Below are 57671 nucleotides of genomic sequence, written 5' to 3' on the forward strand. Positions count from 1 at the left end.
GTCGGCGAGAGAGGATTCGAACCTCCGACCCACTGGTCCCAAACCAGTTGCGCTACCAAGCTGCGCTACTCGCCGATTTTTTCTGTATCTTATTTCTTCACGCTACCGCGTAATTTTGCCTGGTGCGAAGGGAGGGACTTGAACCCTCACGTCCGTAAGAACACTAACACCTGAAGCTAGCGCGTCTACCAATTCCGCCACCATCGCGTGCCCAGCAAAATTTGGGGTGGCTAATGGGACTCGAACCCACGACAACTGGAATCACAATCCAGGGCTCTACCAACTGAGCTATAGCCACCATAATTCTGGTGCGTAAGCATCTCTGCTTACTATTTTCACTGCATAACGCGGTTAAAACCAACCACCGAAGCTCTTGCGCACAAACTAAATGGCGCGCCCGACAGGATTCGAACCTGAGACCTCTGCCTCCGGAGGGCAGCGCTCTATCCAGCTGAGCTACGGGCGCGTAGCGCCGTTGCGGATGGGCATACTACGGGCTTGACCTCATACTGTCCAGCGCTTTTTTATAAAAAAAACGCGTTTGATTACGCTTTGTGCATTCCGTCGATTATTAATGCAGTTTTGCTGCCTGCACTGATGATATTGCTGAATAAATCGGCGATATCAAAGATCGCCACGCCAATGATAGCGCAAATATTTCAGCAGTTTTAACTGGCGGCGCCAACGCGATGGCTGCCGAATCAAACGATAGAGCCATTCCAGACCTAATTTCTGCCAGATTCGCGGTGCACGCGCAACGTGGCCGGTGAAAACATCGTAGGTGCCGCCCACCCCCATGTAGAGCGCATGCGGCCAGTGCGCGCGGCAATCACGCATCAGCAACTCCTGACGCGGCGAGCCCTGCGCCACCGTGACAATCTGTGCACCGCTGGCCGCAATGCGCGCAAACAACGCTTCACGCTCTGCCGGGGCAAAATAGCCATCCTGACTGCCGACGATGTTCACATTCCACTGACGACGCAGTTTGTCACAGGTTTCACCCAGCACAGCCTGACGACCGCCAATCAGAAACACCGGAATGCCGCTGCGGCCTGCGCGCTCCATCAGGGCTTCCCACAGATCGGCGCCAGCGATGCGACTAACCTGCAACTGCCGATATTTTTTGCGTAAGGAGCGCACAATGCTAATGCCATCCGGATATTTAAATTCCGCTTCAGCAATCAGTGCACGCAGTTGCGCATCTTCTTCCAGCGTCAGCATCTTTTCTGCATTCATCGCCACCAGCGTACCACAGCGCGGTTTGCCATCCGGCAGCAAGAAGTGCAGGAAGCTGTCCATGTCGTTAAAGGCGTGAAGATCGACACCGCGCAGGTTATAGCGCGGCTTATCGGTTTTCATGAATCATTTTCCCAAAGGTTAAGACAGGCTGTGAACCACCGGCTCGCTGCGCGGGCGAATTAAACCCGCGCGCGCTAACAGCCAGTACAGCAATTTAGCCACCGCCATGCAGGCGGCAAAAATAATGCAAAAGAACACCACGCGCGAACCGAAAGCATCCAGCCCTTCACGCGCCAGCACGATCATATTGAAGACCGCGCCGAAGCAGAAGCTCTGCAGAATCGCCCCGCTATAGCGGTTTGAAGCATCACGGCCTTGCAGATAGAGATTATCGAACCCTTTCATCAGCCAGCCGACGGCAATCGCGCCCAGCGGAATAAACCACACGCCGCCCATCACCAGCAGCGAGCCCAGCAGCGTCGGCGAAATCGCCAGTCCTGAATGGTTGTTCAGCACTTCCCAGGTAAAGTAATTGGCGCTGTTGAGCACAATCGATGGACGGCCAGGCCAGAGCCAGCTCGGGATAAAGACATAAAAGTCACGCCAGATCGGTGCTAAGCCCTGGAAATCAATTTTGTCGTAGTTCTGCAACAACAGCGCGAGGTTTTCCCAGGGTGAGAAAGTATCACGTGTTAGATACAGGAAGGTGTAAAACGCCTCGTCGCCCACCACATCGAGGTTATAGCGGCGCAGCGCCAGCCAGAACATACCCGCAATCGCCATCACGCCTGCGCCCACCAGCATCCACAAGGTGATCCAGCCGCGCGTAATGCCGATGAACAGGAACAGGGCGAAGGCGATGATGATATTGGCGCGCGTCCCGCCCACCAGCGCATAGGTCAGTAAACCAAATGCCACCGACACCAGCAAAAACCCCAGCCACTGGCGCTGCGTCGGGTTGAGGAAATAACGAATCAGCATCGCCGGAATAAAGAAGTAGAAGAAGCGTTTGAGCGCTACGCCGGACACTTCGCTGGAGAAAATCTGGTTATACGCAGAGAGTCGGAACAACAGTAACCCGTTGTGCATGAAGAACACCGTTACCGTGCCAATCGCCACCAGCGCCAGTAACAGGCAGGTAAGATGGGTTTCGACTCGGTTCATCTGCAACCAGGGTTTGCGCGGTGCAGCGTTGATCGACCTCAACCGGACTTTATAACTGACGTAATAAATCGCATAAAAACTGGTCGCGGCCAGTAACGCCTGTAACAGGTACTCCGGCGGCACCACTTCAACATTAAAGCGGAATACCAGCACACTGGTGAGGGGGAACCCGAAATAAAAGGTCAGTAAAAAAAGGATGGTGAAGAACAGGTGGAAGTTAAAACGCACCCGTTTAAATTCCCGCCAGGTCAGCGTCAAAATGAAACCTAGCGAGAACAGATAAACCACCAGCAGACCACTAAACTGCATCAGGCTCATGTTCTCTCCCTTTCACTCAGGCTCAACGCGTTGCGCCAGCCAGCCAGATAACCAGGGGCGAAAAAGGCAATCGCGGATTTATCACACTGTGCCAGCTGACGCTGAGCTTCAGCCACACTCGACGCATCCAGTGCATCTTCACTAAAAAGAACCGGCAACCCTTGTTCGCTGAGGTCGCGCCAGAACGGATTTTTTGGGTTCAGCACAAAGGGAATATTGGCCTGAATCAGCAGACATAACGTGCCAATGCCTTGCTGGCGCTCGAACATAAAATAGCCGAGCTGACAGTCGCTGAGCAATTGCAGATAGGTGTCAAAATCTATCTTGTCGCGCAATAAGGTTACCTGACCTTGGGGGAACAGGCGCTGCGCGGCCGTATTGATCTCTTCGATGTACTCATGATTATTTTCCGGGTAGCCCAGCGGGATCAGTATTTTCACCCTATCGCCAAACTGCGCTCGAATCGCCTGCAGGCCTTCAATATGGTTGTTGCTGCGATCGCCTGAGTTACCCAACAGCACGGTGAAATCACCGCTCGTGCTACCGCCCGGCACTGCGGCATCGGGCATGCGTGTTGGGAAATAGAGCAGTGAAGTGGGCACACGCGGATGGCGTTGTTGAAAAAAGTGCAAATCCCCACGCGTTGCGAACACGTGAGCAATGCGACGCTGTGCCTGGCGGCGCAGCAGATAAAACAACTGATACTTCAGGCCACGCCCTTCTTCATACAAATCAGCGCCCCAGATATGCCAGAACGCCTGCTCACGCCGTAATTTACCACTGAGCAAAGCCAGCCAGATTTGCGGATTAAACTGTCCATGAAAGAAGAAGCGTTGCGCACGATCAGCCGCACGGGACATTACCGCCTGTGCAAGTGCGCGCTTGCTGGGATAGCTTTCGATTTGCAGCGCGGTATAGGCTTGCATCGCTTCAGGCGTTGAAGTCACCACCATAAACTGGCGCGGTCCAGCACCCGGCAATTCGGTGCTCATCACCTCATCAAAGAAGCGCAACACCGTATGGTTATGATGTGGGATATCCGATCCCAGCACGTGAAATAAAGTCATTTTTTTCGGCAATAAATCATAAAGGCGCCACAGCAAAGGGCGAAGTAGAGCACGTAAGTCGCCATATAGGCTTGTGCGGCTCCGGCGGTTCCATGTAATGGAATCAGCCAATGTGAGAACGCGGTTAACAGCACAAACTGGCTGATTTCCGTCAAAATATAAAAGCGCAGTGAAGCTTTAGCGATCACCAGATATCCGAAAACATAGGCGCCAACTTTAAAGACGTCACCGCATAACTGCCAGATAAACAGGTCCCGCATCGCGGTAAACTGCGGTGAAAACAGCAGCCAGATGGCAATGTCACGCAGTAACCACACGCAGAAACTCGCAGCCGCCACTGCAGGTAACACAAAACGCAGCGCACGCCCAATTTCACGCGCAATCTGCGGTTTGCTTTCCAGTCGTGCCAGCGTCGGCAGTAACCAGACACTAAAAGTCGCCGTGATAAATTGCAGATAGGCATCGGAAATACTGGTCACACCCTGCCACAGGCCTACCTGCGCCCACCCCTGCTGTTCGGCCAGCAGATTACGCATCATCACCCACGCCACTGGCAGGGTCACGGAGGTGATAAGCGCCATCAGGGTGAATTTTGTCAGATTTCGCGCCAAATCCGGCTGCCAGCTCGGTGTTAACCAGCGCAGTGGCAGCACCTGACGATGACGGCGCAGCATCAGCAGTGCCGGGAACACCAACAGTGCAGGCACTAGCGCTAAGCCGACTAACGCTCCGGCATATCCACCCAGCCACCAGCACAACACATAACCCAGCACGCCCACCAGACTACCGATAATCAGCGCCAGCGCATTGCCGAGCGCATCGCGAAACCCCTTGAGCAAGGCCAGCGTCAGATTGGCCCAAGCAATGCCAAACTGCAGAAAAGCCACGATGCGCACCACGTTGGCATAGTCGTCGTGACCAAATAGCGCATGGCTAATCGGCCCCGCTGCCAGCAAGAACACCAGCGCCACCAGCGTGGAGAAGCCAATCACCATGGTGGATGCCGTACCCGTCACGGCACGCAGTTGCTCAGGTTGCTGCTGAAATTGCGCGATGTAGGTGGTCACGCCGTTGAAAATGCCCGCGCCGGCCAATACACCTAATACGGTAATCATCTGGCGAAAGTTACCGGCCTGGCCAACCCCTTCTGGCCCAAAGCTGACCGCCAGCAGTTTCACCACCAGCAGTCCGGCAATGATTTTTACCAACGTCGATGAGGCCGTCCAGACTGAAGCTTTGGCTAACGACATCAGGCAAAGAAACTCAACAGCGAGCTGATAACGGTGCGCTGATTGTTATCCGACAGGTTATAGAACAGCGGCAGGCGCAGCAGGCGCTCACTCTCTTTGGTGGTGAAGCGGTCATCACCGTGCAAGCGACCAAAACGTTCACCGGCTGGCGAAGAGTGCAAGGGGATGTAGTGGAACACCGTGAGGATTTCCGCCTCTTTCATCCAGTTAATCAGTGCCTGACGGTCGTCGCTGTCGCGCAGTTTGATGTAAAACATGTGCGCATTGTGGCGGCAGTTTTCCGGCACCACCGGCAAGGCAATGCGTCCCGCCGCCGCCAGCGGTTGCAGCGCATCATAATAGCGCTGCCACAGGCGCAAACGCTGCTGGTTAATACGCTCAGCCGCTTCGAGTTGCGCCCACAGGTAGGCAGCTTGCAGATCTGCCATCAAATAGCTCGAACCGATATCGCGCCAGGTGTACTTATCCACCTGACCACGGAAGAACTGGCTACGGTTTGTGCCTTTTTCACGGATGATCTCAGCGCGCTCCACCAGCTTCGCGTCATTAATCAGCGTCGCACCACCTTCGCCACCGGCGGTGTAATTTTTGGTTTCGTGGAAGCTAAAGCAGCCAATATGACCAATAGTGCCCAGCGCACGTCCTTTGTACTGCGACATCACCCCCTGCGCCGCATCTTCAATCACAAACAATTGATGCTTCGCCGCCAGCGCCATGATGCTATCCATCTCGCAGGCCACGCCCGCGTAGTGAACCGGCACGATCGCACGGGTTCTCTCGGTGATCGCCGCTTCAATCAAGGTTTCATCGATATTTAGCGTATCGGGGCGCACATCGACGAACACGATCACGGCACCGCGCAGCACAAAAGCATTGGCAGTAGAGACAAAGGTATAACTCGGCATGATCACTTCATCGCCGGGCTGGATATCGATTAATAGCGCGGCCATTTCCAGTGAGGCGGTGCAGGATGGCGTCAGTAGCACCTTTTTGCTGCCAAAATGCTGCTCCATCCACTGCTGACAGCGGCGGGTAAATCCACCGTCACCGCAGAGTTTGCCGCTGGCCATCGCCGACTGCATATATTCAAGTTCACTGCCCACGACTGGCGGCGCATTAAATGGGATCATGTAGCTGTCCTGTAAAACCAGTAGGCGGTGCTTTCAAGGCGTGCACCGCTGCGTAAATAGAGGCGCATCGCCGTAAGATTGCTAAGCTGGGTCGCGACGCGCAGTCGTTCAAGTTGCCGCACGCGGCCCCAATCCGCTGCCGCCAACAGCAAGCGTTGACCAATGCCCTGCCCTTGCGCTGCGGGCAGCACGGCGAGCAGGCCGATACGCGCATCACCGTTCACTTCACGCATCGAGACATAGCCTTGTAATTGGCCGGATTCGTCGCTGGCCACCAGGCATTGGTGATCAAAGGTGCCGCGTACCGCGTTTTCAATCCACTGTGCATAGAAACGACCGCTGTCATCGGCGTTAAACCAGGGCGCACGAAAACGGCTTTGGCGAAAGGCATGCGATGCCGCCTCACGCAATGCCGGGATCTGTGCTTCACGCGCGATGCGCACGCCAACCTGGCGCTCGGTGCGTTTGATATTGATAGCCAGATCGGCCTCACCTTCCACCAACTGAAAACCGTGCTGGCTTAAGGCATCAATGGCGTCGGTGCGCTCGGCGGGCACTTTGGCCTGCCACAACGTATCTGGCTGTTGCAGCGCGTCGGCAAGGGTGAAGTCGCCATCCAGGTCGATACGCGCGCTGTTCACGCCAAAGAAATCGCTTTCCCACTCAAGGGGGTTAATACTGACGCGGACGGGCATGGAGAACATCCATCAGGTATTGGCCGTAGCCGGTTTTGGTCAACGCTTGCGCCGCCGCCAGCAACTGTTCGTCACTTAGCCAACCGTTGCGCCACGCAATCTCTTCCAGGCAGGCAATTTTAAAGCCCTGACGTTTCTCCACGGTCTGAACAAACATACTCGCTTCAATCAGACTGTCGTGTGTACCGGTATCCAGCCAGGCAAAACCGCGTCCCAGCAACTCGACAGAGAGTTCACCCTGCTCAAGATACATTTGGTTAATCGCGGTGATTTCCAGCTCGCCCCGTGCAGAAGGCTGCACCTGTTTGGCAAACTCCACCACGCGATTGTCGTAGAAGTAGAGGCCGGTTACCGCCCAACGTGATTTAGGTTGCTGCGGCTTCTCCTCAATGGAAAGCGCATTGAAGTCGTCATCAAACTCCACCACACCAAACCGCTCGGGATCCATCACCTGATAGGCAAACACCGTCGCACCGCTACTGCGCGCAGCCACTTTTTTCAGTTTCGGACTGAAGCCCTGGCCAAAATAGAGGTTGTCGCCCAGCACCAGACAGCAGCTGTCATTGCCAATGAAGGACTCACCAATGATAAACGCCTGCGCCAAACCATCAGGGCTGGGTTGCTCAGCATACTCTAGCTGCAGGCCGAACTCGCTGCCATCACCGAGCAAACGCTCGAAGTGCGCGCGATCTTCCGGCGTGGTGATAATCAGGACCTCGCGGATCCCCGCCAGCATCAGCACCGACAGCGGATAGTAAATCATCGGCTTGTCGTAAACTGGCAGTAGCTGCTTTGAGATAGCGCGAGTAATAGGGTGCAAACGCGTGCCCGAACCGCCCGCCAGGATGATACCTTTCATCGTTGCTGCTCCTGTATTGCGCCTCAGCGCGGCGTGGTTAAACCCAACCGCTCACCACGATAGCTACCGTTGAGAATCGCCTGCCACCATTGTGGGTTTGCCAAATACCACTGCACGGTTTTGCGAATTCCACTTTCGAAGGTTTCCTGCGGCATCCAGCCTAATTCACGCGCAATTTTGCTGGCATCAATGGCGTAACGCAGATCGTGACCGGGACGATCGGTGACAAAAGTGATCAGATCTCGATAGCGCGTCAGATGCGTGGCGCGCTGCTGCGGTGCCAGTTCGTCCAGCAGATCGCACAGGGTTTCCACCACCTCAATATTACGGCGTTCGTTGTGACCACCAATATTATAGGTTTCACCCACTTTGCCGCTGCTCACCACACTGTAGAGTGCTCGCGCATGATCCTCTACATACAGCCAATCGCGAATCTGGCTGCCGTTGCCATATACCGGCAAAGGCTTACCCGCCAACGCATTGATGATAGTCAGTGGAATCAATTTTTCAGGAAAGTGATAAGGGCCATAATTGTTCGAACAGTTGGTGACGATGATCGGCAAGCCGTAAGTGCGTAACCAGGCGCGAACCAAATGATCGCTGCTGGCTTTCGTCGCTGAATAAGGGCTGCTGGGCGCATACGGCGTGGTTTCGGTAAAGAAATCATCGCTGCCATGCAAATCGCCAAACACTTCGTCAGTGGAAATGTGATGGAAGATAAAGCCTTTTTTACGCTCATCCGCCATACCATTCCAGTAATGGCGTGCGGCTTCCAGTAACTGATAGGTGCCCACGATATTGGTTTCGATGAAGGCAATCGGGCCATCAATCGAGCGATCCACATGGCTTTCTGCGGCCAGATGCATAATGCAATCCGGTTGATATTGGGCCATGACACGATCCAGTTCGGCTCGGTCGCAAATATCCACCTGCTCAAAGGCATAGCGCGCATCATTCTGTATTGAAGCCAGAGAGGCTAAATTGCCTGCGTAGCTGAGTTTATCCACCACCACCACCTGATGGTCGGTTTGCTCAATCAGAAATCGCACCAGTGCGGACCCAATAAAGCCTGCGCCACCTGTCACCAGGAACTGTTTCATCGCCAGACACCTTTGGTATCGATAATCCACTGCTGCGTGATCTCGCTGGCATCGATAGCGCGGAACTGCGCGTGATCAACCAGCATCACGATGATATCTGCTTGCTGCAATGCATCCTGGGTGGAAACCAGAGCCGCTTCATGGGCCAGTCGCGCAGGAATGTCTGCCACATGCGGTTCTACCACCAGCGTGCTGCCGCTGTGCCACTCGGCAATCAGGTGCGCCACTGTCATTGCCGGGCTCTCGCGCAAATCATCAATGTTCGGTTTAAACGCCAGGCCGAAGCAGGCAATCGTCACCTCAGAAGCACGTTTGCCGCTGGCAGTCAGGCAATCCGCCAACTGCTGTTTGACCTGATCTAACACCCACGTCGGTTTCGCATCATTCACTTCACGCGCGGTACGAATCAGACGCGCCAGTTCCGGATTTTGCGCCACGATAAACCAGGGATCGACAGCGATACAGTGGCCACCAACACCTGGTCCGGGCTGCAGAATGTTGACGCGTGGATGGCGGTTCGCCAGCGCAATCAACTCCCACACGTTGATCTTCTGTTCCGCACAAATCAGCGATAGCTCATTGGCAAACGCAATATTCACATCGCGGAAGCTGTTCTCCGTGAGTTTGCACATCTCGGCAGTACGCGCGTTGGTTTCCACACATTCGCCGCGCAGGAAGATGCGATACAGTTCGCTGGCCCGTGCTGAGCACGCAGGCGTCATGCCGCCAATCACACGGTCATTTTCCAGCAGCTCTACCATCACTTTGCCGGGCAGCACGCGCTCCGGGCAGTAAGCGATAAACACGTCACAGTTATCACCGTGCTGCGGGAAACGCAGGTCAGGACGTGCCTCCGCCAGCCAGGCGGCCATCTGTTCGGTCGCGCCAACCGGTGAGGTCGATTCGAGGATCACCAAATCACCCGTTTTCAGCACCGGTGCAATCGACAACGCGGCTGCCTGTACATAGCTCAGGTCCGGCTGATGATCGCCGATAAACGGCGTAGGTACGGCGATTAAGAAGGCATCCGCAGCTTCGGCTTGCGTGGTAGCTCGCAGAAAACCTGCCTGCACGGCTTCACGCACCACGTCACCTAACTCCGGCTCGACAATGTGAATGTCGCCGCGATTAATGGTCTCGACCGCGCGGACATTGATATCCACGCCGATCACTTTTTTTCCCTTTGAGGCAAAAACGGCCGCCGTTGGCAGCCCAATGTAGCCCAGTCCGATAACGGAAATGGTTTCAAAACGCATAATTATACTCTGTGTTGTTTCAGTGCCTGCAGGATGCGCGAGCAGGCTTGTCCATCGCCATACGGATTGTGCGCGCGACTCATCCTCTGCCAGGCTTCCTCGTCCTGCAGCAGCAGGCTGACTTCTTCGACAATCCGGTTGATATCGGTACCGACCAGTTTTACTGTGCCCGCATCCACCGCTTCCGGACGCTCAGTCGTATCACGCATGACCAGAACAGGTTTGCCCAACGATGGCGCTTCTTCCTGAATACCACCGGAATCGGTGAGGATCAGCCAGGAACGGTTCATCAGCCAGACAAAAGGTAGATACTCCTGTGGCTCAATCAAAATGATATTGTCGATACCACTCAGGATACGATTTACCGGCTCGCTGACGTTGGGATTGAGGTGCACCGGATAGACGATTTGCGCCTGCGGATGCTGACGTGCAATCTGCGCCAGCGCGCTGCAAATGCGTTCAAAACCGCCGCCAAAGCTTTCACGACGATGGCCGGTGACCAGAATCAGTTTTTTATCCGCATCAAGGAACGGATAACGTGCTGCAAGACGTGCATTCAGATCGCCATCATCCAGCACCCGATCGCGCACCCATAGCAGCGCATCAATCACCGTATTGCCGGTAACAACGATACAGTCATCCGGCAAATTTTCACGCAGCAGATTCTGCCGCGAACTCTCGGTTGGGGTGAAATGGTAGCTCGCCAGATGACCGGTTAAGGTGCGGTTAGCCTCTTCCGGCCAGGGCGACATCAGGTTGCCGGTGCGCAATCCTGCTTCGACGTGCCCCACCGGAATCTGATGATAAAAAGCGGCTAAGCTAGCAGCAAAAGTGGTGGTGGTATCACCGTGCACCAGCACCACATCGGGCTGAAAATCGGCGAGCACCGTTTTCATCCCCTGCAAAATGCGGCTGGTGATCTCCGTCAGCCCCTGTTCCGGGCGCATGATATTGAGATCGTAATCGGGCTGCAGCTTGAACAGCCGCAGCACCTGATCGAGCATTTCACGATGCTGCGCGGTCACGCACAAGCGCGATTCAAACGCCGGGTCCTGCGCCAGTGCCTGCACCAGCGGGGCCATTTTTATCGCCTCAGGACGCGTGCCAAATACGGTCAGAACTTTCACGTGGCTTCTCTTAATGGCTCGTTGGTGACGTCGGACGAGGACGGCGCACCAGCGCCACACCTGCACCCACCAGCGCGCCAATGACGCCCCACATGATCATCATAAACATTCGGCGCGGACTGTCGCGCGACACCGGCTCTTCAGGCGTGCGCAGATAGCGGTAAGTCTGGAAGGGCTTATCCAACTGCGCGCCTGCCTGCAACGTGCCCAGCATCGCTCTGTTCTGATCATAGCTCAAATCGTAAGCGGGCCCGCTGGCTTGCAATGTATCGAGCTGAGCCTGCAGCATTTGCTGCCCGAGCAGGAAGCGATCGCTGTCAGGCAGCGCTTCGCCAATAGCCGGTGCACGGTTTTCTTTGATGCCCTGCTGACTAGCGACCTTTAAGGCCTGTTCAATACGTTGACGCTGGCGATCAAACACCGCCTGTGCCACTTCCTGCTGGCGATGAACCTGTGCCTGCAGCTGCGCGCTGCGCGCCTGCCATGCACCCTTCAACTCCGCATTCAAATGGCGCGCCGCGCGTTCGCTGGCATAGGCGATATATTGACGCAGCAGGTTATTTGCATCGCCGGCGGTTTCAGCAATCAGCTTAATGTTATCCAGCGTGTTATGCGCCGTATCCGCAGGCGTGAACTGAATATTAGTAATCAAATCATCCAGCAGCGCGGCATCGTTGTGCGCGTTGCCACTTTTGCGACTTTTGAAGTAATCGGTCTGCTGCCAGAAATCACGGCGCGTGTCCCAGGAGGCCAACTGCATAGTGAACTCCTGATAGACCTCATCCATCACCGTTGGGGCGGGCGTGTTGAGATTGAGCGTGTTGTTACGCACATCGAGATTATTGAGGAATTGCTGCTGCACGAAGAAGTCACCCAGCATGTTAACCGTTGGACGATCGGTAACGGCGGTAGTGCTCCAGGCTTGTTTCATCAGCAACGAGGCGAGCCATGCCAATAAGGCAAACAGCAGCGCAAAGCCGATGATCCAGCGCTTGCCGCGCCACAGCGTGCAGCCAAGGCCGCGCACATCCAGTTCGTTCTCCACAACGACAGAGGTCATAACAAAAGTCCTTATCGGGGTACTAATCGGGGTAATTTATTTTTTATCTTCGCCACTGCTTTGCCAGCGGCGTTTAATACGACGGATTTTGCGCGCCACACGCCAGGCATGTTTAAGGCAATAGCCGTAAAGGAAAAAGGCCATCAGGAACAGCACCAGCATCACCCACTCGGGGATGAAGGCAAGGTATTCGCCCAGCACACCAATACCGGCCAACAGCGCTGCAGCCACGGTAATCAGCACAAAGGCCTGACGCGAAGTGAAACCGGCACGCATGATCAAATGGTGAATGTGCTGGCGGTCAGCTGAAAACGGACTCATCCCCTTACGCAGGCGGCGATACATAATTGCCACCATGTCCATCAGCGGAATGGCGATCAGCCACAGTGCCGTGACCGGCGTAATCGGATGGCTCAAACCCTGGGTGGTTTCCAGCAGGATCCAGATAATGGTGAAGCCAATCATGGTGCTGCCTGCATCGCCCATAAACACTTTATAGCGGCGGCCAATCAGACCCAGATTGAGCAAAATATAGGGGATGGTGGCGGCGATCATGGCGAAACACCACATCGCAAGACTGGTTTGCCCGTCGAAAAAGAGGATGATGCCCATGGCGGCAAAGGTCACACTGGCCAGCCCACCCAGTAAGCCATCAATGCCATCCACCATGTTAAAGGCGTTAATGGCCGCCCAAACGGCGAACAGTGTAAGTACATAGCCAAATGGTCCAACAACCAATTCCACCGGACCAATGATAAATCCGAGGCTCAGCAGATACAGTTTTGAGCCGACCATCATCACGATGGCCACCGCCGCTTGTACTAATGCGCGGATTTTAACGCTGATATCGAACCGATCGTCCAGTGCACCCACCAGCACCAGCACCCCTGCGCAACTTAAATAGAGTGCCGCATGGGGTAAATAATAATCTGAAATAGAGAAAGCAAAGCAAATCCCCGCATAAACGGAGATCCCACCCACTAACGGAATGGCGCCATGGTGTCGTTTTCTTGAATTAGGTGTGTCTACCAGCCCAATTTTTTTAGCGGCTTTACGGGCAAAAAATAGGAACACTAAAGTAAACAGAAAAACAAAACCAAGCTCAGTACTCATAGTGAGTAAATTCACGTTAACGCTCTCAGCTAAAATCATCGACAACAATAAGCAAGATTCTTGCCATTGCCGTATATCCTTTGTCCGAATTCTGCCTGAGAAAAGTCTGATTGCAGAAAAAACCAGCACCTTTCTGGCACAATCATTATATTTCTTCCTGACTGGGCTAATCCTAATGCCCATAAATGAAAAACGCCACGTTAAGACGTGGCGTTAGCAATAAATCCTGGCAAATTGTGCGACCGAATCGCTTCGCTTAGCGATCCAATATCGCCAACTTACGAACGCTTCATCATATCGAAGAATTCGTCGTTGGTTTTGGTCATCGCCAGCTTATTGATGAGGAACTCCATCGCGTCAATTTCACCCATTGGATGGATGATTTTGCGCAGGATCCACATTTTCTGCAGCTCTTCCTGCGTGGTGAGGAGTTCTTCTTTACGGGTACCGGAGCGGTTGTAATCAATCGCCGGGAAGACACGTTTTTCAGCAATTTTACGCGACAGGTGCAGTTCCATGTTACCTGTACCTTTAAATTCTTCGTAAATCACTTCGTCCATCTTCGAACCGGTATCAACCAGCGCAGTCGCGATGATGGTCAGGCTGCCGCCCTCTTCCACGTTACGTGCTGCACCGAAGAAACGCTTCGGACGATGCAGGGCGTTGGCGTCCACACCACCGGTCAACACTTTACCGGAAGCCGGTACCACGGTGTTGTAAGCACGCGCCAGACGGGTGATGGAGTCAAGCAGGATAATAACGTCTTTCTTGTGCTCGACCAGGCGCTTAGCCTTCTCGATCACCATCTCAGCGACCTGAACGTGGCGTGAAGCCGGTTCGTCGAAGGTGGATGCGATGACTTCGCCTTTCACCAGACGCTGCATCTCGGTCACTTCTTCCGGACGCTCGTCAATCAGCAGCACCATCAGCACGCAATCCGGATAGTTGTACGCAATGCTCTGTGCGATGTTCTGCAGCAGCATGGTTTTACCGGCTTTCGGTGGAGCCACGATCAGACCACGCTGACCGCGACCGATCGGCGATGCCAGATCCAGTACGCGAGCGGTCAAATCTTCGGTTGAGCCATTACCGCGCTCCATACGCAGACGATTGTTTGCGTGCAGTGGCGTGAGGTTTTCGAACAGAATCTTATTACGCGCGTTTTCCGGCTTGTCGTAGTTAACTTCGTTAACTTTCAACAGCGCAAAGTAACGTTCACCCTCTTTTGGCGGGCGAATTTTACCAGAAATGGTGTCACCAGTGCGGAGGTTGAAGCGGCGGATTTGGCTGGGAGAAACGTAGATATCATCGGGACCGGCGAGGTAGGAGCTGTCTCCAGAGCGGAGGAAACCAAATCCGTCCTGCAATATCTCCAGCACACCATCACCAAAGATGTCTTCGCCACTTTTCGCATGCTGTTTAAGGATAGAGAAAATAATATCCTGTTTACGCATACGTGCCTGGTTTTCCAGACCCATATTTTCGCCGAGGGTAATCAGCTCAGAAACCGGCGTGTTCTTTAATTCGGTAAGATTCATAGTGAGGGTTCTTAAACTCGGGGTAATTCTCGAAATGATTGTCGTGGGTGGTATGGCAAAAATTCCATGCCGTTAATGGCTCTTTTTCAACTCTGCTCGACGATTATCGTCTGATGTGGCGATAGGAAACGAAGAGATGGTCGAAAGGTGATGCCGAATGTGCTAGTCATCAGATTGCCAAACCACGATAACGTTCAATGCGAGCAGGGTCTGACAAGGGAAAACTTTAGATGCAAACTACAAGGTAAGTGCGTAATGCAGTGAGGTCAACTTAACACGCCTGAAGGGAGACGTCCAGCAGTGGCGAAAAAATTCACCACTGCGGAACAACACCGCGCCGGGCTTAGGCCAGGTTAGCGTTCAGGAACTCTTTCAGCTGGCCTTTAGACAAGGCGCCTACTTTGGTCGCAGCCACTTCACCGTTCTTGAACAGCAGCAGTGTCGGGATACCACGAATGCCATATTTAGGCGCAGTGCCCGGGTTGTCATCAATGTTCAACTTGGCGATGGTAAGCTTACCGTCGTACTCTTCTGCGACTTCGTCGAGAATTGGGGCGATCATTTTGCAAGGACCACACCATTCAGCCCAGAAATCTACCAGAGTGACACCGTCGGCTTTCAGCACGTCAGTGTCGAAACTGTCATCGGTCAAGTGAACGATTTTATCGCTGCTCATGTTTAACTCCAAAGATTGTGCCTGGCGAATTGGCGTAAAATATACCAACGTAGGTTGACTTTATTTCATCGGATACGCTTTCGTAAAGCGCTAGTAAGCTGATATTCTACCACACTATGAGCAAAACACACTTAACTGAACAGAAGTTTTCCGACTTCGCCCTGCACCCACAGGTGGTTGAAGCCCTTGATACCAAAGGCTTTTCTAACTGCACGCCTATTCAGGCGTTGGCACTGCCTTTTGCGCTTTCAGGGCGTGATGTTGCGGGTCAGGCGCAAACCGGTACCGGCAAAACGATGGCGTTCCTGACGTCAACGTTTCATCATCTTCTTTCTCATCCAGCCGCTGAAGGCCGCCAGATTAATCAGCCACGTGCGCTGATCATGGCCCCGACGCGTGAACTTGCTGTGCAGATCCATGCCGATGCAGAGCCACTGTCGAAAGTCACGGGTCTGAAACTGGGTCTGGCTTATGGCGGTGACGGCTACGACAAACAGCTGAAAGTGTTGGCCGATGGCGTCGATATCCTGGTGGGCACCACCGGTCGCCTCATCGACTATGCGAAACAAAATCACATCAACCTCGGCGCCATTCAGGTCGTGGTTCTGGATGAAGCCGATCGCATGTTCGATCTTGGCTTTATTAAAGATATCCGTTGGTTGTTCCGCCGCATGCCGCCGGCCACCCAGCGTCTGAGCATGTTGTTCTCGGCGACCCTCTCTTACCGCGTACGTGAACTGGCGTTCGAACATATGAACAACGCTGAATACGTGGAAGTGGAACCGGAGCAGAAAACCGGCCACCGCATCAAAGAAGAACTTTTCTACCCTTCGAATGAAGAGAAGATGCGTCTGCTGCAAACCTTGATCGAAGAAGAGTGGCCCGACCGCGCCATCATCTTCGCCAACACCAAACACCGCTGTGAAGATATCTGGGGCCATCTGGCCGCGGACGGTCACCGTGTAGGTCTGCTGACGGGCGATGTGGCACAGAAAAAACGTCTGCGTATTCTGGATGACTTCACCAAAGGTGATGTGGATATTCTGGTCGCGACTGACGTTGCGGCGCGAGGTCTGCACATTCCTGCAGTGACCCACGTGTTCAACTACGATCTGCCTGACGACCGTGAAGACTACGTGCATCGCATCGGTCGTACCGGCCGCGCGGGTGCCAGCGGACACTCCATCAGCCTGGCGTGCGAAGAGTACGCACTGAACCTGCCAGCGATTGAAGAGTACATTGGTCACGGTATTCCGGTGAGTAAGTACAGCAGTGAAGCACTGATGAGTGAGCTGCCTCCGCCGAAACGTCTGCAGCGCAGCCGTTCTGGAAACGGCCCACGCCGTGGCGGGAACAACAGCAACCGTCGTAGCGGCGCGCCGCGCAATAACAACCGTAAACGTTCGAGTTAAGCACACCATGCTGAGCGCATCGTCACTTTATGCTGCGATTGATTTAGGCTCTAACAGCTTTCATATGTTGGTGGTGCGCGAAGTGTCCGGCAGTATTCAGACCATTGCGCGTATAAAGCGTAAGGTACGTCTGGCTGCCGGTCTGGACAAAGCCAATCACCTCTCCGCCGAGGCGATGCAGCGTGGCTGGCAATGTCTGAAACTCTTCTCTGAACAGCTGCAAGATATTCCCCCCGAGCAAATCCGCGTAGTCGCCACGGCTACGCTGCGTATTGCTGAAAATGCCCAGGACTTCCTGACTCACGCCGAAGAAATTCTTGGCTGCCCGGTGAATGTCATCAGCGGCGAGGAAGAAGCACGCCTGATTTATCAAGGTGTTGCCCACACTACCGGAGGCTCCGATCAGCGCCTGGTGGTGGATATCGGCGGCGGCAGCACCGAGCTGGTCACCGGCGAGGGTTCGCACGCGACCACGTTGTTTAGTTTGTCGATGGGCTGCGTCACCTGGCTGGAACGCTACTTTGGCGATCGTCACCTGGCGAAAGAGAATTTCGAGCAGGCTGAATTAGCGGCCCGTGACATGATTCGTCCGGTCGCGGCGGCACTGCGCGAAAAAGGCTGGCAGATCTGCGTCGGTGCTTCTGGCACCGTGCAGGCACTGCAGGAAATTATGGTTGCGCAGGGTATGGATGAACGCATCACCCTGAGCAAGCTGCAGCAGCTAAAACAGCGTGCGATTCAGTGCGGCAAGCTGGAAGAGCTGGAAATCGAAGGATTGACACTCGAGCGCGCGCTGGTATTCCCCAGCGGCCTGTCGATTCTGATCGCTATCTTCCATGAACTAAGCATCGACAGCATGACGCTGGCCGGTGGCGCACTGCGTGAGGGGTTGGTGTACGGCATGCTGCATCTGCCGATTGACCGCGACATTCGTAGCCGCACGTTGCAAAACGTCCAGCGCCGCTTCTCTATTGATGTGGAGCAGGCAAGCCGCGTGCGTCAGCTGGCTGAAAGCTTTTTCCGCCAGGTGAGCACTGTCTGGAAGCTGGATAACCGATGTCGCGATCTGCTGCTGAGCGCCTGTTCAATTCACGAAATAGGCCTGAGCGTCGATTTCCGCCAGGCACCCCAGCACGCCGCTTACCTGATTCGCCATCTCGATCTTCCTGGTTTTACGCCCGCACAGAAAAAAATGCTCGCCTGCCTGCTGCAGAATCAGAGTGGCAGTATCGATCTCGCTTTACTGACGCAGCAGAACGCTGTGCCACCACGTATGGCGGAACGCTTAAGCCGTTTACTGCGTCTGGCGATTATTTTCTCCAGCCGTCGTCGCGATGACACGCTGCCTGCGGTTCGTTTACAGGCGGATGATGATGCGCTGCACCTGACACTCCCTGCTGGCTGGCTGGATGCGCATCCGCTGCGTGCCGAGTTGCTGGAACAAGAGAGTCATTACCAGTCTTATGTGCACTGGTTGCTGACTATCTCTTAATCAAACCTGCTGCGCTTGCTGATGCTGCGTTGAAAAGCTCCCGTCAAATGCTCATTGACGGCATGTGAACTCCGCTTTGCCGGGAACTTTTCGTCTTGCCTCCGCTACGCTCGCAACGGTTATCGCTACAGGCCTGGCCTGAACGAACGGCGGGGGATTTACCCCTTCTTCGCATTCTCCAGCATCGCACGTAAGCCCGCGACGCGCGTCTGCCCGGTTTTCACCCGCTCCTCGGCGCTGATCACCTTTTTCTCGCGCTCCCACACCACATCATCCTGCGGCAACTCCATCAGGAAGCGGCTCGGTTCCGGACGCACCAGTTCGCCATACTGACGACGTTCACGGCACAGGGTAAAGGTCAGCTCTTTTTGCGCGCGGGTAATGCCCACATAGGCCAGACGGCGTTCCTCTTCGATGTTGTTCTCATCAATGCTGCTCTGATGCGGTAACAACCCCTCTTCCATACCGACCAGATAAACATACGGGAACTCCAACCCTTTGGAGGCGTGCAAGGTCATCAATTGCACCTGATCGCTCTCCTCATCGCTCTCGCCGCGTTCCATCATGTCGCGCAGCGTAAAGCGCGTCACCACCTGCGCCAACGTCATCGGCTCATTGAGTTCGTCACCTTCCAGCATCTCGGTCATCCACTGGAACAGCGTGTTGACGTTTTTCATGCGCATTTCGGCGGCTTTGGGGCTTGGCGAGGTCTCAAACAACCAGCTTTCATAATCGACACCGCGAATCAGATCGCGTACCGCATTCACCGGTTCGCGTTCCGTCAGCTGGATAATCTCATTCAGCCATTGAGTAAAACGCTGCAGATGCTCCAGTCCGCGCCCGCTCAGCGTCTGTTCCAGCCCCATATCGAAGCTGGCATTGAACAGACTTTTATTGCGTAAGTTGGCCCATTCACCCAGCTTCTGCAGCGTGGCAGGCCCAATCTCACGGCGCGGCGTGTTAACGATACGCAGGAAAGCACTGTCGTCTTCCTGATTGGTCAGTACGCGCAGATAGGCCAGCAAATCTTTGATTTCCGGGCGCGAGAAAAACGAGGTGCCACCAGAGATGCGATAAGGAATACGGTTCTGCATCAGCTGCTTTTCAAAGACACGTGACTGATGGTTGCCGCGATAGAGAATTGCATAATCTTTATAGGCGGTTTTATTAACGAAGTGATGAGCAATCAACTCACCGGCGACCCTTTCGGCCTCATGATCTTCATTGTTGGCACTCAGCACCTTCAGCTCGCTGCCCTCACCCAGCTCGGAGAACAGGCGCTTCTCAAACACATGCGGATTATTGGCAATCAGGATGTTAGCTGACTTCAAAATGCGCTGGGTTGAGCGATAGTTCTGCTCCAGTTTCACCACTTCCAGCGTCGGAAAGTCCTCTTTCAGCAACACCAGGTTTTGCGGTCGTGCGCCACGCCAGGAGTAAATTGACTGGTCATCATCACCGACCACGGTGAAACGCGCCCGCGCGCCCACCAGCAGTTTCACCAGCTCATACTGGCTGGTGTTGGTATCCTGATACTCATCAACTAATAAATAGCGAATACGCTGCTGCCAGCGCTCGCGCACTTCCTGATTGCGTTGCAGCAACAGCGTCGGCAGCGCAATCAAATCGTCGAAATCCAGTACGTTGCAGGATTTCAGATGCTGGTCGTACAGCTGATAGCAGTGGGCAAAAATCTGGTCGCGCTGGGATTTGGCCAGGCCAGCCGCACCCTGCGGATCGACCAGATCATTCTTCCAGTTGGAAATGGTGGAGATCAGCTGCTGCAACAGCGTTTTGTCTTCCTCCAGCCACTGTTTAGTAAGGTCTTTCAACAGCGCCAGCTGATCTTGATCGTCGAATAGCGAGAAGCTCGCTTTCATGCCCAACGCTTTGTATTCACGTTTGATGATCTCGAGTCCCAACGTATGGAAGGTGGAGATCATCAGGCCGCGCGCCTCTTTGCGCCCGAGGGTTTGCGCGACACGCTCCTTCATCTCACGCGAGGCTTTATTGGTGAAGGTGACGGCCGCGATATGGCGCGCCTGATAGCCACACTCGCGGATCAGGTGGGCGATTTTATTGGTGATGACGCGGGTCTTACCCGAGCCTGCACCGGCCAGCACCAGGCAGGGACCGGTGACAAATTCGACAGCACGTTGTTGGCCGGGGTTTAAACGCATAACGGAATATCACTCAACTAATGAAAAGGAGATCCCCTGACGATTTCGCATGGCAGGAATATGGACAGGTGAGCGACTCCCGGAAACTGACTCAATCAGTCACCGTATCAAGCATACGCAGCCAACGCACCTGCAATTTGAAGTAGGACGGGGATATAATGCGCCGAACATTATACATACATACAGAGACACCAACATGGCGAAAACCGCGGCAGCTTTGCACATCCTCGTCAAGGATGAAGCGCAGGCCAAATCCCTGCTGGCCCAGCTGGAAAAGGGCGCAAACTTCCAGCAGCTGGCAAAAAAACACTCCACCTGTCCATCGGGACGTAACGGCGGCGATCTGGGTGAATTCCGTAAAGGCCAGATGGTGCCCGCCTTTGATAAGGCGGTGTTCTCCTGCCCGCTATTGCAACCTTACGGGCCGGTGAAAACCGCCTTTGGTTATCACATCATCAAAGTGCTGTGGCGCAACTGATCACTTTTTACTTTTCATCTGCTGCAACACGTTGCTGCACTGGTTGGCATCTGTATCACTGGGTGAAATCAGTGCCAGCAGTGCGGCGGCCGGCGCCACCACTGCGCCCAGCGCCACCGCAGCAGCGCCACGTGCGATCAGCGGCCCGGCTTTCACTCCCGCATCCGGATTTTTGAAGGTGCCACGCACATACAGTGGCGATCGCAAGGTGATGATACGAATGCCTTTGCTCTCTGGATTAATGGATAAGTCCAGCCTTTCATTGGCAAAGTTAACGTTGCCGGTGACATTAATCACCGCATTCTCCGTATCCAGCACAAACACTTTCGGCGTGGCGAGACCCTGACGGATATTGAGATCGGTGGCGGCACAGTTGATGCGCACCTCATCATCGCCAAACAGTTTGCCGACCACATAGTTACCGACATTCAGGCCGGCAATTTCCATCAGACTACGGCTGATCAATCCGTCATTCATCAGCAGTTTCAGCTCGCCGTTGCTGGTCCCCAGAATATCCGCCACCGAGTTGCCGGTACCGCTCAGGCTGGCATCGCCGTTTAACTGACCCAGGCTACGCTGCATCGCCGTGACATTCGGGAACAGCTGACGCAGTTGCAGCTTACGCGCATGCAAATCCGCGCGACCGCGCATCGGGCTTTTATCCCCTTCCAGATGAATGGTGGAGTTGATACTCCCGCCCGCCATGCCGAAGCGCAGCGGATCGAGCAGCAGGTCACCGTTTTTCAACTGCAGATGGGTATAAAGGTCGCTAAGCGGCAGCTTGCTGCTGTGTTCGATGCGTTTTCCGCTGAATTTCACATCCGCATCCATCACATCCCAGCTTTTGGTATCAAACTTGTCATGTGGCAGCACGCGATCGGCCGGTTGCGTCGAAGCGTCACCACGCTGGGCTTTAGCCTGCTGGGTTTTCTCACTGCCCTTGCCCGAATTCACGCCAATCAGCGGGCCTAAATCCGCCATGCGCAACTGGTTCGAGGTTAATTCTCCGGTCAACGTTGGGCGCGGTTTCACCTGGTGATAAGCCAGCGAGCCGTGAATATCGCTATCGCCAATATGCCCATTGAAATTTTCGTAACGGAACAGCGGCCCTTTCTCTTCATTGAAGCGCGCGATCAAATGGCCGTCAGTTTCGTACGGCGGCGTATCAGGCAGCAGCACGCCGGTTAAACCGTACAGATTCGCCAGCGTATCGCCAGCAAAGCGCAGACGCACATCCAGCCCGCCGAGATTTAAAGGATCCTGCAACGTCCCGTCAACGCGCACGCGCGTGGTGCCGTTGCGCAAATCAACTTGCAGTGGGAACGGTGTGGTTTTGCTGCGCAACGAGAGCATGCCGCCGATCTTGCCGTCGCCAGTCAGTTTCTGATTGTTGTATGTCCCCTCCGCCTGCCAGCCAAAGACAAAATCGCCCGCGCCTTTCTGCTGGTCGTTACCGCCCGCTACCTGCGCGTAAGGCACCGGTTTGCCCAGTGGATTTAGGGTGACGGTCACATCGGCTTTATTGATGGCATCGCGATAACGAATCTGGCCTTTATCGAACAGGATATTATCGAGGCGGAAAGACCAGGCAGAAGGCGGCGCATTAGCATCGCTGTTCTCGCTGCTGGCTAAGTTGAAGGTCCAGTTATTCTTTTTATCCGCCGTCTGCACCAGCCGCGCATCGGGCAGCTGCATTTTAATCCACGGCAAATAAACCTGTTTATGCAGGAGCGCCAGCGGCGCAAGCGTAGCTTCAACGCGCTGCAAATGCACCATGGTGACATCGGGAATATTCGGCGGATTGCCCAGCATAATGTCATCGGCATGCACCTGCGGCCACGGCACCCAACTGCGCCAACCGGGTTCTTCGCGATTGCGCACCCAGGCAACACCCAGATCGCCCCGAATGGCGAAAGGCCGGTTTAACTCAGTGGAGACTTTTTGGTTGATGGTTGGCTTAAGGCGGTTCCAGTCAAACGTGGCTATAATCACCACCACCACCACAACCAACAACAATAAAATCCCGAAAACCCAACTCAGGACTTTTCCCGTACGTGACATTCTGCTTCCTCCTTGCCCTCAACGTCTCACATAACTGTAGTCGAGACGTTGCGGATCGGGATCAGGGAAGCTCGAGCGCCAGGGATTCCAGCGTGCTGAAGGGAACAGGCCGCGAGAAGAAATAGCCTTGTGCCGCCATTGCAGGTGAATTGCGTACCTGCTGCCACTCCTCTTCGGTCTCCACGCCTTCAACAATAACGCCGTTGCAATAGCGATTGATCAACGCCAGTAGCATGGAGAACAGCGAGCGGCCTTCATCGGTAGAGCGCAGCAGCATGAACAGTTCGCGCGACAGTTTAATGTAGTCATAGCGCAGCTCAGTCAGCGCAGAGAAGTTTGCCATGCCTGATCCAAAGTCATCAAGCCACAGCGGGCCCAGTTCAGGCATCTTCGCCACCATCTCTTCCTGCGGCAATGCGTGGTGCTCCGTGAGTTCAAATCGCACCCAGGGGAGTTGCGTAATCAACTGGCGGATATCGTCATGCTGCTCAATGGCTAACAGCGTCGGACCATCAATATTCACCGAGGCCACCAGCTGACGCTGACTGAAAAAGTGTGACCACTGTAATAACAGCTCAAGCTGTTCCTCGACGACATCAAGGCGCTGCGCGATAGTCAGCGCATCAAAATAGGTTTCGGGCGACAACCTTTTCTCTGGTGCGGAGGGGTGTGTCACCGCAGTCAGTAATTCAATAGCCAGTAAACGGCCGGAGACCTGGTAAATCGGCTGGAAAGTATAGAATCGTTGGCACTGCTGCCAGAAGAAACGCGTTTCCTGTTGTTGCTCCAGTTCAATTGAAATAGGCAGCCGATGACTTAAATTGTTCATCACCATGGTTTTTTCCTGGTAGGTGGTGGGTGCCTGCAAATTGTTTCTCAGCGGCAAGTATCGGCGAGTAACACGATAACTTTATTGGTCTCAGCCACCTCACGAGCAGTTGAGTGTATCAGCGCGTTTCAGGCTTAATCGGCAAAACAAGCGGCGCTTTGTCCGTTAAATCGCCGTGGAAAGAGGGTGCAGGCACCTTAAGTTAAATTAAAACATCGTTTTAAAAACCATTGACAGCTGCCATACCAGACGCGAGACTCGAGGGCAGAATTCACTACAGGCCGAAGACCATGACGCAGAAGAACATTGCCATCATTGGCGAATGCATGATTGAGCTGTCCGAAAAAGGTGAGAACATCAAACGTGGTTTTGGCGGCGACACGCTAAACACGGCGGTTTATCTGGCACGCCAGTCAGATAGCCAGCAGTTGCGGGTGGACTATGTCACCGCGCTGGGCACCGACAGTTTCAGTGACCAGATGATCGCTGCCTGGCAGCAGGAGCAGGTTCACACCCAGCTCATTCAGCGCCTCGACAATAAAATGCCGGGCCTCTACTTCATTGAAACCGACGAACACGGCGAGCGCACCTTCTGGTATTGGCGCAATGATGCCGCTGCGCGCTTCTGGCTGGATGGCCCAGAGTCTGACGCGATTTGCGCCCAGTTGGCCCACTACGATTACCTCTATCTCAGCGGTATAAGCCTGGCGATTCTGCCAGCCACCAGCCGAGAGAAACTGATGGCACTGCTCAGCGCCTGTCGCCAAAACGGTGGCAAGGTCATTTTCGATAACAATTATCGTCCACGTCTGTGGGCAGACAAATCCAGCGCGCAACAGGCTTATGCCGAGATGCTGCATCACACCGATATCGCCTTCCTGACGCTGGATGATGAGCACCTGCTGTGGGGTGAACAGCCGCTGGACGCAGTGATTGCACGCACGCGCGAAGCCGGTGTGCAGGAAATTGCCATCAAACGCGGTGCCGATTCCTGTTTAGTGGCGATAGGCGATGAGCCGCTGCGTGAAGTGCCCGCCATCAAGCTGGCAAAAGAGAAGGTGATCGACACCACTGCCGCAGGCGACTCTTTCAGCGCCGGTTATCTGGCTGTACGTTTAGCCGGAGGGAGGGCAGTAGATGCGGCCGCGCGCGGTCATCTCACCGCCAGCACGGTGATCCAGCATCGCGGAGCCATTATCCCTTTAAGCGCTATGCCGCAATAACCCTCCCCTCAACATTTCCCAGCGGCGCTATTTCAGGCACGACGCGTGGCGCCGCTGGATATCCGTTGGCACGATGCATGGCGCCAGTCGTTCACTTTGCCGCTGTTGATTTGATAATCACGACTTACACAATGCACAGGATAATTTGCCTTAAATCCCGAGATTACACTGTGAATTTTAACTAACCTCGCCAGCGATCCATCTTTGGCTCATATCCGCCTACGCCAGTTTAGCAACCCTTACCATATCAATTTAAATTCAATAGATTACGGACAGAAATCGGGCCGCCAGGCATAGTCCGAAACTGCAGAAATGGTGGGTTTTCGGCTGGACGCCAGCGCGAAAACAGACCATGTTTTAATCAACAACAGCAGGACGCTGTTAATCCGGCCGCGAACAAAATAATGACAACACGACTCGCTCAGGACTGATTTATGCACACAGAAATCATTAATATCTGGCCACACGGTGATGCGCCAGGCGCGAGTGATTCGCGCGCTCAACCGCAAATTGTCGATCTCGCCAAAGAGTACGAACCTTATGACCGCGCCGCGACCGGCGTGCGTTGCCCTGAAATGGCAATCTGGCACCCGGAAACCTCCAACGGCATTACGCTGCTGGTGGCGCCCGGCGGCGGCTATCAGCGAGTGCTGATTGACCGTGAAGGCAGTGCCCTCGCCACGTTCTTCACATCGATGGGGTATACGCTGGCAGTGATGACTTATCGCCTGCCTTACGATGGCCATCACGAAGGTCCCGATGCCCCACTGGCCGATGCACAACGTGCGGTGCGCGTGTTGCGCGATCGTGCGCAGCGCGGCATGAACGGCAAATACATTGTGATGATGGGCTTCTCAGCGGGTGGGCACGTGGCTGCCAGCCTGGGGACGCGCTTTGGTGAGAAAATTTATCCAGTGCAGGATCAGGCCGACAGCTTCTCGCCACGTCCAGATGCCATGGTGCTACTCTACCCGGTGATCAGCATGCGCGACGGTCTGGCACACGAAAGCTCGCGCACTCGCCTGCTCGGCGCATGGCCGGATCAGAGGTTGATTGATGCGTATTCCATGGAAACGCGCGTACATGCGCAGACACCGCCCACGCTGCTGATTCACGCTAGCGATGATGACGCGGTTTCGGTAAACAACAGCATGGTGTTTTTCAGCGCCCTGCGTGAGCACAAGGTGCCGGTGGAAATTCACTTTTATCAGAAAGGCGGCCATGGATTTGGCATTCGCGGCGTCGCGGATCTGCCCCTCGCCAGTTGGCCGATGCTGGTCACCGAATGGCTACGCGCTAAGACATAATCCCCTTCATAATTTGAACCGCAGCGGCGCTGGCTGCACGCAGTCACCCCAGTCACCGGCTTAAGTCAGTGACTGGCGATGAACATACTTGCCGCCTTAATGCGGCTCAAATTATTTCAGGGATAATTCATGCCCTGAAACGCAGCGACGTGGCTGCATGGATGTGATGTTCAAAAGCGCCTCAAGGCACTTTTGTGCTGCTACTCAAATTTTTTTGGCGATCTCATATGCCATGAATCATAAGACTTTATGACTCGGCCATGAATGATAAATCCTGCGTCATGACGAGGGTTGAGCCGGGTCGGTCGCGCTCGCGCTGCCGTTACTTTCCGGTTTAGCTTCATCAGAAGCCGCCGGTGCCGCAGGCGCATCCGGTACCTTCATCACTTTATCCCAGTCGTCCTGCAGCATCTTCACGTTGGTCTCAGCTTCACCTTGGGGTTGAATCAGCACCATCGTCAGTTCCTGCGTCAGCTGCTGGCGCAATTCCTGATTCAGCTGGTCACGCGTCAACCCACTGAGAAACGCCTGACGCAGCTTTTGATACTGCTCCGGCGCGATATCCACCACCGCATTTTGCTGCGAGCGCAGACGCTGCCCCATCAAGATATCGGTATCTGTGCGCGCATAGGTGGCGAACAGCTTATTCAGTTCCAGCAGCTTCTGCGCCATCAGCGCATCAAACTCATCCTGCGGTAACCCTTTATCACGTACTGCCGCCAGTTCTTTCGCCACCTGGTTCATGTTCTGCGCCAGCGATGCGTTCGGGCTGTCCATGTTGATGGAACACTGCGCACGCTGGTAAAGCACGCGGCAATCAAAGCCCACCTGCACGCTCTGTGCTTTGCTGTCCGCCAGCGCGCGTTGCACATGCCAGAACAGCGCTTCACGCGCCAAATCGCTCTGCCAATAGTGCTGTAAGTTCTGTGAGTCACGAATCGGTTGCCACGGCGTATCCCACACCAGAGACAGGCGATCCTGACTCATCCCGCCATTCACCAGGTTGACAGGCTGATGTGGCAAAGGAGAGAGCGTAGGCAGCGCTGCGGGCGCAACCCGTTTCCCCTTCAGTGCGGAGAAGGTTTTGTTGATTTGTTCTGCCATGCTGCGGCTGTCAACGTTGCCCACCACATACAGGGTCATGCCATCCGGCGTGTACCACTGCTGATAGAAGCTGTTGAGCTGTGCAATATCCACCGGCGCACGCGGCTGCTCGCCCGGATCGTGCGCCAGCATCGCTGAACCCTTCAGGCGATAGCGCCACCAGACATCCTGGGTATTTGGCGGCCAGGTGGCAATCGGATCGGTCGCGGTCAGCGCGGTTGATACCACCTGCTCATTGATGGTCATTTTCCCTGCGGTCGCCGCCAGCCAGTTCAGCGCTTCTTTCAGCAGCTCCGGGCGGTTGATGGGCAAGCTCAGGTTATATTGGGTGTAATCGTACGATGAGATCGCTGGCGGCAACGGGCGTTGCGGATCCATGGCTTGCTGCCACAGTGAACGCTGTTGATTGGTATCCAGCGCGGTGTTGTGCACCATTGCCAGACGCGGTATCAGATGGCTGAAACCGGTTTGCTGAGCACTCTCCACCAGTGAACCGGTGTTAACAATCAGACGTAATTCAATACGATCGCTTGGACGTTGTGGCGTGGTGAGTAACTGCCAGCTAAAACCATTGTCCAGTTTGCCTTCCTGCCACGCGGGATCGGGCTGGAGTGTCTCGGCGTGCGCGCCAAAGCCGGATGCCGCAAGGATTAATCCGCCAACCAAAAGTCGAATTCTGGTGCCCTGCATGTGAACCCCTACATAAACAGATCAACGCTCGTTATCGCGACATGTACGGTCACATCTTTGGTGACCGGCGCGGCCCATAGCCGCCACGTTTAATGAAGAACAGACTCTTTGACCACAGGAAGGTCAGGATGTCGCGCAACGAGGTAAAAAATCGGGAAAAAAATCAATGGGGTTTATTATGCAAATGCCCGCTGTCAGGGCAAGCGACAGCGGGCATTTCTCGGGAAATTAACGCAAATAGACGATCAGACGCTGGTTTGTGAGGCGTTATTGACCTTTTTCGCTGAAGAAAGCGTCGCTTTCATCTGCTTCTCATCCAGCTGACCGACCCACTTCGCCACGACAACCGTCGCCACGCCGTTACCCACCAGGTTGGTCAATGCACGCGCTTCGGACATAAAGCGGTCGATACCCAGAATCAGCGCCAGACCCGCTACCGGCAAATGTCCGACTGCAGACAAGGTGGCCGCCAGCACGATAAAGCCACTGCCGGTCACGCCCGCTGCGCCTTTTGAGGAGAGCAGCAGCACCACTAACAACGTGATCTGGTGGAAGATATCCATGTGCGCATTGGTGGCCTGGGCAATGAATACCGCCGCCATGGTCAGGTAAATCGAGGTGCCATCAAGGTTAAAAGAGTATCCCGTTGGAATAACGAGACCCACCACCGATTTCTTACAACCCAGCTTCTCCATCTTATCCAGCATGCGCGGCAGCGCAGATTCAGATGAAGAGGTACCCAGCACGATCAGCAGCTCTTCTTTGATGTAGGCAACAAATTTGAAGATGTTGAAGCCGGCCCAGCGTGCAATCAAACCTAACACCACCACCACAAACAGCACGCAGGTGATGTAGAAGCAGATGATCAGCTGACCGAGTTGCACCAGTGAGCCCACGCCGTATTTACCAATGGTAAACGCCATGGCACCGAAGGCACCGATCGGCGCAAGGCGCATAATCATATTGATAACGCCGAAGATCACTTTGGAGAAGCTCTCAATGACGTTGAACATCACAGTACCGGCGTTACCCAGACGATGCAGGGCAAAACCAAACAGAATGGCGAACAGCAGCACTTGCAGGATATTACCGCTGGCAAAGGCACCGATCACGCTACCCGGGATAATATCAAGCAAGAAGGCAACAACACCCTGTTCTTGCGCCTGTTGGGCGTAAACCGCCACGGCTTTGGCATCCAAAGTCGCGGGATCAACGTTCATCCCCGCGCCCGGCTGCACCACATTAACCACGACCAGGCCAATAATCAGTGCGATGGTGCTGACAATTTCAAAGTAGAGCAGCGCAACTGCGCCAGTCCGTCCAACTGCTTTCATGCTCTCCATGCCGGCAATACCGGTCACCACCGTACAGAAAATCACGGGGGCGATGATCATCTTGATCAGCTTAACGAAACCATCGCCAAGCGGCTTCATTTGCGCGCCTAACTCAGGATAGTAGTGGCCTAACAGGACGCCGATGCCGATGGCAACCAGCACCTGGAAGTAGAGGCTTTTGAACAGTTTCATAACAGGTGTCCAGGTATAGACGGAATTCACCGCCGTTATTATGGAGAACGCATGCGGCAAGCCGCCTGGAAGCGAAAAACCTTACCGATTGCGGGAAAATAACACTCCGATAACAGGATTAATATACCCTTACATTCCTTACAAAAGTTACAAAACTCTAACTATGAACTGAAACGCTTCAGCAAACTATATGACTGCAATTTCGTGAGGAAAATCAATAAACAATGTGATTATTCAGGATGTGACGAGCTGTCAAGCCAGCGTTGGTTGAAGACGTTAAGAGGGAGCGCTTCAGCGTATAAGTAGCCTTGCCCTATAGTAATTCCGCGTGCCAGCAGCCAGTCTCGCTGCTCATCGGTTTCCACGCCTTCAGCAATAACATCCAGATGAATGATGTCCGCAATCGCCGCGACAATACGCACCATGGTGTCATCATCCGGTAGCGCCGCGACAAAACTGCGATCCATCTTCAGCTTGTTTACCGGCAGCGCTTTAAACTGATGCAGGTAATTGAGATTGGAGTAACCCATGCCAAAATCATCCAGCGCCACGGCCACGCCGGTTTGCTGCAGTGAACGCAGCAGCGAAATCGCTTGCTCGGCATCGCCAATCTGCGCGGTTTCGGTAATTTCCAGCACGAAATTGCCGGGTGCAATACGATGGCGCTCCAGCAAGCCTTGCAAATGGCTCACCATGCTGGGGTCACGCAACTGAACTGCCGATATATTGACGCTCAGCGGAATATTGATGCCGAGCTTCTGCCACGCGGCAAGGATGCGGCAGGCTTCTTCAAACACCCAGCGCCCAATCGCGGAAATCACCCCAATCTCTTCCGCGCTGGCGATAAACTCTTCTGACAAACCATAGCTGCCATCCGGCATACGCATACGCAATAGCGCTTCCGCGCCCGCCAGCTCACCGGTTTGCATATTGATTTGCGGCTGCAGATAAAGTGCAAATTGACCATCCTGCAACCCCTGCAGGATATCGTGCTCCTGCGTCAGGCGTTTTTGCGCCCGCTCAGTCAGCGCCGGATCAAAGAACAGAATCTGGTTTTTGCCCTGATGACGCGCCGACATCATTGCCGAGGTCGCGCGGTCGAGTTGCTCGCTGGCACTGACGACACTGTCATCATGCAGCGCCAGGCCAATACTGGCGTTTGGACGCAGCTGAAGTTGATGCAGGTTCACCGGCTGGTTAATGCGAATCATCAGGTTGCGCGCCAGACGCATGGCGCGGAACGGGTTGTGCGCGCGCTTCATCAGCAGCGCGAAATCGCTCGGCCCGGTTTGTGCCAGTAACGTGTGATCGTCAACGGTGCTGCGAATTTTCTCTACCAGCGTCAGCATCAGCGTATCGCGCTGCTCATCACTCAGTACGCCGTTGGCTTCCTGCAGTGTTTCGATACGGATCACCATCAATCCCCATGGCTGACGGCTATGGCGATGGCTGGCGTGCTGATCCAGCAACGCGAGGAACAGGGCGCGGTTAGGCAGATCGGTGACAGCAAAATGGGTGGTCATGCGACTCATTTCATCATGAATCGACTCCAGCACCTGCTGATTGCGGTTGTAGCTGCGGATCAGCATGCCGATTTCATCGTCGCGATGATTATGCGGCAGGTCGAGCTTGTGCGTGAGAATGGCCTGCGGTGGCAACTCCTGCAAATCACGCGACAAACTTCTCAAAGGATGGACGATCAGGCGATTGATACACCAGCTAATCGACACCGAAAGTATCAGCGCCAGCAGCAAATAGGTGGTGATCATGGTCGAGAGCGTGCTGAGCAGGAACTGGTATACCCGAGAAGAGTCGGCCTGCAGCACCAGATAGGCGATAGGCTTCGGCAGCCCAGTACGCTCTACCGAATAAAGCGGCAGCGTGATTTGCACCGGCAGTTCAAACAGACGTGCCACGAAGCGCGGTACCGGTTTTTCCGGCACAAAATCGGCGTGCAGCGCCTGAAACGCATTCGGCAATACCACATCGGCGCGCGACAGAATGCCCGCCGGTTTCAGCGTATTCAGGATGCGTTCGGCTTGCGGAATATCCCCTTTCAGCACCGCCTCCGACAACGGCTGGCGCACCGTATGGGCGATATTTTCCATCTGCTGGGCGTAATCGATTCTGCGCTGCTGCACAAAGTGGAATAACTGGATGACGATAAAGATGCTGATGGTCACCATCGCCACGGCGGACACCGTTGCCATCTGTTTTATCGTTAACGAGCGACTGACGCGCAACAAAACCCTCTCCCGACCACTTAAATCGACTATGAATACCCTAAATTATTCAAGGTGCAGGCAGGCGGCAAGGGAATGAATCCCCAGGAGCTTACTCAGGTAAGTGACTGGGGTAAATGAGCACAGCCAACGCACCTGCAACTTGAAGAATGACGGGTATAGATGAAATGCGCAGCGAGTATATCGCAGGTCAGCCTTGATTTGCGCCGGGATAAAGTCGAAAAGAGGCGGGAAACACGAGATAAATCGGTGATTAGGAATTGTGCACCGAATTTGGCGGTGCAACCTGCTGCACCGCCATTGAGAGATTATTGCGGATAGGGCACCCAATCGCCGCCGTTCAGGCGAATCCAGGGTTTGCCCTGATACATCATCACCACCGCATTATCATTCTCGGACACCACCGGTGATTGCGGCAAATTATCCGCTAACACCGACATATTGACGTTCGGCGCGTTAAACACCTGACCATCCACCACGCGGGAAATGATCTCGGAAATCGCCAGCAGACTGGTTGGTGTATCAATGCTCAACGGCTGTCCCTGGTGTGGCGCTTTCATCCCGACAAACTTAATGCCCACCGGCACATGCGTAATGCTCGGGCTGGGAATATCACGCAGACCGGACATCTGCATTTTATCGCCCTGCAGCGCAGCACCGTGCTCCGGTACCACCAGCACCATCACGCGGCGTCCTGATTTCTCCAGATTGGTCAGGAATGTATCCAGCTGATCAAACAGCATTTTAGCGCGCGGCTGCCAGTCAGCGGTGCGCGTGCTGCCCAACTCGCGCGTGCCGTCATGCAACGGAATCAGGTTGTAGAAGGTGGCACTGCGCGCATCGCTGCTTTTAGTCCGATCGTCGAGCCAGCGCTGCATCAATTGCCCGTCATTGAACACTGGCGAACCATCAAAGGAGGTCAATTCTGGCGCAATTCCCGCTTGTGACATCAGCGGTGCCTGCAAATTGCCCTCTTCACGCAGCTCTTTGAGATAGTTACCAAACACGCCGGTATGATCCATCATCAGTTCCTGCTTAAAGCCCAGCTTCGCCAGGTTATCAAACAGGTAGCAGCGCTGGTCGGTGGCCTTATACAGATTGGAGTGTGAAGTCTGGCCGCAGCTGGCGCGCAGCAAACGAATCCCTGCCGGACCGCTGTAGCCGGTGGCAGAGTTGTAGTTGTCCAGCAGGATATCAAAATGCTTCCACAATGGATGGTCGCGTAACTGGGCCACATCCATGTCCGACCATGACAGCGAACAGATGTTGATCACTAAAATATCAAACGGCTGAGAATCCGCGGGCAGCGCATCCGGAAAATGGGTGGCGCGCTGGCGCTCACTGTCGTAGAAACGATTGAGCCAGGAGGTCAGATTGGCACTGGTCGGTGGTGCAGACTGGTCCAGTCCCTCCGGTGCTTTGGTCGCGGCTGGAGGGTTATTCAATGCCACTTCCGGTGTCGCCGCTTTGGTTGGCAGCAGATTCATCGCCGGTCCGGCAATGGTCAGCACGTTAAGCCAGATCAGCATCAGAGAAACCAGCACCGTGACGCGGATCCACTGCGCCACGAACATATAGATCACCAGCAGCACAAAGCCTGCGCCAATCATTTGCCAGTTGATAAAGCGCTCCAGCAGATCGAGCAGATAAGCTGAGGAGAAGCCCGCGACCTGACTGCCCTGGCTCATGATCGATTCCAGCCCCGGCAGCCAGGTGTCATGCCAGAACAGCGCAAAGCCAATCGGCAAGGATACCCAGTGACGCACACGATGCCAACGACGTGACGGCAGCGGGAACAGCAGCCACGCCAGGAACACCAGATTGCTCAGCGCATGAAAATTAAGGTAGCCGTACCACAACAGACCAAATTTGATCAGGAAGTAGAAATTCCAGCCGCCGAGACCGCGCCACCACGAAGCGTGCAGCGTCGAAGGTTTGTTATTACTCATTACGGTTTGGTATCCGTTTTAGCAGATTTGCGTTGCCACTGCCCTTCCGACTTCAGCGCACGCGGTGGCAGCAGACGCATCAGCAGGCTGGTGCTACTGCGCGGTAACCAGCGCACAAACAACGATTTCAGGAACAGTAAAATTAATAACAGCAGGATCGCCACCTGCACCCAATCCATCAGTGTCATCAGCGGCGATCTCCATCGAGATTGAGAATAATAGGCTGCGGGGTTTGCGCCCCACGCAGGTCAGAAGCGGACACCTTGTTTGCCCGCGGGGCCTCAATCGGTGCCATCGGCACTTCACGCTGCGCCACCGGCGTCAGCTGGCGAATCTTATGCACTTCCGACAAAATCTGGTTGTCCTCGAACCACACCACGCGATTACTGAACAACTCATCGTGCGGCAGTGAGAAAATCGATTTCAACGCGATATCCAAATCGTTGAAGCGGCAGGATGATAGAAACAGATAGATGCGATCGTTAATCAGCGTCACCAAATCACCAAAACGACGCGGTTTACACAGCGTCAGAATCTGCTCAGGTTTCAGCTGCGGCACCGGGCGCAATGCCACCATCAGCCCCTTGTCGTTTTCCGGCAGCAGCGTATTGCTCATCAGCTGCTGTACCGCCGCGCAGAACGGCTCCAGCTGCAAATACCCTTTTTGCTGCAGCGGCTGTAATGCCTGCATCAGCGCGGGCAAGTTGGCCGGAACATGACGCGTAAACTGCTGGCCCTGAATCCCTTCCAGCGTGGTGAGAAAGCGTGACAGCGTTTGTGCACCGGGCACGATGGCATTGACACCACACGCCAGCAATAACCGCTCATCGCTATACCTAAGACTGGTACTGATTTCGCGCACTACAATCTTTAATGCGTTACCGCGTGAGCGGCGCAAGCTATGGACCATTTTTGCCAGGGCATTGATATCCTGGTTATGGGCCAGGCTAAAAATGACCGTGGCAGCGTTGGCCTGCTGGGCACGCGAGAATACGCTCTCATTGTCGCTAAACAGTTGCCACTGGCTGGAGAGCGGCGGCGCACCTTCCAGCACCCCTTCCTGTGCCAGAAACTGATTTTCATCATTGAGGCTAAGCGGCGTAGTTTGTTCCACTTCATTAATGGCAATGAATTGATTCTCATTACAACTCAATCGAATTGCACGGTCAGCCAGTAATTTGTCTGCGGAATACCACCAGTTAATTCGATATTGCCAGCTATCCTGTTGAAATTCTAAATGTGCGACACCATCAAGTTGGCGAAAATAACGCTGTAGATGATTACGCAGATGAATAATTGACGCCCCCGAAGTGATCAGTAGCAGCGTGATTTGTTTTTTGATTAACAATCGTCGCATGCGTTTCACCCAGAGCGTGAGTTCATCCTCGGATAATTTACTCCACAGCGCTGCATTGCTGTAAAACAGCACTAAACCACTGCGGCTATTCAGTACACGCGCGAAATCATTCTCCAGATGCTGCAGGCCGGTTTTATTGGCCGGCAGCGAAAATAAGGGAATGCGCGCTGGGCCCGTCAGTGGGTCCGGCGTAAGTAAAGACTGAGGCTTCTCATCTGAACTGACCAGGGTTGCCGCCTGTTGATGGCTCACCACCTGACGCAGCAGTACCCGCGCGTCTTCCTGACGCTGACTGGTAATCCAATAAAACCCCGGATTTTGCAGGTTAACTAATTCCTGCTGAACCTGTTGTAGGCCAAGCGCATAGCGATTTTTCATATTTGTTTCGCGATCAGAACAATCCAGGCTAGTTTAATATAGACGGCAACGATTGGAACTGCTGAAATAATTAAAACCTGCGCTATCTCAAATGATATCGATTTTTACATAGTCTGCGCATTTTTCCGGGTTTAAACTTTACAAAAAATAGAACCACAATTCATCCATTGCTGTTTTTTGGTGGCAAAAAGTAATGAAAACAGAGAATGCCTTTTCGCTGATCGCGTCTACCACTGAAGATCAGGATGACATTAATACCCTGAGCGAAGCCTTTTCCCTTAAGGCATTTCGTTACATTGATATTGCCCGCGAAGAGCGACTGAATAGTCTGCTGACGCGCTGGCCGCTGCTGCGTGAATTATCCGCCGACCAGGAGCCTGAACGCTAATGCCGGTCATTGCCTTACAAGGTTTGCGCGGCGGTTGTGGCGCAACATCACTCAGTGCGGCACTTGGCTGGGCGCTCAATGCTTTACAGGAGTCGGTGCTGGTCATCGACTTTTCTGATTCGAATCAACTGGCTGCCCATTTTAACTTGCCGCTCAATCACACCCAGGGCTGGGTTCCCGCACTGCTGGAACAGCAGCCGTGGCAGCAGTGCGCGCAGCGCTATCAAACCGGTCTCGATTTCCTGCCGTTTGGCGCATTAACCTCTCAGCAGTGCTCAAGTCTGCAAAACGCCGACACCTCGTTCGCCACGCCGTTGCTGAAGGCGTTGCCGGCCCTGAAATCACAGTATCGCTGGGTGATCCTCGACCTTCCAGCGGATCTGCTGCCGTGGCAACGATCCTTCGCCCTCCACGCCGATCGCCTGCTGCAGGTGCTATCGCTGGATGCTAACTGCCAGTTGCGGTTGCACCATCCGCGTTTTTTGCCGCACACGCTGTTTCTGATCAATCAATTCAACGCCAACAGTCAGCTGCAACAGGATCTGCATCAACTGTGGCTGCGCACGCTAAAGAATCTGATTCCGCAGGTGATTCACCGCGATGAAGCACTGGCAGAAGCCTTGATGATGAAACAACCGGTGGGCGAATATCGTCCTCATGCGCTGGCGAGCGAAGAAATCAATACGCTGGCGAACTGGCTATTGCTGAACGTTGCGGGCGGTGCGGCGTGAATCCGTTGCGCTGGCTGCTGGTACCTCAGGCCTGGCAGGCGCTGCAAAGCCGTGCCCGCGTGGCGCGCCAGCACGGCGCGGGCCACTTAACCGTGATGTTGCATCTGCTATGGTGCGTGCTCGCCTGGTCGCTGCTGCGGCTGGAAATGCCCGGCTGGCAGCGCGTGCTGCAACAGCGTCAGCGATACTATCCGCAAATCTCGCCGCTACGTCCACGCCCGTTAGACGTTGTGCGTTACGCCATGCAGAGCCTGTGGCTGATGCTGGTGTTACCGCTCGACAACAGCGCACGCAGCGAGCGTAAACGGTTTAACGCGTTTGGCCCCCTGTTCCGCTGGCGTCAGCAGTTTTATCAGTGGCTGGGAGCGCTTCCCGCGCACCTAGCGAAAACGGGCATTCATCTGCGTACCGAACAGCAGTTGCAGAAACTACCACCGCGTGTACGCCAGCTGCTGTTTATGGTCGCGGCGATTGTCGCCAGCCTGCTGGCGCTGTTGTGTATTTCACAGCCATTTGGCATCACCACGCAATTTGTCTTTGTACTGCTGCTGTGGGGCCTGGCGATGATGGTGCGCCGCGTGCCGGGCCGCCTCTCTACTATCATGCTGATTGTGCTGTCACTCACCATTTCCTGTCGTTATTTGTGGTGGCGCTACACTGAAACCCTGAACTGGGACGATCCGCTGAGTCTGACATTCGGTCTGCTGCTGATTGGCGCTGAAACCTACTCATGGACGGTGCTGGTACTGGGCTATTTCCAGACGCTGTGGCCACTCAATCGCCAGCCGGTCTCCATGCCACCCGAGATCACTTCCTGGCCCAGCGTCGATATCCTGGTGCCCACCTACAACGAACCGCTGAGCGTGGTGAAACCAACCATTTATGCCGCGATGGGCATCGACTGGCCGCAGGACAAGCTCAACATCTACCTTCTGGATGACGGCAGCCGCGAGGAGTTTCGCGAATTTGCCGCCAGCGTGGGCATCAATTACGTGGTGCGCCCTACCCACGAACATGCCAAAGCCGGCAACATCAATCACGCATTGATAGTGGCCTGCCGCAGCGATTACGTGGCGATTTTTGACTGTGACCACGTACCGACGCGCTCATTCCTGCAGATGACCATGGGCTGGTTCCTGAAGGATCACCGCCTTGCGATGCTACAAACGCCGCACCACTTCTTCTCGCCCGATCCGTTCGAGCGTAACCTCGGTCGCTTCCGCCAGACACCCAATGAAGGCTCGCTGTTCTACGGCCTGGTGCAGGACGGTAACGATACCTGGGATGCGGCGTTCTTCTGCGGCTCTTGCGCCGTATTGCGCCGCGCCGCGCTGGATGAGATTGGCGGCATAGCGGTGGAAACCGTAACCGAAGATGCGCACACCTCGCTGCGTCTGCATCGTCAGGGTTACACTTCCGCCTATATCCGTATTCCACAGGCAGCGGGCCTCGCCACCGAGAGTTTGTCCGCACACATCGGCCAGCGTATTCGCTGGGCGCGCGGCATGGTGCAGATTTTCCGTCTCGATAACCCGTTGATGGGTAAAGGCTTAAAGCTGGTGCAACGCCTGTGCTACGCCAACGCTATGCTGCACTTCCTCGCCGGGATTCCACGTCTGATCTTCCTGCTGGCACCGCTGGCGTTTCTGCTATGCCACGCCTACATCATCTACGCGCCGGCGCTGGCGATCGCCATCTATGTGCTACCGCACATGCTGCACACCAGCCTGACTAACTCGCGCATTCAGGGACGCTGGCGTCACTCGTTCTGGAGTGAAGTGTATGAAACCGTGCTGGCGTGGTATATCGCGCGCCCCACCACCGTTGCGCTGTTTAACCCGCACAAAGGCAAGTTCAACGTCACAGCCAAAGGTGGCCTGGTCGAAGAGCGCCATCTCGATTGGGTGATCACCAAGCCGTATATGATGCTGGTGCTGTTGAATATCGCGGGTATCGGCATGGCGTTCTGGCGCATGGCGTATGGCCCGGCCAACGAGATGCTCACCATCTGGGTCAGCCTGGTGTGGGTGGTGTACAACATGATTATTCTCGGCGGTGCCGTGGCGGTTTCGGTGGAAGCGCGCCAGATTCGTGAAGCGCACCGTGTGGAGATCGCCATGCCCGCCGCCATTGCGCGTGAGGATGGCCATATGGTGCCGTGCACCCTGCGCGACTATTCCGATGGCGGTGTCGGCGTCGAACTGCGTGAAGCGGATGCGCTAAAAGAGGATGAGCCCGTGTGGCTGCTGCTGCGCCGTGGCCAGCAGGAATTCAGCTTCCCGTGCCAGGTACAACGCGTATTTGGCCGACGCGCCGGTATTCGCCTGCATCAGCTCACTACCCAACAGCATATTGAATTTATTCAGTGCACCTTCGCCCGCGCCGATACCTGGGCACTGTGGCAAGACGGCTTCCCTGAAGATAAACCGGTGCAAAGTCTGGCCGATATTATGGTGCTGGGTTTCAAAGGTTACCTGCGTCTGGCGGAGTATGGCCCTGCTCCGCTGCGCCGTCTTTTCCGTGCACTGACTTCCCTGGTGAGCTGGCTGGCAACACTGCTGCCGCAGGGCATTAGCCGCGCACCTGCGGCAATCAAAACCGATTTTTCATAAGTTGATGATATGACCATGACGAGAAAACTGAGCTGGTTTACTGCCCTGCTGCTGGGCACTGCAACGCTGGCACAGGCCGCACCGCAGCCTTCTGCCCCTGAAGCACCGCGCGCCAGTGCACAGATACCGCTGCCGGTCGTCAGCCAGCCGCTGGATGCCAATGCCCCGCTGCGCGACAGCCAACTGCTGTTTAATCAGGTCGCGCCGCCGCCGGGCAGCATGACGCTGCGCGGCACCGAGCCCACCAGCCAGATTGAGTTCGGCGTGCGCAGTGATGAAGTGGTGACACGCGCCATGCTGACGCTCAGCTATCGCCCTTCACCGGCGCTGATTCCGACGCTGTCGCAGCTCAAGGTCTATCTCAACGATGAGCTGGTGGGACTGGTCACCGTGACCGCCGATCAGTTGGGCAAAGAGAATCAAACTCAGTTGCCGATCGATCCGCGTTTTATTGGCGATTTTAACCGCGTGCGCCTTGAACTGGTGGGCCACTACGCCAACGTGTGTGAAAACCCGGCCAACAGCACCATCTGGATGGATATCGGTAAAGAGAGCAAACTCGACCTGACGCTGCAAAAACTGCCGTTGAAGAACGACCTGTCGCACTTCCCGGAACCGTTCTTTGATGCCCGCGACAGCCGCCCACTGCAATTGCCGATGGTGTTCAGCAATCAGCCTAACCTGCTGCAGCAGCGTGCCGCAGGGATTCTGGCTTCGTGGTTCGGCAGCAAAGCACAGTGGCGTGGTCAATCCTTCCCGGTCCTGTATAACCAGTTACCAAAAGAACAGCATGCGGTGGTGTTTGCCACCAACGATCATCGCCCGGACTTCCTGAAAGATCTGCCACCGGTGGAGAAACCCACGGTGGAAATGGTGAGCCAGCCGGACAATCCCTACGAAAAAATGCTGCTGATTCTCGGCCGCGATGACAACGATTTGCTGACCGCCGTCGAAGGTATTGCGCAAGGCGAACTGCTGCTGCGCGGGGATACCTCAACCATCGACAGTGTGAAAATGCTGGCACCGCGTCAGGCCTATGATGCGCCAAACTGGGTGCGCACCGATCGCCGCACCACGTTTGCCGAGCTGACGCAGTATCAGAACCAGCTGCAGGCCGATGGTTTGCAACCGAACCCGATCAGTCTGACGCTGAACCTGCCGCCGGACCTGTTCCTGGTCCGCGCACGCGGCATCGACATGGATCTGATTTACCGCTACACCTCGCCGATCCAGCAAGATGGCTCGCGCCTGGCGGTGCATCTGAACAATCAATTCATGCAGGATTACCCGCTGACGCCGAAAGACACGGCAGGCCAGCAGATCATGCGCATTCCGCTGATGCAAGGCCTGCAGGACAGCAACCGCCAGTTGACCATCCCGGCGCTGCGCCTCGGCGTGGTCAACCAACTGCGCTTCAGCTTTGATTACGCCAACACCTTTATTGGTGGCACCGCCGACGGCCGTTGCGAAACCGTCACCGCGGTGGGCCACCATGTGGTGATCGATGACAACTCCAGCATCGACTTCTCCGGCTATCGCCACTACATCGAAATGCCTTCACTGGGTGCATACGCCAACGCCGGTTTCCCTTACAGCCGTTATGCCGATTTGGCGCAGACGCTGGTGTTAGTACAGCCGAAGCCCGTGAACGGTGAAGTGAGCACGATGCTGAACGCACTGGGCGCCATCGGTGCCCAGACCGGCTATCCGGCGTTGCGCGTGCAGATGAGCGATGACTGGAACCAGGCAAAAGATAAAGACGCAGACCTGCTCATGATCGGCGGCATTCCGCAGGATCTGCAGGATGACAAAAAGATCAACCTGCTGGCGGATGCGGCGCGTAGCTGGATCAACATGCCATCACGCCCGATTACCGCGCAGAACGTACCGGTGTCCGCCAGCGATCGTGCGGTAGAGAGCCAGACCGGTATCCGCTCACGCGGCCCGATGGGTGCCATCGTCAGCTTCCAGTCGCCGTTTAACGATCAGCGCAGCGTGGTTGCGCTGCTGGCCGACAGCCCGCGCGGCTGGGATCTGCTGAATAATGCCCTGCTCGATAGCGGCAAGCGCGCTGCCGTGTTCGGTTCTGCCACCGTTGTGCGAGAATCGGGCGTCACCAGCGTGCGCGTCGGCGATACCTACTTCGTCGGCCATCTTCCATGGTGGGAGCGCCTGTGGAATCTGCTGGCAACGCATCCGGTGTGGCTGGCGATTTGTGCCGTGGTGGTGGTGATACTGTTTGCACTGATGGCATGGCGCCTGATGCGCATGGTGAGCCGTCGCCGCCTGGCCGAGCTGGAAGACGATGAATAAACTGCCACTCGGTCTGCTGATTGCCACTATCCTGGCGGGCTCCGGCATGGCTGCCGAGGGCCCTCAGGTGTCACCAGTGGCCTGGCTGCTGATGCAGATTCGCACCGGTGAATCCACCAACAAGTATGATTTGGTGCAGCAGTCGCTTTATCGCCTGGAAAAAATCGACCCTGATAATCCGCAGGTGCTGGCAGCGCAAATTCGCATGGCACTGCGTCAGGGCGATCAGGCAAAAGCACAGACGCTGCTGGATGAACTGAAGAAGGTCGCGCCCAATGACGTGGCGACGCGTGAATCGGAAACCGGCCTGCGTCTGATGAGCGCTGAAGGGCGCCAGCAACTGCAGCAGGCGCGTTTGCTGGCCACCGCGGGTCGCGTTGAAGAAGCGAAAACGGCCTGGGATGCCTTGTTCCACGGCGTGTTCCCGGATGTGAATACTGAACTGGAATACTGGCGACTGGTGGCACGTTTACCCGGTCAGCAGCCCACCGCTTATCGCCAGTTGCAGGCGCTGGAAGCGCGTTATCCCGGCAATATTGGGGTTGAACTGCAACTGGCGCGCATGGCGTTTGATAACAATCAGCCAGGCGAGGCGCTGGTGCAGCTGCGTCGTCTGGCCAATCGTGACGGCGGGCGTGATGCCGCCTCCGAACTCTGGCTGCAACAGATTCAAAATCAGCCGGTGTCAGACAGCACGGTTGCCAGTCTGAAGCAGTATCTGCAGGTATTCACTTCCGGTGATGCGCAACAGCGCGGCGAGGAAGAACTGGCCCGACAGCAGAAGCTGCTGGCCGATCCCGCTTATCGTCAACGCATGCGCGGGCTGGCGCTGGTCGATGCTGGTGGAGGCGCAGGTGCCATCGCGTCACTCAGCGCCGCGCTGAAAGCCAACCCGAATGATGCCGAACTGATGGGCGCGATGGGTCAGGCGCAGGCGCGAGCCAATAACCGCGCAGCGGCGATCGGCTGGCTGCAGAAAGCGATTCAGGCCGGACAGGCCAGCACCCAGATTGGCAAGTGGCAATCACTGTTGCAAACCAACCGCTACTGGCTGGCGATCAACAACGGTGACGACGCGCTAAAAAAAGGCGATGTGGCCGGTGCGGAACACCAGTATCGCAGTGCGCAGGCCATTGATAACCGTGACAGCTGGGCATTGATTGGCCTCGGTGATGTCGCGCAGGCGCGCAAAAACGACGCGCAGGCAGAACAGTACTGGCAACAGGCGCTGCGCCTGGATCGCAGCAATACCACCGCCGTGCGCCGACTGGCAGCGCTGTATCAGCAGCAGTCACCGGCTCGCGCGATGGCGTTTATTAATGCCCTGCCCACCGCGCAACAGCGGTCGCTGGCGGAGACGTTGCGTTCACTGCGCAGCGACAGCCTGCGGGCTGAAGCGGATGCGCTGGCGCAGCAAGGTCAATGGCATCAGGCGGTGGTGAAATATCGCCAGGCCGCGCAGGATAACCCCAACGATATCTGGCTCTCATATCGTTTAGCCGGTGCGCTACGCAGCAGTGGCGAAGAAGCACAAGGCGCCCAGGTGATGGATGCCATGGTGCGTCAGCACGCGCAGGAACCCGCCGCGCTCTATGCCTGGGCGCTGTGGCTCTCGTCCGGCGATCAGGATGATGCGGCACTGGCGGCACTGCATCGCCTGCCGGAAACGCGTTGGGACAGCAATATGCACGAGCTGGCGGGCCGCTTAACGCAGGATAAAGTCTACGCCCGCGCCAGTGAGCTGCGCGCCAACGGCAATGAATCTGCCGCGCTGGCACTGTTGCAGCAGCAACCGGCCTTGACGCGACGTGATATCACCCTGGCGGATTGGGCTCTGGAACGCGGCGACGCGAAATCGGCGCTGGCGAGTTACCAACACGTACTGCAGCAGGATGCAACCAACAATGATGCAGCACTGGGCCGTATCGAAGCCCTTATCGCCCTGAAGCGCAAAGACGAAGCACGCACAGCGCTGCAGGCTTTACCCGCCAGCGTGGCGCAGCAAAATATCAACAGCGGACGCCGCGTGGCGCTGGTATGGCAAAACAGCGGCGATACGGCGCATGCGCAGCAGCTGTTCAATGATTTAAAAATGCGCGCCGCCAAAGAAGCCCCGTCGCAAAGCAAAGCATTGGTCTATCGCGATGCGGCACGTCTGGAAACTCAGCAGCAACAGCCGGATGCAGCGCAGCAGGATTATCGCCTGGCGATGGCCGCCAGCGGCATCACCCGCGACGTGCCGCAGGATAACGACAGCTATACCCGCCTGACGCGTAATGACGCCAGTGATGACTGGTTGAAGCGCGGTATTCGCAGCGATGCCGCCGATCTCTATCGTCAGCAGGACACCACCTTCACGCTCGAACAGGATTATTCGCGCGATAAAGGCACCGGCGGCATCTCCGATTTCACCGCGCACACCACCATGATGCAGGCGGAGACCCCGCTGGCCGACGGTCGCAGCTTTGTGCGCGTCGATCATGTGCTGGTATCGGCAGGCACCTTCGCCACCAGCAATGGCAGCAACAGCGAACGCTTCGGTAGCTGTAATGATGACAACTCCGGTGGCTGCAGCCGCGACTTTACCCAGCGTGATGAAGGCACGGCGATAGGCGTTGGCTGGCATAACGATCGCTGGTCTGGCGATATCGGCACCACGCCGCTCGGTTTTGAAGTCACCAACTGGGTGGGCGGGCTGAGCTGGAAAACCGATGTCAAAGATATCGGCGTGACGTTCACCGCTTCACGCCGACCGATCTCCAGTTCGCTGCTGGCCTATGCCGGTGCACGCGATCCCGCGGCCAATGGCGGCAAAACCTGGGGTGGCGTGGTGGCAACCGGTGGTTCGGTGGGACTGAGTTATGATCAGGGCGGCGCGAATGGCGTATGGGCCGATATCAGCGCCCATCAAATCACCGGTGAGAACGTGGCGGACAACAGCCGTGAACGCCTGATGGCCGGTTACTACTACAAGCTGATCAACGAAGACAATCGCCGCGCCACCGTGGGCCTTAACAGCATGCTGTGGCATTACCAGAAAGACCTGAGCGATTACACCTTTGGCCAGGGCGGCTATTACAGTCCGCAGCAGTACTTCTCGCTGGCGGTGCCGGTCACTTATCGTCAACGCACCGATAACTGGTCGTTTGATCTGAGCGGCTCGGTCTCCTGGTCACAATCGCAAACCGACGGTCAGCAGCGTTATCCGGTCAATCCTGGCTTTACGCTGGCTTCCAACCCGACCTCCGACAGCAGTTCCGGCAACGGTTTTGGTTACACCCTGCAAGCAGTGGTAGAACGACGCATCACGCCGCACTGGTCAGTCGGTCTCGCGATGGATATTCAGCAAGCCAAGGATTACACCCCGAGTCACGGCTTGATCTACATGCGTTATTCAATGGGCGGCTGGAATGGCGATATGGATATGCCACCACAACCGCTTGAGCCGTATGCGGACTTCAAATAAAAAAAGCCGCACTTCGCTGATGAAGTGCGGCCCTTTCAATTGCGTAGTACGTAGCACTGCTACAAAAACTGCGCTATGAGCTGACAACGCGATGTATCGCGAAATATCTAACGCTTTTCCTGATACGCCAGCCAGGTCAGTAACTGCAAGCTGGCGGAGAAGTAGTTCTGATCCGGCGCTAAACGATCGCTGAGATAACCGGTTTGATTCAGGGTCAGATCGCGAATCGCCAGCAAGCCGCCGTCCATATTGTATGGCGCAGGGGTGTTGGCGAGCACATCAAACCAGGCCGGTGTCGTCTGGCGACCATAGCCCTGCCAGACGCGCTGGAACGGCACCAGACGCAGGCTTTGCGGGTCATACCACCAGATATTGAGCGGGATACGAATCGCATCGTAGCTGAAGCGATTGGAGTAACCCACTGCCGGAGCCACTGAACCATCGGCATTCAGCGCCACCCAATCGAGCGGCAGACCGGTTTTGCCAAAATGCATATCACCGAGCAGTTCCATGCCGTCATCGATCAGGTTATTCCACACGCGCAGGTGACTGCGGTCAGCAAACTCCTGCCAGGCGGCAAACAGGAAATACGAGGGATTCAGCACCACATAGCTGTTTTTATTGAAGCCCTGTGCGCCTGGCAACATCAACGTGTGGCCGCCAAACGTGATTACGTTTTGTTTGATGATGGCGCGCTGAATACGGTCAGAAGTTGACTGATAATCACCGCCCCACTTTTGGCCTGCGCGCTGCAGTGCCCAAGCAATCAGCACATCACCATCAGAGGCATTGTTCTTGTCGGCAATTGGGTCTGAAGCACCCGGCGTGTAACGCCAGTAGAACAGATCGTTTTGCGGATTACGCAGATGGGTGCGCGTCCACTTCCACAGCAGATCAAACGTGGTGCGGTCGTCATTCGCGACGGCCAGCAGCATGCCATAGCCCTGACCTTCGGTGTGACTGACATTATTGTTGGCTGTATCACTGATACGACCATCGCTGCTCATAAAGCGGCCTTTAAAAGTGCTCCAGCCATCTGCGGCGGCTTGAGCACTAAAAAACATCACCATGAAACACAGCATCCATTGACGCCAGAAGCGTATGACTCTCATCAAACAATCCTATTGATATCGGTAATGCAGCGTGTTGCCGTCATTCTTTTCGAAGGTAACCGGCACCGCAGCGCTGCCGCCCTGTGCCTGCAGCCACTGTGAATAAACACCGGCCAGCACGGCGCTCATCGCCAGCTGCCAGCGCTCTGCACCCACCTTGCTGTCGCCCTGCGGCAGCGCATGATGCTGAATCAGAATGGCATTTTCCAGCGGCTGAAGCTGGGTGAACCCCCAACTAAAGCGCGCCAGTTGCAGATTCATCTCGCGTTCCAGATCCTGCACGGTGCGCGCTTCCGCTAAAGGATAGCGCGCTGCCAGCGATGCGCCCACATTGTTGAGGAAGCCTTCGGCTTCCTCGCCCGCGTTGTCCAGCATCCCTTCAATCATCACGCTGACCAGATCAAACCAACCCGGCTGATGCGGATGGCTGACGCGCGCGGTTGCCTGCTCACTCATTTAGTTGTCTCCGAACAGATAACGGAAGTACAGATTCGCTGTGCTCTCGTTGTAATCGCCAAAGGTGTCGTAGCCTAATTGCCCACCCACAGTGACATCTTTGTTGATCTTGTAATCCGCACCGGCGTGCAAGTTGTAGCCAATACCGTTCTTGCTCTCGCCGCTGTAGTAAGCGCTTTTCACGTAACCCTGATCGGCCAGACTCTGCATTTGTGCCTGGTAAGTCGGATCGTTCGGGAAGTAAGCGCTCTTATCCTGGCTGTAGGATTGATAACCCACCGAACCGCCCACGTTCACTTTCAGATCGTCGAACTTGCGGGAGAACTCAATCGGGAACGAGACCGATGCATAGTTCTGCGGGCTGAAGTAACCGCCCTGACCGTAGCTGAAGTAACTCAGGTTTTTCGAGTAATCCATCCACGACAGGCTCATGCCCACCTTCAGCTCGCGATCGTCGTAGTGGAACGGACGCACATACGCACCGGCAGTCGCCTGCACGCTGTTGTTACTCGCCACGTTTTCACCAATGTAGCTGTAAGCGCCGCCGCCGACGTAGAAACCGGCATCGCCGTTATCGTAGCTCAGCAACGCATTACCGCCGTTTTTGGTCACGCGACCCCAGCGCTTACCGCTGGTTTTATCTTCCACGCCCACATAGGAGAGCAGGCTGTCGGTCATCGCACGACGTTCACCGGTGAGGATCAGCGTCAGGAAGTCAGTGAGTTTCGGTGACCACTGCACGCCCCCCACCAGGGTACTCAAATCCTGTCCCAGTGGCGTACTGCCGAGGTCGATCTTGTAGCTGTCGCCTTTCAATGCCAGGTTCAGCTCAACACCGGTGGCTTTCTGCGAATCAGTGGATGAAGACGGGACATCGTCAATTTTGGCATCGCCAGACGCCACCACATTACCCTGCACCAGGGCATTGGTGCCGAAACGACGCCACGCGTCGCCCGCCGCACTGCCCGCCGTGAGCGAGACAGGTGTCATAGTAAAGTCAAAGCGCGATTCGCCAAACGGGACGGTGGAGAAAGTCAGTGGCGCTTTGGCTTCGGTCAGTTTGCTCAGACCCGATTCGCCGTCACGACCACGTACCTGCATGCCACCCTGAATCCAGGTGCCGGTTTTCTCTTGTAGATCGTCCATCATACTGTCGATCTGGCGCAGCGTCTGGCTCTGCTGGATTGCCGGTGTATTGCTGGCCAGCGTGGTCCCCGTTGCGCTGCTGGTGACATCCGGTGCCGATTGCCATGGCATCACCGCGCCATAAGCAGACGGAGAACGCCCCACCGGCGAAGTACCCCGGTTGATGAACGGGTTATCCGCCAATGCCAGACCACCCACGCTTGGCGTATCACCGTTGGTGGCATCCTGCAGACCAATCAACTGCCCGCGCGCGCTGCGCAGATAGCTCATGGCCTGGCTGTGATTGCCGTTGGCTTCAGCCACGCGCGCCAGTAACAGCTGGCGATCCGGTGACTGCTCATTGTTCAGGCCACGTGTCAGGGTATTGGCTTTATTGACGTCATTATTCGCCAGTGCCACGTTGATGGCACCGGTACGCGCATCTTGCGTTGGCGTATCCTGGGTCATCAGGTAGTCATACACCACACCCGCTTCTTTGTTCATCTTGCCGGACTGATACAGTCGCGCCATGGCGAACATCAGATCGCGGTTCTGTGGATCGTGCTGCAGTGCGCCCACCAGCTTGTCGTAAGCCGCGGCGTACTGCTTCTGCTCACGCAGACGATCCACTTCGTTGATCACGTAACCGTTGCGAATACCCGCCAGCTGCGTTGGTGTACTGCGCGCCTGCAACTCCGGGCTGCTGAGGAAGCTCTGCGCTTCGGTATTCAGACCCGCCTGGTTGAGCACCGCAACCTGTGCAGCGTAATCACCGGCATTCCCCTGAATGCCGCGCTGCATATTGCTGCGCACCACAGAGACAGCGGTGGTGAGATCGCCCGCTTTCGCCAGCTTCTGTGCCAGGTTACCGGCATCCACCGGGTTGGACGGAGGTGACGAGGCCAGCGCACGCAGGGTATTCGCCGCTGCAGCATTCGAGCCCTGCGCCAGATACTGATCGGCGGTGGTCATCTGCAGGTTGAAGTTCACACGCTGCGCCAGCTCGCGCATATCGCTGCTCTTGCTGCCGTTCGGTATGCGTGACAGCAGTAAACTCGCCTGCTGCCAGGCACCGCTCTCGCTGGCGTTCAATGCGCCAGCATACAGCTCTGCCGTGCTGGCGCCGCTGCGCATCGACGGCTGCATGATATTGGCGGCCATCATATTATCGCCCTGTGCGCGATAAATACGCGCCAGGTCGAGGCGTAACCAGCCATCATTCGGGAAGCGCTGAATACCGCTGTTCAAGGTGGCTATCGCGGCGCTGTTGTTGCCCGCCGCCAGCTCACGCTTAGCCTGCGCACGAATCGGATCGGTGCTGCTGCCGCGCGGGGCCACGCTCTGGCGCACGCTATCCGGCAGAGAAGCCAGCAGCGTGTTGGCTTCGGCACTGCGGTTCTGCTGACGCAGCACGTAGAACAGGCCTTCTTTGGCGTTACGGTTGTTCGGATCGGCTTGCAGGATAGAGCGATAAGTTTGTTCTGCCTGGTCGAGTTGGTTACTGCGACGCTGCACGTCCGCGCGGAACAGCTTAGCGGAAACGCCTTTCTCGCCATCGGCCTGCGCCAGGGGTTCACTCAAGGCTAATGCCTGCGCGCTGTCACCGTTTTTCAGCGCCTGCTGCGCGGTCGCCAGTTGAGCATAGAAGCGCGCATCGGCTGCCTGCTTTTGGCGCGTCTCGCTCTGATCGCCGCCCATCTGCGCGGCGCGCGTCAGATAATCAGCCGCTTCGGCATAGCGCCCGGCACGCTGAGCCACATAGCCCATACCCGCCAGTGCATCGGCATCCTGCGGGTTCGCCTGCAGCACTTTCTCAAAGTTGTTCTGCGCGTTGCTGACGTCACCACTGTTCAGTGCGGTAAAGCCAGCCCCCTTCTCAGCGCCGCCAACATTTTTACGGTAGTAATCCATCACCGCATTGTCTTGCGGATGACGCTGCTGCCAGGTTTGGTATAGCGAGGCATCGGACGCCTGCGGGCCGAGCCACAGCAGCGCCTGGCGCAGTGAACGGTCAGCGTCTTTATTGCCATCCGCCAGCGTGCCCAGCAGATCAATACCCTGACGACGGGTCGATTCCTGATAGGTCAGTGCTTTGCCGAGTGCCAGCTTCGCGCCGGTATCTTGTGGATGATCGGCCGCGAATTGACGCAGCGCTTCGACCGCCTGCGGCAGCAGCGAGCGGTCTCCGGCCATGGTCAGGTAATATTCCGCCGCCACGCTCGGTGGTGGCTCATTACCATTAAAGGTATTGCGCCAGGTTTGCAGCGAAGCTGCAATATTGCCACTGCGGGCCTGCTGGCGCGCTAACGACAGCTGCGCCTGTGGGATGGTTTGCAGCTGACGCGCATTATCCAGTTCGGTGAGGTGCGGATCGTTCGGCGATGCGGCACTCAGTCGCGCGCGCCACTGCGCCGCTTCCGCGCTGCTGCCGCTCTGCTGGGAATAGAGCGCCAGCAAATAAAGCGCCTGAGTGTTGTTGGGTTCCACCATCAACACTTTTTGCAGCGAAGATTTGGCCAAATCGTCATGCGCTTTCTGATGCCAGTAAGCCGCCTGATCAAACAACGCTTGTAACGCAGGATTGGTGCTCTCCGCCGCCAGCAGCGGCTGAGAGAACGCCAGTGCCCCACCCAGAATCAGGGCATGACGAATACCGGCACTCAACAGATTTTTTTTCATTGTTTTTATCCTTACTTCTTGCCGGACTTGCTATCAGCTTTCGGGTTGAGGCGTCGCCATGCATGACGCTTCAGCATCGCCCATGCGCTACCGCCGACCAGCGTTGCCAGCACCAGAGCGGCCAGCGCCATCAGCACCGAATGCTGGTTGGCATACCACACCACCATCATGTACCACGGCATTTCGCCACTCGGGAACTGTGGACCGACGCGGAAACTGCGAATACCGTTTTCATCAGTGATGATGGCGGTATCGCCACGAATGCCCGCGTTAATGCGCGCCGAGTTGAGATCTTCATGCAAACGCAGCAGCTGTTGATCGCTGGTCGCCACCGTCATCACCACCAGGCGATCGGCATTCCACGGCGAGCGGTAGCTGACAAAGCCACGCCACGCTTCGTTGGAGGAGAAGTAACGATCGGCATCCAGCTGCTGAAGGTTCCAGTCGCCGGTCAGCCAGCCACGCAGCTTGTCCCAGGTCGTCGGATCTTTCACGCCCAACGTATTACCGCTGGTCTGATAAGGCGTGTTAGCCAGCATCTGCTGATTGAATTCACTGTTCTGTGTGGTGCTCACCGCCAGCAGATCACTGTCCTGCAGGCGTGTCAGGTTAGTGCCACCATTTGGCAAACCAAACAGCACCTGATTCTGCACCAGCGGTACACCGGTCGCGTTACCCGCACGTGAAGACATATCCAGCAGCGTGGAGATCTCTGCATCGGTCGGTTTTTCTGGCAGCAGCAAGGTGGTCTGCGAGAAGTCCGCCAGACGCGAGAACGGGAATGATGCGCCAACGAAGTACGACAGGTTCGGCAGCATGGTGAAGTGACGCGTGTGGCTCAGATCGATCCACGAATCATCTTCGATGCGGCTCTTGATGTTGTTGTTGAGCAACACACCACATGGCGCGTCCGCTTTCGGTTTGATGTTGAAGTACAACGCCAGCTGGTTATCACCGTAAATCAGATACGGCTCCAGCTTCAGGGTGTAGTGCTCCTGACGGGCGTCGCCGCCAAGACGATGCCAGGCGCTCTCCAGCAAGCCGACTTTGTTTACGGTCAGGTTGCGCAGGAAGGTGCCGTTAAGCATCACGTTGAGGAACGATTTGTTCTCATCAATCCAGCTTTCCGACGGGAAGCGGTAGTGCAGCTCGACCGGAATAGTGTCGCCATCCCACATGAACAAATCGGGTGCCGCGCGGAAGTTCACGCTCAGCGCATCATGCCAGATGCCGGTGGTGGTGAGACTCTGATCTTTACGCAGCAGCTCGCTCAACCGCACCGGACGAGTGGTATTGATCCAGCGCGGCGCGTCATACGGCTTACGCAGGCCAATCGGCTGCGGCTGCACGTTCAGGCTGCTGGCATCGGTCGCCAGCGGTTGCGTGGTCAAACGGTTTGCCGCCTGACGCAGCTGAGCATCATCCGCACCGACAACTAACAGCAGTTTGTAAACCGGGTTGTTCGGGTTATCAATCACCTGCAACAGCGGACCGTTGGTGGCAGGTAAAGTCACAGAACCGATCTTCTCACCGGGATGACCAATCAAAATGCCGTTGTGCTCAGGCAGATCGCCACGCACCACCGGGAAACGAATGCCGCGATAGTCCGATTGAATACCCATCCATGATGCCACTAACGCCGCCGCGCTGATGCTGTCCGGCGTGGCATTGGCGGCAAAGCCAAAGGTCACGCTGGCTGGCGTCATACGCTGCGCATCCATAAACGGACGCGGGAAGTTGCGCAGGCTGGTGCCGATATTCAACTGCTGGCCTTCGAGGCTCAGCGTGGTTTTAGGCAGAATCGACACCTGATACTGCTGTGCACTCTCTTTTTCGCACAGCAGTTTGTCGGCATCGTTAATTTTGAAGCTGAGGTTGTTGCTTGAGACCACCATCGCCGCTGGAATATCCAGCTGATAGTCGCTGACATCGCTGTCGCTTGAACCCAGCGGCAAAGTGCCCAGCGGCTGACCATTCAGCATCAGCTGCAACGAGGTATTACGCGCCGCCAGTGCTGCTGAAACGCGCAGCGACAAATTCAGACGCGCGTTGGTGATCACTTCATCGCTCGGCAGAGTAAACACGATGCCCGATTGCAGCTGACCGCCCGTTAAGGTGATGCCCTGCGGCTGGCCCATCTGCGCCACGGAAATGGTGCTGCTGATAGGTTGATTGAGCATCGCAGAAGCGGAAACCACGGGTGCGGCGACTGATGCTGCAGGTGCCACATCAGGCAGCACCATCTCTGGCGCTGGCGTGGTAGCAGGCGGCTCCGTCTGTGGTGCAGCCGAGTTCGTGGCGTTGGCTGCTGGCATATCCGTCGCAGCCGGGGCAGTATTTTCAGTTGCTGGTGCATTTTCAGTGGGCGCATAAGGTGTTGCACCCGCCGCCTGCTGCAACTGGGCATCCGCTTCACTCTGGATGCCTTGCGGTGGCGGCACGTTGGACAAGGCCGAACTATCCTGCGTTACCGCAGGGGTTTCTGCCCAGGCCGGGGCGAGCATCAGCGCCGTCGCCAGCGAGCTTGCCAGCAACGTTTGCGTCAAATTCTTCATACTGCGCTGTCCTCTTTCACTGCCGACTGGTTTTCACGCTTATGCTTCTCACGGCGATCTTTCCAGGTCAGCCAGAACAGCTCAAATACGGTACGAATAATAGTGCCCAACGATACCAGCGGGTTGTCCTGCTTATACTCGGGCTGGATCCACGCATCGGCGCGCGCCAGTACCACACGCACCAGCTCACGACGACGCGATAGCGGCATATCACCAAAGCGCAGACGAATGGTCTCTTCATCGCCGGAGATTTTGCTCACCGGAATAGTGATGGCACCGGATTTCAGCAGCAGATCAATCTCTTCAATTTCATCATGCTCATGACGGTTGTCCGGCGCATCCAGTTGCGCGCCGCCCATCGACAGGTCGCTGGTTTGGGTGCGTGATGAGATACCGCTGGCGTAGTGAATCACCGCCGGAATCTGCACTTCGATACGAATGGTTTTACGTACCTGCTTGGTTTCGCGCGCCACGGCAATCGCCGCCATCAGGATGATCAGGCTGAACACCGCCCAGCCGACGTTGAGAGCGATGACATAAGGATCCACGCCGAAGTAGTCATGCGCAACAGCACGCACCACACCCGCGACGATACCAATGGTCAGCAGTACCGCGACAATCACATGGGGGCGGACGATGTGGAAATCGAAGAAGCCCTGGTCCAGCAGGCCCCCCTTATCCGTTACGTTAAATTTACCGCGCTTTGGTGCCAGCATGGTCAGCAACGTCGGGATCACGAGGTGGAAGCACATCACGGTTTCGTAGATTTCACCCCAGAAGGTGTAACGGAACTTGCCGTTCATGCGGGAGTTGACGTACAGCGACATCACCAGATGCGGCAATACGTAGGCGAAGATCAGCGACGCCGACGAGTGAATGATGTTCAGGTTGAACAGCAGGTACGCCAGCGGCGCGGTCAGGAATGCCACGCGCGGCAGACCGAACTGGAAGTGCAGCATGGCGTTGAGGTAGCAGAGACGCTGCTGCCATTTCAGACCACGGCCAAACAGCGGATTATCCACACGGAAGATCTGCGTCATGCCACGCGCCCAGCGGTTACGCTGAACCACGTGCAGACCGAGACGTTCGGTGGCCAAACCGGCAGCCAGCGGAATCGCCAGGAAGGCTGAACCCCAACCTAAACGCTGCATTTTCAATGCGGTGTGCGCATCTTCGGTCACGGTTTCCACCGCAAAGCCACCAATCTCTTCCAGCGCGCTACGGCGAATCACCGCACAGGAACCGCAGAAGAAGGTGGCGTTCCAGTTGTCGTTACCCTGCTGAACCGGGCCGTAGAACAGCGCGCCTTCGTTCGGAATGGTACGCGCTGCACGCAGGTTACGTTCAAACGGGTCCGGTGAATAGAAATAGTGTGGCGTCTGCAACAGCGCCAGCTTGGGATCGTTCAGGAACGGACCGACGGTCGCCTGCAGGAAAGTACGGGTGGCGACGTGGTCACAGTCAAAGATGCAGATCAGCTCACCCTTGGTGATTTTCATCGCATGGTTGAGGTTACCGGCTTTCGCATGACTGTTGTCGTCACGGGTGATATAGCCCACCCCTACATCGGCGGCAAAAACCGCAAACTCGCTGCGCTTGCCGTCATCCAGCAGATAGACCTTGAGCTTGTCACGCGGATAATCGATGCACTGCGCCGCCAGCACGGTATCACGCACTACGTCGAGGCTTTCGTTATAGGTCGGGACATAGACGTCAACGGTAGGCCACAGGCTGGTATCGTCCGGCAACGGTTCAATGGTGCGTTTTAATGGCCAGGTGGTTTGCAGGAAGCCGAGAATCAGAATCAGCCAGACATACAGTTCGGCCAGATATAAGCCGATGCCGAGAATCGCTTCAATCTCGGAATTAAACTGCAGCGTCTCCGTGGTGCGCCACCAGATATATCGGGTCGACATCAGCGCAGAAAGGATAACCATGATGACAGTTATTTTGCGGCTTTTGCTGAAGCCCAGTAAAAACATCATCCCGATGCTGATTAAGCCAAAAATATATTGTTTTTGGCTGTCCATAGGCGTGATGACGATTACCGCAGCCACAGGTGCAAGCACCAGCAGCAGCAGGTAAAACCCGAGTTTACTCATGATTCACCCTAAAGAAGCTGTGTTGTTATTATTGCTAATACCGCCAGGCAAATGCCTGGCGATTAATAATGGCTGCGGATAGGTGCCTGAACTTCACCGTTACCCACAGTAATATTCAGGATATTGGCTACGCGCTTCGCCACCAGTTCAATATCAAAGGCTGCGGCTGATGCCGGGCTGAAATCATAAACTGATTGTTGTGAAGCATTGGCTTCCGCGACGCTTTCATCACGATGCACCACGCCTAATAAATTTTCGCCCAAACGCTGCTGCATAAAGCCGGTGACTTCGCGACTAATATTGCGGCGATTGTCACTTTGATTAAGTACGAAATAGTGACCACGCTTATTATTGAGCGGCTTACCTATCATGCGGTCATTTTCAATTTGCGGCAGTAAAGAGACCGAGGCGGTATCTGCCAGCATCACCACTAGATGCATATCGGCCAAAGCGGCCATGGCTTTAAGTGCAGGACCAGGGCCTGGCGGGAAATCGGCAATAATCACCAGTCCCGGATAATTTAAAACTGTGTCCAGACCGCGGCGCAGGAAATGCGGATCTTTAATCAGGTTCTCTTCAAAACGCTCACGCTGATCTTCGGTCACATCGCCATGAGGCATGACGAAAATATTACCGCCGGTGGTGAGGATGGATTGGCTCCAGTCAGCCTGCTCTTCAGAACGCGCAACAAAGCCGCGACCATCGTGCAGTGGCACACCAAAATGCAGACGCAAGGCGTTCTGGACATCGAAATCGATTGCCAACACCTTGCTGCCAGCGCGAGCCAGGCTCCATGCAAGGTTGGCCGCCATGGTGGTTTTCCCTACTCCCCCTTTTGGCGAGCACACACAAACTAACGGCATAGCGCAATCTTCTCCAATAGCGGTTTTAAGGGTGTTTCTTTTGAAAGATGAGCAGGTTCCGTCGCACGCGAGCGGAACAGGGCACCAAAACGTGAGGGTGCAGAAGCTGCCGGACGCGCCGGTTCAACCGGAGCGGTGAAGGTAGACGCGGGCGCACTGAACGTTGTTGTAGCCTGCGGCGCTTCAGCCGATGTCGCGGCAATCGGTGAGTCTAAAGGCGCTGGAGCAGGGTTCGCTACAGGTGCGGGAGCCGGCGTCACGGTAGGTACCGCAGCGATAGGTGCGGATGCAGATAAAGGTGCAGCCGCCGGTTTCGCTGGCGGCGGTGGAAACAGCGACGTCGTGGCCTGCCGCTCAACATGGGTCGCTTTCGGTGCCTGTGAGATCACAGAAGGCGCCGGTTTAGCCGCTGGTGCAGGCGGGAAAAGTGATGAGACTCCCGCAGGCGGCGTGGATGGCGCAGGTTCTGTAGGCGCAGTGGCCGCCAGGCTGTCGGGAATTGAACTGCGTGAAGAGCTGGCCGCAGAGGAAATTGCTGCTGGCGCACTCTGCATCGGCGCTGCGGGCGCGCTGAACTCATTGCCGCGAATCGGCTGTGGCTGTGGCAGATCAATACGTTGGCCGCTACCCAGGTCTGGCTCATTATCGTTCGCTAATTGGCGTATGATCGCCCACTGGCTGTGATCCGCTTCCTGCGATTGCCCAGACATGTCCTTAAAAGCGATATCAAGCGTTTTGGTCTTTTCTTTAAAACGCTGCAGATCGTCGTAATTCTTCATGATCAGAGCCTGTAAAAGCGGGAGGGAATTTTCCGCGAATATATCACACACATTAAAAGAGAGTGAGAGAATTCTGATTATAAAAACGGCGTATTCAACAAAAGACTTTTATCAATATGATTGAAAATCTGGCAATGCAAAAAGCGTGCAGATATTTAAGGCCGGAGATTTATTAATATCGATTAACTGAAATAATAACGGCAAAAACATTCACCTAAGCTACTGATATGATGAGAAAGTGGTTCAAGTTACGGATTTAACAGCTGTGTGATTACACTCACATAATCCTGACGCTATTCAGAATTTGCCTTAACGATTCTCCCTCCTAATCAGGACCAATCGATTACTGATGCACTGGAGTAATACATTTCCTGGCGGTTCTGGCAGAAACATTTTTCTTGTTAGCATTCCTGAAGTATAACGCAGGAAAAAATAAAGGCTCCCGCAGGAGCCTTCATTCATTTCTGGCGTTGTTAATTACACGCCCACTGGCTGATTCTCGTCCTGATCCACCGCGAAACAGGCAATTTGCTGCTCGCCATATTGCTTAAGTTTGGGCTGCAACTGGACGCAGGTACCAAAGCGGCGGCGGCAGCGCGCGTTAAACGCACAGCCCGGCGGCGGATTGAGTGGACTTGGCAGTTCGCCGGTCAATTTAATCCTTTCACG

Annotated in this window: 41 protein-coding genes and 4 tRNA genes (1 of these 45 running past the window's edge); 10 read left to right on the top strand and 35 right to left on the bottom strand. The window is 55.6% G+C overall.

Annotation, left to right across the window (positions count from 1 at the left end; all coding sequences use genetic code 11):
* Position 1: 1 nt before the first annotated feature.
* From QMZ65_RS13165 to trxA, 18 genes are all read right to left on the bottom strand, one after another.
* Positions 2–75 (bottom strand) — tRNA-Pro (locus tag QMZ65_RS13165).
* 45 nt (positions 76–120) lie between these two features.
* Positions 121–207, bottom strand: a tRNA-Leu gene (locus QMZ65_RS13170).
* Between the two features lie 15 nt (positions 208–222).
* A tRNA-His gene (locus QMZ65_RS13175) sits at positions 223–298 on the bottom strand.
* 91 nt (positions 299–389) lie between these two features.
* Positions 390–466 (bottom strand) — tRNA-Arg (locus tag QMZ65_RS13180).
* 158 nt (positions 467–624) lie between these two features.
* Positions 625–1359 carry a lipopolysaccharide N-acetylmannosaminouronosyltransferase gene (wecG, locus tag QMZ65_RS13185; RefSeq protein ID WP_283216153.1) on the bottom strand — a complete coding sequence of 245 codons (735 nt, stop codon included), beginning with the start codon at positions 1357–1359 and terminating at the stop codon, positions 625–627.
* Between the two features lie 18 nt (positions 1360–1377).
* A complete protein-coding gene (gene wzyE, locus QMZ65_RS13190) occupies positions 1378–2721 on the bottom strand; it encodes an ECA oligosaccharide polymerase (RefSeq protein ID WP_283216154.1) in 1344 nt (447 codons plus the stop codon).
* Positions 2718–3788 (bottom strand): TDP-N-acetylfucosamine:lipid II N-acetylfucosaminyltransferase, encoded by a 1071-nt coding sequence (gene wecF, locus QMZ65_RS13195; RefSeq protein ID WP_283216155.1) that lies wholly within the window; start codon positions 3786–3788, stop codon positions 2718–2720. The genes wzyE and wecF overlap by 4 nt, the downstream gene beginning before the upstream one ends.
* The gene (gene wzxE / locus QMZ65_RS13200; protein WP_283216156.1) at positions 3785–5038 is read right to left on the bottom strand and encodes a lipid III flippase WzxE; all 1254 of its coding nucleotides are present in this window, start codon (positions 5036–5038) and stop codon (positions 3785–3787) included. The genes wecF and wzxE overlap by 4 nt, the downstream gene beginning before the upstream one ends.
* The gene (gene rffA / locus QMZ65_RS13205; protein ID WP_283216157.1) at positions 5038–6168 is read right to left on the bottom strand and encodes a dTDP-4-amino-4,6-dideoxygalactose transaminase; all 1131 of its coding nucleotides are present in this window, start codon (positions 6166–6168) and stop codon (positions 5038–5040) included. The genes wzxE and rffA overlap by 1 nt, the downstream gene beginning before the upstream one ends.
* On the bottom strand, positions 6165–6863 hold the full coding sequence (gene rffC / locus QMZ65_RS13210; protein ID WP_034827844.1) for a dTDP-4-amino-4,6-dideoxy-D-galactose acyltransferase: 699 nt from the start codon (positions 6861–6863) through the stop codon (positions 6165–6167). The genes rffA and rffC overlap by 4 nt, the downstream gene beginning before the upstream one ends.
* On the bottom strand, positions 6841–7722 hold the full coding sequence (gene rfbA / locus QMZ65_RS13215; RefSeq protein WP_097118511.1) for a glucose-1-phosphate thymidylyltransferase RfbA: 882 nt from the start codon (positions 7720–7722) through the stop codon (positions 6841–6843). The genes rffC and rfbA overlap by 23 nt, the downstream gene beginning before the upstream one ends.
* A gap of 23 nt (positions 7723–7745) precedes the next feature.
* Positions 7746–8822, bottom strand: coding sequence for a dTDP-glucose 4,6-dehydratase (gene rffG, locus QMZ65_RS13220; RefSeq protein ID WP_097118510.1), 1077 nt, complete (start codon positions 8820–8822; stop codon positions 7746–7748).
* Entirely contained in the window at positions 8819–10078 is a 1260-nt protein-coding gene (wecC, locus tag QMZ65_RS13225) for a UDP-N-acetyl-D-mannosamine dehydrogenase (RefSeq protein WP_097118509.1), read from the bottom strand. Before wecC ends, rffG begins: the two co-directional genes overlap by 4 nt.
* Before the next feature lie 2 nt (positions 10079–10080).
* Positions 10081–11205 (bottom strand): non-hydrolyzing UDP-N-acetylglucosamine 2-epimerase, encoded by a 1125-nt coding sequence (gene wecB / locus QMZ65_RS13230; RefSeq protein ID WP_034827841.1) that lies wholly within the window; start codon positions 11203–11205, stop codon positions 10081–10083.
* A gap of 10 nt (positions 11206–11215) precedes the next feature.
* Entirely contained in the window at positions 11216–12265 is a 1050-nt protein-coding gene (gene wzzE / locus QMZ65_RS13235; protein WP_283216158.1) for an ECA polysaccharide chain length modulation protein, read from the bottom strand.
* Between the two features lie 36 nt (positions 12266–12301).
* Positions 12302–13378, bottom strand: coding sequence for a UDP-N-acetylglucosamine--undecaprenyl-phosphate N-acetylglucosaminephosphotransferase (gene wecA / locus QMZ65_RS13240; protein ID WP_097118545.1), 1077 nt, complete (start codon positions 13376–13378; stop codon positions 12302–12304).
* Between the two features lie 278 nt (positions 13379–13656).
* Positions 13657–14916: a transcription termination factor Rho gene (gene rho / locus QMZ65_RS13245; protein WP_034827837.1), complete on the bottom strand. Its 1260-nt coding sequence runs from the start codon at positions 14914–14916 to the stop codon at positions 13657–13659.
* A gap of 343 nt (positions 14917–15259) precedes the next feature.
* Positions 15260–15592, bottom strand: coding sequence for a thioredoxin TrxA (gene trxA / locus QMZ65_RS13250; protein ID WP_003851963.1), 333 nt, complete (start codon positions 15590–15592; stop codon positions 15260–15262).
* Positions 15593–15708: 116 nt separating this feature from the next.
* On the opposite strand from trxA, the gene rhlB reads away from it, so the two are divergent.
* Together rhlB and gppA are read left to right on the top strand one after the other, a co-directional pair.
* The gene (rhlB, locus tag QMZ65_RS13255; protein ID WP_038643814.1) at positions 15709–17004 is read left to right on the top strand and encodes an ATP-dependent RNA helicase RhlB; all 1296 of its coding nucleotides are present in this window, start codon (positions 15709–15711) and stop codon (positions 17002–17004) included.
* Positions 17005–17011: 7 nt separating this feature from the next.
* On the top strand, positions 17012–18496 hold the full coding sequence (gene gppA, locus QMZ65_RS13260; RefSeq protein ID WP_097118507.1) for a guanosine-5'-triphosphate,3'-diphosphate diphosphatase: 1485 nt from the start codon (positions 17012–17014) through the stop codon (positions 18494–18496).
* 158 nt (positions 18497–18654) lie between these two features.
* Here gppA and rep read toward each other — a convergent pair whose 3' ends face one another.
* On the bottom strand, positions 18655–20676 hold the full coding sequence (gene rep / locus QMZ65_RS13265; protein WP_160868691.1) for a DNA helicase Rep: 2022 nt from the start codon (positions 20674–20676) through the stop codon (positions 18655–18657).
* Positions 20677–20872: 196 nt separating this feature from the next.
* Here rep and ppiC point away from each other — a divergent pair, with 196 nt between their 5' ends.
* Positions 20873–21154 (top strand): peptidylprolyl isomerase PpiC, encoded by a 282-nt coding sequence (ppiC, locus tag QMZ65_RS13270; RefSeq protein WP_034827827.1) that lies wholly within the window; start codon positions 20873–20875, stop codon positions 21152–21154.
* On the opposite strand, the gene QMZ65_RS13275 is transcribed toward ppiC, so the two are convergent.
* Positions 21155–23215, bottom strand: coding sequence for an AsmA family protein (locus QMZ65_RS13275; protein WP_283216159.1), 2061 nt, complete (start codon positions 23213–23215; stop codon positions 21155–21157).
* A gap of 61 nt (positions 23216–23276) precedes the next feature.
* Positions 23277–24050 carry a cyclic-guanylate-specific phosphodiesterase gene (gene pdeH, locus QMZ65_RS13280; RefSeq protein ID WP_038643818.1) on the bottom strand — a complete coding sequence of 258 codons (774 nt, stop codon included), beginning with the start codon at positions 24048–24050 and terminating at the stop codon, positions 23277–23279.
* 284 nt (positions 24051–24334) lie between these two features.
* On the opposite strand from pdeH, the gene kdgK reads away from it, so the two are divergent.
* Positions 24335–25267: a 2-dehydro-3-deoxygluconokinase gene (kdgK, locus tag QMZ65_RS13285; RefSeq protein ID WP_097118503.1), complete on the top strand. Its 933-nt coding sequence runs from the start codon at positions 24335–24337 to the stop codon at positions 25265–25267.
* A gap of 434 nt (positions 25268–25701) precedes the next feature.
* Positions 25702–26574, top strand: a complete 873-nt coding sequence (locus QMZ65_RS13290) for an alpha/beta hydrolase (protein ID WP_034827823.1) — start codon at positions 25702–25704, stop codon at positions 26572–26574.
* Positions 26575–26853: 279 nt separating this feature from the next.
* Here QMZ65_RS13290 and QMZ65_RS13295 read toward each other — a convergent pair whose 3' ends face one another.
* The 6 genes from QMZ65_RS13295 to bcsE all read right to left on the bottom strand — a co-directional run bounded on the left by QMZ65_RS13295 (position 26854) and on the right by bcsE (position 35821).
* Complete coding sequence (locus QMZ65_RS13295; protein ID WP_283216160.1) at positions 26854–28368, bottom strand: M16 family metallopeptidase; 1515 nt, start codon at positions 28366–28368, stop codon at positions 26854–26856.
* 245 nt (positions 28369–28613) lie between these two features.
* Entirely contained in the window at positions 28614–29894 is a 1281-nt protein-coding gene (locus QMZ65_RS13300) for a dicarboxylate/amino acid:cation symporter (protein WP_034827821.1), read from the bottom strand.
* Positions 29895–30124: 230 nt separating this feature from the next.
* A complete protein-coding gene (gene hmsP / locus QMZ65_RS13305; RefSeq protein ID WP_182057602.1) occupies positions 30125–32137 on the bottom strand; it encodes a biofilm formation regulator HmsP in 2013 nt (670 codons plus the stop codon).
* A gap of 308 nt (positions 32138–32445) precedes the next feature.
* Positions 32446–34086: a cellulose biosynthesis protein BcsG gene (bcsG, locus tag QMZ65_RS13310; protein WP_283216161.1), complete on the bottom strand. Its 1641-nt coding sequence runs from the start codon at positions 34084–34086 to the stop codon at positions 32446–32448.
* A complete protein-coding gene (bcsF, locus tag QMZ65_RS13315; RefSeq protein WP_038643825.1) occupies positions 34086–34274 on the bottom strand; it encodes a cellulose biosynthesis protein BcsF in 189 nt (62 codons plus the stop codon). The genes bcsG and bcsF overlap by 1 nt, the downstream gene beginning before the upstream one ends.
* Entirely contained in the window at positions 34274–35821 is a 1548-nt protein-coding gene (bcsE, locus tag QMZ65_RS13320; protein ID WP_097118498.1) for a cellulose biosynthesis protein BcsE, read from the bottom strand. The genes bcsF and bcsE overlap by 1 nt, the downstream gene beginning before the upstream one ends.
* Positions 35822–36014: 193 nt before the next feature.
* Between bcsE and bcsR the strand changes: the two genes are divergently transcribed.
* Genes bcsR through bcsC form a run of 5 tightly spaced genes read left to right on the top strand, consistent with a single transcriptional unit; the run spans position 36015 to position 45331 of the window.
* Positions 36015–36209 (top strand): cellulose biosynthesis protein BcsR, encoded by a 195-nt coding sequence (gene bcsR / locus QMZ65_RS13325; RefSeq protein ID WP_034827811.1) that lies wholly within the window; start codon positions 36015–36017, stop codon positions 36207–36209.
* Positions 36209–36940 (top strand): cellulose biosynthesis protein BcsQ, encoded by a 732-nt coding sequence (bcsQ, locus tag QMZ65_RS13330; RefSeq protein ID WP_283216162.1) that lies wholly within the window; start codon positions 36209–36211, stop codon positions 36938–36940. Before bcsR ends, bcsQ (QMZ65_RS13330) begins: the two co-directional genes overlap by 1 nt.
* Positions 36937–39552, top strand: coding sequence for a UDP-forming cellulose synthase catalytic subunit (gene bcsA, locus QMZ65_RS13335; RefSeq protein ID WP_283216163.1), 2616 nt, complete (start codon positions 36937–36939; stop codon positions 39550–39552). The genes bcsQ (QMZ65_RS13330) and bcsA (QMZ65_RS13335) overlap by 4 nt, the downstream gene beginning before the upstream one ends.
* A 9-nt stretch (positions 39553–39561) precedes the next feature.
* Positions 39562–41865, top strand: coding sequence for a cellulose biosynthesis cyclic di-GMP-binding regulatory protein BcsB (gene bcsB, locus QMZ65_RS13340; protein ID WP_283216164.1), 2304 nt, complete (start codon positions 39562–39564; stop codon positions 41863–41865).
* Positions 41858–45331 (top strand): cellulose synthase complex outer membrane protein BcsC, encoded by a 3474-nt coding sequence (gene bcsC / locus QMZ65_RS13345; protein WP_283216165.1) that lies wholly within the window; start codon positions 41858–41860, stop codon positions 45329–45331. Before bcsB (QMZ65_RS13340) ends, bcsC begins: the two co-directional genes overlap by 8 nt.
* Positions 45332–45438: 107 nt before the next feature.
* Here bcsC and QMZ65_RS13350 read toward each other — a convergent pair whose 3' ends face one another.
* The 8 genes from QMZ65_RS13350 to dppF form a co-directional block, all read right to left on the bottom strand.
* Positions 45439–46443 (bottom strand): family 8 glycosyl hydrolase, encoded by a 1005-nt coding sequence (locus tag QMZ65_RS13350; RefSeq protein WP_283216166.1) that lies wholly within the window; start codon positions 46441–46443, stop codon positions 45439–45441.
* A gap of 9 nt (positions 46444–46452) precedes the next feature.
* Entirely contained in the window at positions 46453–46899 is a 447-nt protein-coding gene (gene bcsD / locus QMZ65_RS13355; protein ID WP_034827794.1) for a cellulose biosynthesis protein BcsD, read from the bottom strand.
* On the bottom strand, positions 46900–50703 hold the full coding sequence (locus QMZ65_RS13360) for a cellulose biosynthesis protein BcsC (RefSeq protein ID WP_283216167.1): 3804 nt from the start codon (positions 50701–50703) through the stop codon (positions 46900–46902).
* 11 nt (positions 50704–50714) lie between these two features.
* A complete protein-coding gene (bcsB, locus tag QMZ65_RS13365) occupies positions 50715–53258 on the bottom strand; it encodes a cellulose biosynthesis cyclic di-GMP-binding regulatory protein BcsB (RefSeq protein WP_097118490.1) in 2544 nt (847 codons plus the stop codon).
* Positions 53255–55360: a UDP-forming cellulose synthase catalytic subunit gene (gene bcsA, locus QMZ65_RS13370; RefSeq protein WP_160833354.1), complete on the bottom strand. Its 2106-nt coding sequence runs from the start codon at positions 55358–55360 to the stop codon at positions 53255–53257. Before bcsA (QMZ65_RS13370) ends, bcsB (QMZ65_RS13365) begins: the two co-directional genes overlap by 4 nt.
* A gap of 62 nt (positions 55361–55422) precedes the next feature.
* The gene (gene bcsQ, locus QMZ65_RS13375; RefSeq protein ID WP_160833353.1) at positions 55423–56223 is read right to left on the bottom strand and encodes a cellulose biosynthesis protein BcsQ; all 801 of its coding nucleotides are present in this window, start codon (positions 56221–56223) and stop codon (positions 55423–55425) included.
* The gene (gene bcsO / locus QMZ65_RS13380; RefSeq protein ID WP_160833352.1) at positions 56214–57002 is read right to left on the bottom strand and encodes a cellulose biosynthesis protein BcsO; all 789 of its coding nucleotides are present in this window, start codon (positions 57000–57002) and stop codon (positions 56214–56216) included. Before bcsO ends, bcsQ (QMZ65_RS13375) begins: the two co-directional genes overlap by 10 nt.
* Positions 57003–57479: 477 nt before the next feature.
* On the bottom strand, positions 57480–57671 hold the final stretch of the coding sequence (dppF, locus tag QMZ65_RS13385) for a dipeptide ABC transporter ATP-binding subunit DppF (protein WP_160833351.1). The gene runs 816 nt beyond the window's last position; only the last 192 of its 1008 coding nucleotides appear in the window; its start codon lies beyond the right edge, outside the window; its stop codon occupies positions 57480–57482.

It is taken from the genome of Pantoea sp. EABMAA-21, from assembly GCF_030053335.1.
GTDB classification, from domain to species: Bacteria; Pseudomonadota; Gammaproteobacteria; order Enterobacterales; family Enterobacteriaceae; genus Pantoea; species Pantoea communis.

Excerpts from the sequence above, each read along its gene's own strand:
- wecG (WP_283216153.1), bottom strand. The coding sequence starts at position 1,359 with ATGAAAACCGATAAGCCGCGCTATAACCTGCGCGGTGTCGATCTTCAC.
- wzyE (WP_283216154.1), bottom strand. The coding sequence starts at position 2,721 with ATGAGCCTGATGCAGTTTAGTGGTCTGCTGGTGGTTTATCTGTTCTCG.
- wecF (WP_283216155.1), bottom strand. The coding sequence starts at position 3,788 with ATGACTTTATTTCACGTGCTGGGATCGGATATCCCACATCATAACCAT.
- wzxE (WP_283216156.1), bottom strand. The coding sequence starts at position 5,038 with ATGTCGTTAGCCAAAGCTTCAGTCTGGACGGCCTCATCGACGTTGGTA.
- rffA (WP_283216157.1), bottom strand. The coding sequence starts at position 6,168 with ATGATCCCATTTAATGCGCCGCCAGTCGTGGGCAGTGAACTTGAATAT.
- rffC (WP_034827844.1), bottom strand. The coding sequence starts at position 6,863 with ATGCCCGTCCGCGTCAGTATTAACCCCCTTGAGTGGGAAAGCGATTTC.
- rfbA (WP_097118511.1), bottom strand. The coding sequence starts at position 7,722 with ATGAAAGGTATCATCCTGGCGGGCGGTTCGGGCACGCGTTTGCACCCT.
- rffG (WP_097118510.1), bottom strand. The coding sequence starts at position 8,822 with ATGAAACAGTTCCTGGTGACAGGTGGCGCAGGCTTTATTGGGTCCGCA.
- wecC (WP_097118509.1), bottom strand. The coding sequence starts at position 10,078 with ATGCGTTTTGAAACCATTTCCGTTATCGGACTGGGCTACATTGGGCTG.
- wzzE (WP_283216158.1), bottom strand. The coding sequence starts at position 12,265 with ATGACCTCTGTCGTTGTGGAGAACGAACTGGATGTGCGCGGCCTTGGC.
- wecA (WP_097118545.1), bottom strand. The coding sequence starts at position 13,378 with ATGAGTACTGAGCTTGGTTTTGTTTTTCTGTTTACTTTAGTGTTCCTA.
- rho (WP_034827837.1), bottom strand. The coding sequence starts at position 14,916 with ATGAATCTTACCGAATTAAAGAACACGCCGGTTTCTGAGCTGATTACC.
- trxA (WP_003851963.1), bottom strand. The coding sequence starts at position 15,592 with ATGAGCAGCGATAAAATCGTTCACTTGACCGATGACAGTTTCGACACT.
- rhlB (WP_038643814.1), top strand. The coding sequence starts at position 15,709 with ATGAGCAAAACACACTTAACTGAACAGAAGTTTTCCGACTTCGCCCTG.
- gppA (WP_097118507.1), top strand. The coding sequence starts at position 17,012 with ATGCTGAGCGCATCGTCACTTTATGCTGCGATTGATTTAGGCTCTAAC.
- rep (WP_160868691.1), bottom strand. The coding sequence starts at position 20,676 with ATGCGTTTAAACCCCGGCCAACAACGTGCTGTCGAATTTGTCACCGGT.
- ppiC (WP_034827827.1), top strand. The coding sequence starts at position 20,873 with ATGGCGAAAACCGCGGCAGCTTTGCACATCCTCGTCAAGGATGAAGCG.
- QMZ65_RS13275 (WP_283216159.1), bottom strand. The coding sequence starts at position 23,215 with ATGTCACGTACGGGAAAAGTCCTGAGTTGGGTTTTCGGGATTTTATTG.
- pdeH (WP_038643818.1), bottom strand. The coding sequence starts at position 24,050 with ATGGTGATGAACAATTTAAGTCATCGGCTGCCTATTTCAATTGAACTG.
- kdgK (WP_097118503.1), top strand. The coding sequence starts at position 24,335 with ATGACGCAGAAGAACATTGCCATCATTGGCGAATGCATGATTGAGCTG.
- QMZ65_RS13290 (WP_034827823.1), top strand. The coding sequence starts at position 25,702 with ATGCACACAGAAATCATTAATATCTGGCCACACGGTGATGCGCCAGGC.
- QMZ65_RS13295 (WP_283216160.1), bottom strand. The coding sequence starts at position 28,368 with ATGCAGGGCACCAGAATTCGACTTTTGGTTGGCGGATTAATCCTTGCG.
- QMZ65_RS13300 (WP_034827821.1), bottom strand. The coding sequence starts at position 29,894 with ATGAAACTGTTCAAAAGCCTCTACTTCCAGGTGCTGGTTGCCATCGGC.
- bcsG (WP_283216161.1), bottom strand. The coding sequence starts at position 34,086 with ATGAGTAATAACAAACCTTCGACGCTGCACGCTTCGTGGTGGCGCGGT.
- bcsF (WP_038643825.1), bottom strand. The coding sequence starts at position 34,274 with ATGACACTGATGGATTGGGTGCAGGTGGCGATCCTGCTGTTATTAATT.
- bcsE (WP_097118498.1), bottom strand. The coding sequence starts at position 35,821 with ATGAAAAATCGCTATGCGCTTGGCCTACAACAGGTTCAGCAGGAATTA.
- bcsR (WP_034827811.1), top strand. The coding sequence starts at position 36,015 with ATGAAAACAGAGAATGCCTTTTCGCTGATCGCGTCTACCACTGAAGAT.
- bcsQ (WP_283216162.1), top strand. The coding sequence starts at position 36,209 with ATGCCGGTCATTGCCTTACAAGGTTTGCGCGGCGGTTGTGGCGCAACA.
- bcsB (WP_283216164.1), top strand. The coding sequence starts at position 39,562 with ATGACCATGACGAGAAAACTGAGCTGGTTTACTGCCCTGCTGCTGGGC.
- bcsC (WP_283216165.1), top strand. The coding sequence starts at position 41,858 with ATGAATAAACTGCCACTCGGTCTGCTGATTGCCACTATCCTGGCGGGC.
- QMZ65_RS13350 (WP_283216166.1), bottom strand. The coding sequence starts at position 46,443 with ATGAGAGTCATACGCTTCTGGCGTCAATGGATGCTGTGTTTCATGGTG.
- bcsD (WP_034827794.1), bottom strand. The coding sequence starts at position 46,899 with ATGAGTGAGCAGGCAACCGCGCGCGTCAGCCATCCGCATCAGCCGGGT.
- QMZ65_RS13360 (WP_283216167.1), bottom strand. The coding sequence starts at position 50,703 with ATGAAAAAAAATCTGTTGAGTGCCGGTATTCGTCATGCCCTGATTCTG.
- bcsB (WP_097118490.1), bottom strand. The coding sequence starts at position 53,258 with ATGAAGAATTTGACGCAAACGTTGCTGGCAAGCTCGCTGGCGACGGCG.
- bcsA (WP_160833354.1), bottom strand. The coding sequence starts at position 55,360 with ATGAGTAAACTCGGGTTTTACCTGCTGCTGCTGGTGCTTGCACCTGTG.
- bcsQ (WP_160833353.1), bottom strand. The coding sequence starts at position 56,223 with ATGCCGTTAGTTTGTGTGTGCTCGCCAAAAGGGGGAGTAGGGAAAACC.
- bcsO (WP_160833352.1), bottom strand. The coding sequence starts at position 57,002 with ATGAAGAATTACGACGATCTGCAGCGTTTTAAAGAAAAGACCAAAACG.